Raw genomic sequence first — 56,598 nt, 5'->3', positions numbered from 1 at the left:
AACATAGCTGCCGACTCCAACTGGCATACCTTCAACAATTACTTCGACAATGCCGCCAATCGAATCGCCGTTTTTCTTAGCTTCATCGATGGCATCCATCATTTTTTGACCTGCTTCACTGTCATAACAGCGAACTGGTGATTGTTCTGTTACTTTTTGCAAATCTTCAATAGACTCATATGCAGTGTCAGCTGCTTTCACTCCGCCAATTTCAAGGACGTGACCAGCTACCTTGATCCCTAGGTGAGCTAAGATTTGTTTGGCTACTGCTCCTGCTGCCACGCGAACTGTTGTCTCGCGGGCTGATGAACGCTCTAATACGTTTCTCATATCACGGTGACCATATTTAATCGCACCATTTAAATCCGCATGCCCTGGTCTTGGACGAGAGATTTGACGCTTCATTTCACTCTCTTCTTCTTCAGTGATCGGCTCTGCCCCCATCACCTTTGTCCAGTGCTTCCAGTCATTATTTTCAACAACAAGTGTAATAGGAGAACCTAACGTTTTCCCGTGGCGAACACCACTTAACACTTTTGCTTGATCTTTTTCGATTTGCATTCTTCTTCCGCGGCCATGACCTTTCTGTCTTCTAGCCAGTTCATAATTGATGTCATCCTGCTCTATGTAAAGTCCCGCTGGAACTCCTTCAATAATTGTGGTCAGTTGTGGACCATGTGATTCACCTGCTGTTAAGTACCTCATGACTTAATCTCCCTTCATCGCATTAACGCTTTTAAGTAAAACTATGATAACACACTTACTACTAAAAAGTCAGCTAGATACCCTTCTTTTGATAAAAGAAAGTATCAGCAGATGTCAGTCCAAACTTTTCTGGGTGAAAAATTTGTTCTGTGGAACCAACAAATAACACGCCTTTTTGCTTTAAACTGTTGCTCATTTTCAAGTAAATTTCTTCTTTCGCCTCTTCTGTAAAATAAATAAGTACATTTCGACAGACGATGAGATCAAGCTGTTTTTCATATGGATCTGCTAAAAGGTTGTGCTTCTTAAATTGAATGTGCTTTCGAATCTCATCTTTCACAGTGTAAAATGAAGAATCTTCTTTTGTGAAATATTTTTGTTTGATCTGATCTGGCACCTCTTGCAGAGAGCGTTCATGATATCTCCCTTTTTGTGCTGATTGCAGGACTTTATCATCAATATCAGTTGCAATAATTTGGAAGTCCTTCACAAGAGGATGACTTGAAAGCAGCATCGAAAGGGTATACGGTTCTTCTCCTGTCGAGCATGCTGCACTCCATATCTTTAAGTTTCCACTGTTTTTTAAAAGCAGCGGAAGAATTTTTTGCTCAAGTACTTCCCAGCGCTGATAGTTTCGGTAAAATTCTGACACATTAATGGTCATTCTGTCCATTGTTTCATCTAACAGCACTCTATCCTTTTCAAGAGCAGCTGCGAATGCTTCAAAATCTTTATATCCTTTTTTATCATAAAGTGATGTTAATCTTCGTTTCATTTGTGCTTCTTTATAGAGATTTAGATCAACCCCGGTTAGTTTTTTCCATTTTCCAACAAATAATTGATATTGATCCATCAATGTCCTCTCCTGTCTCATCTATCTTTGTCCTAGTATAGCTGTTTTTATCAAAAATTTGTATCATCTCATGCGAATTTCCGTATAGAAATATCAATATAAAAAAGCCAAAGTGCTCAATTGATGAACACTTTGGCTTGAAGCTTAATAAATCCAGCTTGAGATGGTTTGATCCCAGTTTGTGAGTTCTTCTTGTTTAAAGAATAAGTTGATTTCTCTTTCAGCACTTTCTGGTGAGTCTGAGCCGTGGATAATGTTTTTCCCAACAGTTAATCCATAATCTCCTCTTATTGTACCAGGAAGTGCTTCTTTCGGATTTGTTTTTCCGATTATCTGCCTTGTCACATCTACCACCTGTTCACCTTGCCATACCATAGCAAATACAGGTCCTGACGTAATAAAGTCAACCAATTCCCCGAAAAATGGTTTTTCTTTATGTTCTTCGTAATGTGTTTCTGCTACTTCTTTCGGAATACTCATTAGTTTTGCACCAACAAGCTGAAGTCCCTTTTTTTCGAATCTTGACACAATTTCACCGATTAATTGTCTTTCAACACCATCAGGTTTGACCATAAGAAATGTTTTGTCCATATACGTTTTCCACCCCGTCGTTATGTATGTATAGGCTTACATTGTTACAAAGTGATCGTATCATTTTTCTTTACAATAATCAATTTTTGACAAAAAATTTCACAAAAAAACCAATCAACTAAAAGTTGATTAGAATTTTCGTTTCCCAATATATTTTGCAATGGAGGCTAATGACGTTTTCGCTCGTCCGCGTGGAAGCTTGTCAAGCTGTTCAAATGCTTTTTTCAAATACATTTCACTCACTCGAATGGAACGGTCGATCGCATCTGTTTGTTTGAGACTTTCAATCACAGGCTTCAGCTGCTTTTCGGTCGTTTCGCTATTAATCAGCTTCAATTGTCCTTCTAATGTCGGATTCTTCAGTGCATATAAGACTGGAAGTGTGACATTCCCTTGTAAAAGGTCTCCACCAACAGGCTTACCTAGCTCTTCTTCAGTTGATGTGAAGTCAAGGACATCATCAATGATCTGGTAAGACATGCCGACATAGTATCCAAACCAGTAAAGGGCTTTATGTGTTTTTTCATCTGTGCCTGCTGCAATGGCTCCTAATTGACAGCTGCCTGCAATGAGTAAGGCCGTTTTTCGCTTGATTCTTCTTAAATATGTACGAAGGTTTTGATCCATGTTGTATTTGTCTTTTACTTGCTCTATTTCACCGAGACAGAGCTCGACAACCATTTTTGACAAGATTTCATGTGCCATTGGATGATTGATCTTTGTCATGTACTCAAGCGATCTTGCAAACAAGTAATCCCCTGTGTACATGGCAATTCTATTGTCCCATTTTGCCTTAATCGTTGGCTTGCCTCTTCTCAGCTCTGCATCATCAATGACATCATCATGAACAAGCGATGCCATATGAATTAATTCTAAGGCAACCGCAACATATTTAATTTTATTAATGTCATAGTCGCCAAACATGCCTGAAAGGAGAACAAAAACGGGGCGGATTCGTTTTCCGCCCGCTTGCAGCAAATGAAGACCTGCTTCACTTAATAATGCATAATCAGAGCGAACTGTTTGTTCAAGCTCTTTTTCAATTATATCGATATCATGATTTAAAAAAGAGATCATTGCTTTTAGTTTCATTATCTTCACCCAAATATCGTTTATTCAAAGCTTCTTTCCGATATGTGTTGCTGCTACACCGCCTGTAAATGGATGATACGAGACATCAGACAAACCTGCCTCTTCGAAAAGAGCCGCCAGCTCTTTCATGCCAGGGAACGTTTTGGCTGATTCTTGAAGCCATGAATACTCCTGATAGCTTTTGGCAAACAGCTTACCAAAAAGCGGCATAATGTATTTGAAATAGACATAATAACCTTGTTTAAAACCAATCATCTCAGGCTGTGATGTCTCAAGGCAGACAACCATTCCACCAGGCTTCACCACTCTTGTCATTTCCTTTAACACCGTTAAGTAATCAGGGACATTTCGAAGACCAAAACCAATTGTGACATAATCAAATTTGTTGTCCTCAAAAGGAAGCTCCATTGCATTGCCGTGGAGCAATTCAATTTGATTGTAGCCCCCTGTCTTCACCTTCGTTTCTCCAACACTCAGCATATTTTTACTAAAATCAAGGCCTTTTACCTCGCCATTTTCTCCGGCAGCGTCTGCAAGCGCAATCGTCCAATCGGCTGTTCCACAGCATACATCTAATGCTTTGGCTCCTTTTTGAACATTCATGAGCTTCATTGTTTTATCGCGCCATTTTTTATGCTGTTTAAAACTGATGACAGAGTTCATTTGATCATAGTTTTTATAAATTTTTTCAAATACACCGTGTACTCGCTGTTCTTTTGATTGCTGCATGACTTACCCTTCTTCCACTTTCTGATGGTACGCAGGCTCATTTTTCATATGATCCAGGCGATTTAATAGCTCTTTTTGAACGACCGGAGATGAAACAAGATGTTTCTTGATCGACATTTTGGCTTGCTCATAGCCTTCATTCTCAAAGTTGTCAAAACATGTATAGGCGTCCGTATAGCTATCGTTCAAAAAAAGTTTTAAATGTTTGTCATCTTCTGCTTGTTTCATAAAACGCTTATAAACAAGGAAACGATTTGCAATCTCATTCCAATGCGTTAATTGAAAATGCTCAGAAATCCTTTGGAATAGCGCAGACTCCACTGTAGCTACACTTTTGTAAAAGTGTGCTGCATCTTGAATGGATCGATCATACAGTCTAATTTTATGTTCATTAATCTCTTTAATGGCCGTAGCGAGCGTGCGGATCATGTAAATGTCTTTCATGTCAGAGAGAAGAGAATAATAGAGACCGCTGAAATAGTCTCCTGCTAGGATGGTCAGCTGACGATTTTTGAATTCGTCTTGTTTGATGGCTGCAGCAGTTGTGACTTCGTCATGGGTATCAAGGGCAATTTGCACAAGCATCGCCGTTAGAATATAATTTTCTTTTTTCTCTGCATCAATTTGAGCTTCATCAAACATAGCATGAAAAAGAAGGAGCTTATCTTCATCGATGAGTGGCGCGCGCAAATGCTTCGCCAAATAAGGATGAGAAAGCTTTTTATTTAATTTTATATTTAGATTAGATAAAGTTCCGTAGATGTCTTGCAAAGATATCACCCTTGTCCCAAAAATTACAGTTTCATATGTAGCCCTGCACATTGTATAGAGATTTATTATACCATATGAGCTCTCACTTTTATGCTATCAAGTGCATACTCGTGCTTTATTTCTTTGCTTCGCTTTGAATTTCACCGAAGCTTGTTTGAATGACAGCATCGCCTCTTACTTTGATAGCTGACGTATGCTCAGTAAATTGTGCGATAATGACTTCACCTTTATCGAGTTTTTCGGAATGGTGAAATCTTGTATCAGAGCCTCTAGTTAAGCCGATTACGTTTACGCCATTATCAATGGCTTTAATCACCACAAAATCAGATGCTTTTTTTTCACTCAATCTGTTCACCTTCCATCTATTGATTAGTCGTTTTTAATAAAGGAAAGCACTTCTGCTCTTGCTGCCGCATCATTTGCAAATGTGCCGCGCACTGCTGATGTGACCGTTTTGGCACCAGGCTTTTTCACTCCGCGCATCGTCATACACATATGTTCTGCTTCAACGACAATCATCACACCATGCGGATTGAGTGTTTCCACCATACTATCTGCAATAGTTGATGTAATGCGCTCCTGAAGCTGTGGGCGCTTTGCAACGGCCTCTACAGCTCTTGCAAGCTTGCTAAGTCCCGTTACTTTTCCGCCGCGCGGAATATAAGCGACATGGGCTTTTCCATAGAAAGGTACAAGGTGGTGTTCACACATTGAATGGAAAGCAATATCTTTTACAAGAACGAGTTCTTCGTGATCTTCACCAAAAATGGTTTTAAAATGTTCTTTTGGATCTTCATTTAATCCCGAGAACACTTCTTCATACATTTTTGCTACTCGTTTTGGGGTATCAAGAAGCCCTTCACGATCCGGATCTTCTCCGATTGCTTTTAATATATCGCGTACAGCGTGTTCGATTAGTTGTTTATTTATTTCACTCATGTATTATATCCTCCAAAGGCGATTACATTTCAATCAGATTCTAGCACACTTCAGATCCTAAAAGCAAAGGAGAGCGTTCTAAACGAACCTTTTGATTCAAAAGGAAAAGCCCCTTATCGAAGGGGCTTTTCTAGACCAGTGTGAAACTGTATATGTATAACTCCTTTAATAGGATCATTACACATAACGATTATTTACCTGCCACCGCGTCTTTAAGTGCTTTACCTGGTTTGAAAGCAGGTACTTTGCTTGCAGGGATTTCGATCTCTGCACCAGTTTGTGGGTTACGTCCTTTACGAGCTGAACGCTCACGTACTTCAAAGTTACCAAAACCGATAAGTTGGATTTTGTCACCATTTTTAAGTGCATCTAAAATTGTATCAAAAACAGAGTCAACTGCTTTTGTCGCGTCTTTTTTAGATAACTCGCTTGCTTCAGCAACCGCGTTAATAAGTTCTGTCTTGTTCATGCCTTTCACCTCCTCCCAAAAATATGCATTCAGTAGATTGTTATCATTTCTTCACAATTCATCTTCTTTCTATACACTTTTTTTGAAAAAAAGAGCGTCTAGAAAGCGTCATACATGGCTTTTCATTAGAAAACTTCTCTTTGAAGGAATGTTTGTCCAACAAAGTGAAGATTTTCTGTAAGTAGAGTAACACATATGAAATACCATATCAAGCATTTTAAAGGGAAGAATCCTTATTCGTCAAGGATTAAGGGCACTTTTGCGAACGAATATTCCTAATTTCAGCCTGAATCTGACTAATCTTTATACAATTGTCTTTTTATGACTCATAATATAGCACGCAAAAAAAGACCTCTATCAATGAGAGGTCTCACATGTTATAGAATAATCGCGATCAGACCGCCTGATCCTTCGTTGATGATTCTTTCTAGCGTTTCCTTCAGCTTATATCTTGCATTTTCTGGCATCAGAGACAGCTTTGCTTGAATGCCTTCTCTGACAAGGGAGCTGAGTGAGCGTCCAAATATATCTGAATTCCAAATCGAAAGCGGATCATCTTCGAAGTCTTGCATTAAGTAGCGGACAAGCTCTTCACTTTGTTTTTCTGTTCCGATAATCGGTGCAAATTCGCTCTCTACATCCACCTTAATCATGTGAATAGATGGAGCAACTGCTTTTAATCTCACGCCAAATCTTGATCCTTGCCTAATGATTTCCGGCTCATCTAAGCTCATATCTGACAAAGCTGGCGCCGCAATCCCATAGCCAGTTTGCTTCACCATTTTTAATGCGTCTGACACTTGATCATATTCTGTCTTTGCATGCGCAAAATCTTGCATGAGCTCTAGAAGATGGTCTTTGCCCCTAATTTCCACACCAACCACTTCTTTTAAAATATGATCATATAGATCATCTGGCGCATACAGATCAATTTCTGCGATGCCCTGGCCCATTTCAATACCCGCTAAGCCCGCTCTTTCAATAAAGTCAAATTCACTGAATTGACCAACGACGCGGTCGACATCTCTTAATCTTTTAATATCCTTTACGGTTTCCTTCACTGAATCCTGATAACTCTCTCTTAGCCAATGATCTTCTTTTAGCACCATGACCCAGCTTGGCAGGTTCACATTCACCTCAAGCACTGGGAATTCATATAATGCTTCACGAAGAACACTGAGTACGTCTTGCTCTCTCATACTTTCCACGCTCATGGCGAGTACTGGAATATCATACTTTTGGCTGAGTTCCTGCCGCAACGCTTCTGTTTCAGGATGATATGGTCTCACGGAGTTGATCACCATAATAAACGGCTTTCCAACTTCTTTGAGTTCATCAATCACACGTTCTTCAGATTCAATATAGTCATGTCTTGGAATTTCACCAATTGATCCGTCTGTTGTAATGACAACACCAATGGTTGAATGCTCTTGAATGACCTTGCGTGTACCAATTTCCGCTGCTTCATGAAACGGGATTGGTTCCTCATACCACGGCGTGTTGATCATTCTTGGCCCATTTTCATCTTCATATCCGCGTGCACCAGGGACTGTGTACCCTACACAATCTACGAGTCTGATGTTGACATCAAGACCGTCACTCACGTGAATAGATGCCGCTTGGTTTGGTACAAATTTTGGCTCTGTGGTCATTATGGTTTTTCCTGCTGCGCTTTGCGGCAATTCATCCTGTGCTCTTGCACGGTCTGCCTCATTATTGATATTCGGGAGCACCACGAGCTCCATAAACTTTTTAATAAACGTAGATTTCCCTGTACGAACAGCTCCAACGACTCCTAAATATATATCGCCTCCTGTTCGTTCAGCGATATCCTTGAAAATATCGACTTTTTCCAAGTGATCCCCTCCCGGACTTGCTATCCTCGTTTTCAAATAAAATACTCTATACTTCAATCAAACTGTGCTTGAAAGGTGTCTGGACAATATATGTGTATGACGTTGTCCTATTTGAATATGACACCTTTTTTGTTTTGAGAGTATGTTTAGCCATAAAAAAACCTTTCTCCTCATTTATATGCAGAGGAGAAAGGTTCATTCTTGTTTATGACGTCTTTTTTTCTAAAAAGGCAGGCTCACCTTTTTTGTTGATTGTATATGGGACAGAAAATGCCGGTACAAACGGGGTTTCCTGCCAATATACATCTTGAATGTTTTTACCTGGCTTCAGCTTTTGCTTCGTGTTTTTCAAAATATGAGCAAAATCGCTGCGATAATCCACATAGATTTCGCCATTTGATGAAATCAGTAATGGGAGGGAATTCCCCGTAACAGGGCTCATGACCGTAGGTGGCGCTTTTAATCCTAGTTTTTTTTCATTTAACGTATATAAATCTTTGGACACAACTTTGCCGTAGGGCGGATATGTATGTTCATCTTGATATATTTTGATTCTAAGTCGTAATTCACTGATGGTTTGCGTCATTTTGACATCAAGCAGTTTCACAGTTGGTTTTTTTTCGACGTCTGTGAGGACATAGATATATTCGCCTCCGCCTTCAAAGGATGTAGACGGTACATCGTGTAAATACCTTGGTGACAAGCGTTTAAAGTCGATGACGTACTTCTGATAAACTGGCGTGTCTGCTTCTTTTGTTTCAATTGGCAAAAGACCATTTGTCGCTTTTTGAAACTTCTCGATCGCTGTCTGCACACTTTGCAGCTGCTCCTCGTATGGCACCCGGTTTTCCGCTTTGCGATTCTCTGGATAAAGACATCCTGTAAGTAAAATAAGTGCTAACAACGTGACACTGACTTTCGCTTTGATCATCACATTCTTCCTTTTTCTTTATTCATTGACCGGCCCGCTAAATACAACTAAAAAGACAATGATACCTGATATGAGCATCAAGCTGTATGCGACGGTTGAGGCTGTTATTTTAAGAAATCGGCTTTTCAGCTTAAACCTGCTGAAATAGATGGTTACTACGGCTAAAAACATGAGCCCCATTGAACCAAGCGCAAACCACATCTTGATTAAAGCAAAACTCATCGTGCCTGTCCCCCTTCAAAACGAACAAATTGTAAGCGTTTATATTTCATTCTAAACCAAAAATAAGGTAAATATCAATCATTTTTCCAATCATTCGGGAAAAGCACACAAAAAAACTGAAGCAAAGAGGGGGACTCTGCTTCAGTCATTACGTCGACTATTTTTCCTCATTCTGTAGAGGCAAAGCTCTATTCAAACTTCATTGCTATGTTATGCAAGTCTTCCCCTTCTTGCATCCTCTACATGCCTAAGTTCAGTCTTTCAATTATTTTGTTTGGTTTTCGAACATGTTCACAAGGTCTTCCATCTCATGTGTTTTCACACGTGCCATCAGTGATTCTACAGCATCGTCTACCTTTTTCCCTTCAAACAGAACATGGTAAAGCGCTTCTGTAATGGGCATGCTGACCTTGTATTCTTTGGAGAGTTGGTATGCGCCTTTCGTTGTGCGGACGCCTTCGACAACCATCCCCATTTTTTCAAGTACTTCTTCAAGCCTATATCCTTTACCGAGTAAATTCCCGCAGCGCCAGTTACGCGAATGAACACTTGTACATGTGACGATCAAATCTCCAACGCCTGTTAAACCGGCAAATGTAAGAGGATTCCCTCCCATTTTTGTACCAAGACGTGCGATTTCAGCCAGTCCTCTTGTGATGAGTGCCGCTTTCGCATTGTCACCATATCCAAGTCCGTCTGTGATCCCTGCCGCAAGGGCAATGATATTTTTCAGTGCTCCGCCAATTTCAACACCAATGACATCAGGGTTTGTGTACACTCTAAAGTTGTTGTTCATGAACAAATCTTGAACAAATTGAGCCGCTTCAATATTTTCTGATGAGACAGTGACCGTTGTCGGATGACGCAAGCCTACTTCTTCTGCATGACTCGGTCCTGATAGGACAACCACAGCTTCTCTTTGCGCAGCTGGGACTTCCTGTTCAATCATTTGAGAAATTCTGAGAAGTGTATCTGGTTCAATTCCCTTGCTGACATGAACAAACGGCACTTTCGATGAGATCAACTCATTTGCCTGCTTCAATACCTCACGAATGGCCTTTGTTGGCACAGCGACAATAATCGCATCTGTCCCCTCTAAAGCCTGCTTCATATCTGTTGTCGCCTGAATAGACGCTGGCAGTGGGACATTTGGCAAGTAATCATGATTTTCATGTTTCTCATTGATTTGATCAATCAACTCTTGTCTATGTCCCCACATGTGTACATCATGATGATTATCAGCTAATACAAGCGCAAGAGCTGTTCCCCAGCTGCCTGCTCCAAGTACTGAAATTTTCTTCATCCTGCTCACCCTTTTTATTTTCTCGCTCTCGCAAATATTTTAATCGGTGTTCCTTCAAAACCAAATGCATCTCGAATCCGGTTTTCTAAGAACCGCTCATAAGAAAAGTGCATAAGCTCTGGATCGTTTACAAACACAACAAAGGATGGAGGCTTGATGGCCACCTGTGTTGCATAGTAAATTTTCAGGCGCTGTCCATTATGGGTCGGCGTTGGATTCATCGCAACGGCATCCATGATAATATCGTTCAAAATATTGGTTTGAACGCGCATCGCATGATTCTCACTAGCTGTAATGATCGACGGCATTAAGGTATGAATTCTCTTTTTCGTGAGAGCCGACATGAATAAGACAGGTGCATAATCAAGGAATTGAAAATGCTCGCGAATGTTTTGCTCAAATTCCTTCATTGTGCGCTCATCTTTTTCAACAGCATCCCATTTGTTCACAATGATGACAACGGCTTTACCGGCTTCATGTGCGTAGCCTGCAATACGTTTATCCTGCTCAATAATGCCCTCTTCACCATCAAGAACAACACCAACCACATCAGAACGATCAATGGCTTTTAATGCACGTAGCACGCTGTATTTCTCTGTCGTTTCATACACTTTGCCTTTTTTTCTCATACCTGCTGTATCGACAATGACAAAGTCACGCTGATTGTACGTAAACATCGTATCGACAGCATCTCTTGTCGTACCAGCGATGTTGCTCACAATCACGCGTTCTTCCCCGAGCATAGCATTCACCAAAGAAGATTTTCCTACATTCGGGCGGCCAATTAAGCAGAACTGTACAACCTCTTCATCATACTGTGTATCTGGCAAGTTTTTAAAATGCTCTGCGACTGCATCAAGCAGATCACCGAGGCCTAATCCGTGCGTTCCAGAAATCGGATATGGCTCGCCAAATCCAAGTGCATAAAAGTCATAAACGTCGCTTCTCATTTCAGGGTTGTCCAGTTTATTGACAGCAAGTACGACTGGTTTTTTCGTGCGATATAAAATTTTTGCGACTTCTTCATCCGCAGATGTCACACCATCTCGGCCATTCACCATAAAGATGATGACATCCGCTTCATCCATTGCGATTTCTGCCTGATGGCGAATTTGCGCCAAGAACGGCTCATCTCCAATATCTATTCCACCAGTATCTATTAAATTAAAGTCATAATTTAACCATTCAGCAGAGCTATAGATTCGATCTCTTGTTACACCAGGTGTGTCTTCTACAATCGATATTCTTTCGCCTGCGATTCGATTAAAAATTGTAGATTTTCCAACGTTGGGCCTTCCAACAATGGCTACGACAGGTTTACCCATAGTACCCTTCCTTTCAATCCAGCCGCGATTCAATATGTTCATCATCATGTTTCAACCGGGATTTAAAATTTCCATTCAGTTTTTTATGAAATAAACCCTTCAAACATGAAGGGTTCAACTTATATATTATATCAATTTTTAATCAGACCACAATGAATAACTTAAAAATGTTTGACAATCAAGTAAAGATCTTCACCAATTCCGTGTGCAATCCCATCTAAAATGGCCTCTAAATTCATAGCATACATGTCGAGTTCTTCTTTGTTTTCACAGAAAAAAACCGCTGTTCCTCCAATGACTCGCTCTTTATTTGTTGTGGCCACAGCCAATATGAATTGCTCAATTGTGTTCGCCATTTCTCATTACCTCGCTTTCTTTTTAATGAAATCTGTCGGCATTCTAATGGCATTTTCTAGAATTGGCACCTCTTCTAATACACGAACAGCCAAATCTTCACGTTTCCATTGCGGTAAAATAAACACGCCAAGTGTGCCGTTATTCAGATCACGTTTTGCGAGCGGACAAAGCGACGGTTCACCGGAATCACGATACACGCCAAGCACATTGGATAAATCAAATAAAATCGCTTGCCGCTGTCCAAGGTTTGCAATCGTTGTGGCCGAGTTAAAATTCTTCGGAGTCAAGATGAAGCCCATTCCATGCTCTAAAATCAGTTTTTGTTTTTCAGGAAGCCCGATATTCATAATGTATATATCATTCACGTAAAGTCCTGCCCCGTCAAAGCGAAGTTCACCTTTTTGAATATTGACAATATCCTTTAATTGGCTGCCAGACATCAATAGCTTTGCCATGAAAAAGCAAACAATACCGACCACTGTTCCAACAACGAGTGAGAAGAATATACAGGCCGTGGTTGTAATAAGTGCAGTGAGAATGGCAATATAATTTCGGCTTTCAAAGGCAATGGCAATGCCTTCAATATATGTACTGCCTCTTGAGACAAGCTCATACGAATCCAATTGGGTTAACGTATTTCTTTCCATATTTCGCACATCACGAAATTGCGTGGCTGCTAGCGTTAGAAAGGTAATCGCAGTAAATTCCTCCTGAATCAGTGCAGGCATAATGATTGCACCAAGCCCTGACGCAATAAAACCAAGTGCAATGTGAATCACTTGTCCATGAATATACGTCGGGTATTGCCGATAATCTGTTCTTAGCATATAAAGCCTGGCCGCCATCCCAAAGATGACACCAATAATCACAGGAAACGTGTAATCCGTCATGTTGATTTTGCAGCCCCTTTCACTGGTTTTCTGGAAGAACGGGCGCTCAAGAGCTTTTCAAGCTGATCTACACCTAATAGGAAGATGGCGCCTTGAACAACAAGGGAAAGAAACGAGAGATCTCCTATGACAATCGATGCAGTGAGACGATGAATCGTCAGCGCATAAAGAGCTTCGCCGAGACACACAGACATCATCCATAAGGTTATTCGTTCCGTTAACTGGTGTCCATATGTCAAGCACATCAGGATCAGCAAGGCAAATATAGCCCAATCCACCTTTATTATCGTGAACCAAACCGGGTCATATAATGCAAAAATCATAAAAAAGGCATACGCGCTAACCATTGAACATAATTGCATGATTCTCATCATTCGATAAGCCGGCGGGAATATGACGAAGGCCATACAAGCATATAAAAAGGTCATCAAAAATCCTGCATTGATGCTGAAGTCTAAAATGGATATCATGAAATGACTGAAGATCATATGAACAAGTACACACACTCCCAGCACATTGCGCAACGTGCTTTTTTCCATGATAAACGTCACCATAATCCAAACGAACCATATTGACCAATAATAGTACAGTGCCTCCAAGCCTCATCACCTCAATTACATTATGGGAAAATCTCCAGTTTTTAAACGTGCGGGAGCGTTACGGGCTTTGTATGAAATGAACAAGAGGTGACACCCTAATGATTGAGGAGGGATGTATAATGGGTAAGGATAGACAGGAAAAACGCCTAAAGGCGTCAAGAAGAGTTGAATCTGATCGTGATCAATCAATTCATCATAAAGGGGCAACAGCATTAGAAGGTCCTGAAAACGCTCGAAAAAGAAATCAATAAAAAAAGCATGTGATCCTCACATGCCTTTGACTTCTTTTCAGCTTGATAGAAAACCTTTGCAGTCTAGGAAGGACGAGCACCGGAGCGCAGGCCTGACAAAGAATGTGAGGGTTTGTCTACACGCTGAGGCATGTGATCATCACATGCCTCTCTTACTGGTTCTTAGACTATAGTATGTGGTATCTACGCCTCTTTCTTTGAGCCAATGACTCGTTTCACCTGTAATCACAATCTGAGTTTGCCTCAGTTCTTCAATGGTCTTCACGCCAAGCACTGTCATCATCATCTTCACATCTTCCTGAAGATCGATGATATCAGAGACGAGGCCGCTTTCCCCTCCACTAGTGAGTGATTTTAAGAAAAAGCCAGCTAACCCAGCAGCGGACGCACCAAGAGCGATTGATTTTGTCACATCTAGTGCATCTTGAATTCCTCCAGAGGCTAAAACCGTTTGATCCTGAAAGGCTGTATGTACTTCAGCAAGACTTGCTGCAGTTGGAATCCCCCATTGATCAAAATAACGAAGTGCTTTTTGGCGTCGGAGATTTTCGATCTTAGAAAAGTTTGTTCCGCCAAATCCTCCTACATCAACGGCCGCAACTCCGGCATCAAATAACTTCTTTGCCGTTTCCTTGCTCATGCCAAATCCGACTTCTTTTACGACAACAGGCACGCCAACTGATTCAGCGATGACTGCGATTCGCTCAATTGCACCTCTAAAATCACGATCCCCTTCAGGCATCACGATCTCTTGAATGACATTTAAGTGAATCTGGAGCATATTTGCCTCCAGCATGTCGACAGCTTCCCGTGCTTGCTTGATTGTCGCTTCACTGCCTAAATTCGCAAAAACAAGTCCATCCGGATTGACCTTACGAACGACTTCATACGTTCGTCTTTCTTCTTCATCTTTTAGTGCAGCCATTTGTGAACCGACTGCTACTGGAATATTGGTTTCCTTCGCTGCGATCGATAAAGAGCGATTGATCTCATAGGTCGACTCTCCACCCCCACCAGTCATTGCATTGATAAAAATTGGCGAACCGAAAGTCAGTCCGCCAATTGTCGTATGTGTATCAATTTGTGATGTCGCAAGATCTGGTAAACTGGCGTGAACGAAGGAAACATCCTCTAAACCTGTTGCTGCATGCTGGCCAGTCGACAAAGCATGCTCAATATGCTGTTTCTTTCTTTCTGCTCGCGTCAATTTTGATCACCAAATTATTTTAGTTTATTGAGTTTATCACCGATCAGGTCACCAAGCTGGAATCCGCTTGTGTTTTCTTCTTTCGCCTGATATTGACGATAATTCTCTTCTATTTGTTTTTCAGGATTATCTTCTAAATCACGGATGCTTAGTGAAATGCGCTCTTCATCTTCATTCACATCAAGCACTTTCACTTTCACAGTCTGCCCTTCTTCAAGGACTTCTTGAGGGGTACCGATATGTTTATGAGAGATTTGGGAAATATGCACAAGTCCTTCTACACCTGGTAGAATTTCAACAAATGCACCAAAGCTCACAAGGCGTTGAACGGTTCCTTCAAGCACATCACCTTGTTTGACCTTTTCACCAATTTGACTCCAAGGTCCTGGTAATGTTTCTTTAATAGATAGTGAGATACGTTCGTTATCACGATCAACAGCAAGTACTTTTACCTTGACTTCCTGTCCTTCTTCAACAACGTCAGACGGTTTTTCAACATGTGCATGGGATAGTTGAGAAATGTGAACTAATCCATCAATGCCGCCAATGTCAACAAAAGCACCAAAGTCAGTCAGGCGCTGTACTTTTCCATCAATCACACTACCTACTTCAAGCTTTTGTAGGAAGTCTTGCTTTTTATCTAATTGCTCTTGCTCAACCACTGCACGATGTGAGAGAATCACACGATTTTTTTCGCGATCAAGTTCTACCACGACAAGTGAGAGCGTTTTTCCTTTGTAGTCCGTGAAGTCTTCTACATAGTGTGCTTCAACAAGAGATGCAGGAATAAATCCTCGCACACCAATGTCTACGACAAGACCACCTTTAACAACGTCTTTTACTTCAGCTTCAAATACTTCTTTTGTTTCAAACTTTTTCTCTAGGTCTTCCCAAGCGTGGTCTGCATCAACAGCACGTTTCGATAAAATCAAAGCATCGTCTTCGACTTTTGTTACTTTAAGCTCTAACTCGTCGCCATCTTTCACGACATCTGATGCTTTTTCAACGTGAAGACTTGATAATTCACTGATTGGGATAATCCCAGGTTGTTTCACATTGACGATATCTACATTTACATGCTTGTCCTCAACTTTTGAAACAATCCCTTTCACTACATCTCCAACCTCTGGTACCTGAACATCGATTTGATTCATTTCCTCTGTCATTTCGATAACCTCCTTGGTCCAAACCTACACAGCTTAGTTAAAACGACTGGGTGAATATGTGTCTTAAGCATGATGATTGCCAGCCGAATATGTATTATAGAAACATTCAAATCAACAGAATTGCTTGAATGATCAATAAAAATAGTATTAGTATAAACTTCTAATAAAAGACCTTGTTTGTCAAGAGATAAACCTCTAACTTATAAAAGTTTTCTAAAATTTCTTACTGTTTTTCCACGCGCTCTGCTGCATCTAAAATTTTACCTGCCACCTCTTGAATGGAAAGGGAAGTTGTGTCAATTTCAATCGCGTCATCAGCCTTCTTCAGCGGTGATACCTCCCGCTCAGAATCAAGCTTGTCACGTCTTGCAATCTCTTCGATCAGCTGATCGTAATTGACATCGTAACCTTTTTTCTGATTCTCTTCAAAACGGCGTTTCGCTCTTTCCTCTACTGAAGCAAGCAAGAAAATCTTCACTTCCGCATCTGGAAGAACGTGAGTACCAATGTCTCTTCCGTCCATGACGACACCGCCTCGTTTGCCAAGCTCTTGCTGCCGGCGAACCATTTCTTCTCGAACAGCTCTGTGTTTTGCGACAACAGATACTTGGTTGCTCACGCGGTCTGTTCGAATATCCTCTGTCACATCGGTGTTGTCTAGATGTACTTTTTGACCTTCGTCCGTTGACACAAGTTCAATCACTGTCATTTTCAGCAATGCATCAAGTGCCTGTTCGTCTTCAAGGTCTACACCATGATTGAGTGCCGCAAGTGTAATTGCGCGGTACATCGCACCTGTATCGATATAAATATATGATTTTTTCGCTGCGACAATTTTTGCCACAGTGCTTTTTCCTGCTGCAGCAGGACCGTCAATTGCGATAGATAATTTCTTTTTCATAATACCTCTCCTTGATTGAATCTCCCTTATGAATTGTAACACGATCACCGGTCAAACGGGGGAATTTTCTATCAATCCTTCTGCTTAAACGTCTCAATCCAATCTTCAATACTCATGTTATTCACACCCTCGTATTGCACGACTTTTGACAAGAACAGCTCGCCTTTCGTCAAATGAAGTGTGATCTGAACGGCTAATAACAGAACAAGCTGAATCAGCACCGCTTTAAATAACCATCTTTCCATTGTCTTCATATAAAAAGCCTCCATGCTAGATTCTTTCACCTCTAGTATGGAAGCTTTTTACACCCTTTATTCTTATGCTTTTTTCACACGTGTTAAAAGCTGCTGCTGGAAGCAGTATTTCATGATGTGCTGCTGGTGGTCATTCGTGATCTCAGAAAACTCCATGATCGCTCTTGTTTTGCCAGTCTGTTCATCTTGATATACTCGATTCATCTCTGCAACCGCTTTAATTTTTACGGGTTCTTTAAGTGGCAGTTCAAACTCTGTGTTCACTTCTCCGTATTCTTTTAGCGAGACACCTTCTGGAACAGCAATTGCTACACCGCCTGCACTCATATTGACGATAAAAGTGTCAAAGGCATCTTCATCCGTTTGTGTGATGGTCGCTTTCACCATCGTATCCACTCGAAGGTATTCTCTGCGCTGAAGCCGAATCATCTCTTCTTTTGGTGGGATTGAAATAACAATCATCGGAATATCTTCTTTTCTTTTTCCGATGACCTCGCTTGTACATTTGTATGGAATTTGATTTTCATCGAAAAAGAACACGGTGATTTCTGTTTGTTGGTTTAAGTAGATGGTGCGTCCCGTTTCTTTATCAGCTGGATAATTAATGCAAATATCATCGTTATTATTTTCCAAAACTTTCGATTTTGCTGTTTTCACTTCTTTGTTCTCATTGACATACTCAATTGTGATTGCATCCCCTATTTGTAACATTCCTCATCACTCTTTTCATCTGTGAAATCATATCCTCTCCTATATTAAACCATGTATAAAACAAAAGGAAAAGACTTATTAGCCTTTTCCTCGCTTCCTTTTCTATAGGTCTTTATATATAGGTTCTGCATTTTTTAGTTTATCTATTCTTTCTTCTTTTCCAGTATCTGCATTAATGAACATCCGGTACGTATCATTTTTAATTGTTCCAAGAAACTCATAGCAGAGGACTTCCTCTGACATATCATTTTGTACAATAGCTAAATGAGTTTCTTCAATCTTTACGTGCTTATTCAATGTTTTCTCTGCTTCTTTTTGCGAGATTTTAGGTGCCTTGATGTCACGTTTTTTATGATTCAATAAGTAGTCTTTCGCTGAGAACCCAACGACCTCTCCGTCATCTAAAGCGACTTTCATGCGAATACTATCTGGATAAAGCAGTACATTTTTTTGAAGGGGAACATAGGTAAATACGCCGATATTATCAAATTGCGCACTTTCATCTAAATGAAACGACTCCGTATCAAATCCATGCTTTTTTAAGAAACTTAACGCTTTTTCAGATGCTTCATTTAAACTGATTTTCTGTTTTTTGACGTCCCGATTTTGAAGAAGGTAGACTGGATGTCCTCCTTTTTCAGTCAAATCTAAATAAAAATTCGCTTTGCTATCTGGATCTGACATCGATAAGCTGTACACATCTCGATTTGTTTTACTTCCGCTTTTTCTCACCTTAAAATCTTGATTATGGTCAGGTGCGAATTGCTGCGCAATGCGGATCGCTTCTTTTTTTGAAATCTTTTGGCCTTTTAAATGACTGTAGCCTCGTGCTTCTGATTCTGATGACACATTTGTAGGACCGAGATCGACATCAGCAAATGCATCTGCATTTTTCTCGACTGTTTTCAAACCGTCAATAATGGTGTTATCGTTCTTTTTATCGCCGTCCGCCAGCGCCATTTCAACATCCATCCATTTTAAATTTTTGTTGAGTACGAGATGCTGCACTTGTCTAAGCTCGTTTTGGATATCTGCCGCTTGATCATATAAAGCAGTAATGGTTTTATGCGTATCTTTGTTTAATGGTTCATCTGATAAAGATTTAACTGATGATTTGTAGCTAAAGTCTCCGACATTCGCTAGAAATTCTTCCGTTTTGTTAAAGGGCATCAATGTGAGCGGAAGCTGACTAACATTGTTATGCGCCTCTGATGACATTCTCCATACATCTGCAAGTGCTGGTGAGATCGATGTTTGGCTGTTCATCGCAAGTGTTGCTCCAAGTTGGTCGTGCAGCTGATCGACTTGATACGTTAAATCGTGAAAGGCTCTTTGGTAGTTGTTCTCTGCATGAAGCAGCACCGCGTCTTTTTCTTGATGCTCTTTATAGCCCCAGTAACCTGTTGAGATGACAGCAATTCCTAAAATAGCAATCAATATTCCTCTGATCATTTATATACACCTCTTTTTATTCACAGAAAATATGTTTCCCGATTCGTTTAATTTGTGGTCTTCCCCAAATCCATGGACTTGTTGCTGTATCAGGATTAAAGTAATAGACGGCGCTTTCAGATGGATCCCAACCATTAATTGCATCAAACACTGCCTTTTTTGCGGTTTCATTTGGTGCCATATAAAATTGTCCATCTGCTACAGCTGTAAACGCGAGTGGTTCAAAAATGACGCCCGCGATCGTATTTGGAAATGTTGGGTTGTTCAAACGGTTTAAGATGACAGCAGCGATGGCCACCTGTCCTTCATAAGGCTCACCTCTTGCTTCACTATAAACTGCTTGTGACAAGAGCTGAATGTCATTGCTAGAGAAACCACCTGGCATGTTGGCAGCCGTTTGTTTCGGCGTTTGATTTGCTTGCTGATTGCCTGACTGTTTTCCAGACTGCCCAGCTGATCCGCTTCCTCCGCTTTGACTTTTTTGATTCTGTTTTGCACCTTGCACGGTCTTTTTTTGTGAGCTTCTTTGCCCAGAAGCCTTTGTTTGTTGGTCAAGAGGCTTCCCGCCATAATGGGTAAACTCGTTCCCTTTTTGCAGTTGCTGTTGCACAAACTCTTTATAGTATTTCGTCTTTTGAATTAATAGGCTTTTGGTTGTTGCACCTACAAGTCCATCGACATTCTTTACACCAAATTTGCTTTGAAAGTTGCGAACGGCCCAGTACGTTCCCCAGCCGTACACACCATCAATTTTGCCATTGTAAAAACCATTGTATTGGAGTCTTGCTTGTAGCTCGACTACATCTTCTCCCGTTGCTCCTCTTTGAATGACTTGATTCGTGAAGGCTTCACTTTTTTCAGCTGTCATCAGTGAAGACGCGAGTAGAACGATTGAGAAGATAAGGACGAATTGTTTCATGAAACGAGCTTTGTCCATATTTGATCCTCCTGTACTTTTGATGTTTGAATATATGTTTCTTCCGATCCCTATTTTTATACATTCATCACAGGAGGGAATTGGATGGAAAAGACAAAAAACGCCCTATCAACCTACAGGACGTTTTCTAAATTAAATTTGCACCATTTTCAACGCACGGGCTTTTTTTGCTTTTCGCAGACCAAACCACCATAAAAAAATCATGAACGGCAGCATAATATATCCCCAATTTTTCATCCCAAGAAGAATAAAATCATACAAGCCGTGAAATAGCACAGGGAGTGTTAAAGAAAGGATCAGCCATTTGCGCTGCTCTTTTTTATCAGAGAAACGAGCTTTGCCGATATAAAATCCCATCACAACACCAAATAAAGCGTGACTTGATACGGGTAATAAGGCGCGTGTAAACGCATATTCTACCCCATGACCAACTAAGTAAAGAATATTTTCAAGTGTCGCAAAACCGAGAGAGACACTTATTCCATACACAATCCCATCATAGTGTTCATCAAACTGGGCATGCGCATAGACGCTGACCATTAAAATAAACCATTTTAATGATTCCTCTAAAAAGCCCGACGTCACAAATGAAATCAAGATAGGGTTTGTTGCGATATTTTCCTCTTGAAGGACATATTGAATAAACATGGTTGGAAACACAAGTATGACACCTAGCATAAAAGATCTGATGACCATGTGAATCGGCTCATTGTCGTACTGATCTTTCAAATAAAAATAACTTAAAAGTGCGATGCCGGGAGCTAAACCTGCTGAAATGATTGCGATCATAATCAGACCTCTTTCCCTACATTATCCTTCATTATCGTAACATGATTTACCCCTTTTTTATATGACTCGAGCCCATTTTTCTTAAAATATCTTTCTATATAATCCCATTTATATAAAAAAGAACTGAATCCTTATGAAGGATCCAGTTCTTTTTTAGCCGTTGATTCTTTTGTTGATTTCTTCTGCAATCAACCCTCCATGAAATCTTCCATTTTCAATGAAAATTTCATTGGCATTGTTTCCTGCTGCAATGACTCCTGCAATGAAAATACCTTCTACGTTTGTTTCCATCGTCTGTTCATCAAAGGCTGGGCGACCTGATTCTTGATCAATCATTACACCCATTTTTTCTAAGAACGAATGATCAGGATGATAGCCTGTCATCGCAAACACATAATCACTTTTCACTCGATCCGTTTGGTCTTGCTGGTTTGTAAAGATCACCTCTTCTTCTGTGATCTCTTTCACCTGCGCCCCGAACTCCATTCGAATGGTTCCATTACGGACAAGGGCTTCAAACTCTGGTAAAATCCAAGGTTTGATGCTGGACGAATATTCAGTTCCTCTATATAACACAGTGACTCTGCTTCCGCATTTGACTAGTTCTAGCGCAGCATCTACACTGGAGTTCTTCCCACCGATGACCGTCACATCTTTATCAAAGTACGGGTGACCTTCTTTAAAATAATGATACACATGGGGTAGATCTTCCCCTTTGACATTCATATAGTTTGGATGATCATAGTAGCCAGTGGCAATCACGACATAGTCACATGAATAGTCATCTTTTGATGTGCTGACGGTAAAACGCCCATCTTTTTTCGTCACAGCGTTTACTTTTTCAAAGGCATGCACACGTAGGCTTTTTCTTCTGACCACCTCTCGGTAATAGGAAAGTGCCTGAATCCGAACTGGCTTCCGGTTTTCAGTAATAAAAGCGACATCACCGATCTCAAGCTTTTCACTTGTACTGAAAAAGGTTTGATGTGTTGGGTAATGATAAATACTGTTGACCACATTCCCCTTTTCAATCACAAGTGCATCGATACCGATTTGCTTGAATGCGATGGCAGCTGATAATCCACATGGGCCGCCTCCTATTATGATCGCTTTTTCTTGTTTCATTTGTTCCACTCCTGTCATTTCACTGCAATAACAATTGCTGGGCTGTTTGATTCTTTGTGCCATTACATAAAAAAATCTCCTATATAAGGATAGGAGATTTTTGGGCGCGATGCAAATAAGCCGCTTAAATCCAGCCTCTGAATCGAGAAGCCTCAGCCATTTTACGTACGCCGACCATATATGCAGCAAGACGCATATCGATGCGGCGGTTTTGCGCCATTTCATAAATATTATTAAATGATTTCACCATCATATTTTCTAAACGAGTTTCCACTTCTTCTTCTGTCCAGTAGAACCCTTGGTTATTCTGAACCCATTCAAAGTAAGAAACAGTGACACCACCCGCACTCGCAAGTACGTCTGGTACAAGTAGTACACCACGATCTGAAAGAATTTTTGTTCCTTCAAGTGTCGTCGGACCGTTTGCTGCTTCTACGACAATTTTGGCTTTAATGTTTGCCGCATTATCTTCTGTAATTTGATTTTCAATGGCTGCAGGTACTAAAATATCACAATCCAGCTCCAGCAGCTCTTTGTTTGTAATTGTATCGTTAAATAATTTAGTGACGGTTCCAAAGCTGTCACGTCGGTCAAGCAAGTAGTCAATGTCTAGACCATCTTCATCGTATAATCCGCCGTAAGCGTCTGAAATCCCAACGATTTTTGCTCCAGCATCATACATGAATTTAGCCAAGTAACTTCCAGCATTTCCGAATCCCTGTACGACAACACGAGCCCCATTGATGTCAATTCCTTTTTTCTTCGCCGCTTCTTTGATGCAGATCGTCACACCTTTTGCTGTTGCAGTGTCACGTCCGTGTGAACCTCCAAGAACAATCGGTTTTCCTGTAATAAATCCTGGCGAGTTGAACTCATCCATTCTAGAATATTCATCCATCATCCAAGCCATAATTTGAGAGTTTGTAAACACATCTGGTGCTGGAACATCTTTTGTTGGTCCCACGATTTGACTGATTGCGCGAACATAGCCGCGGCTTAGTTTTTCAAGCTCTCTGAATGACATTTCTCTTGGATCACAGATAATACCGCCTTTTCCTCCGCCATAAGGAAGATCCACAATACCACATTTTAAACTCATCCAAATTGAAAGCGCTTTTACTTCTTTTTCAGTGACGTTCGGGTGGAATCGAATTCCGCCTTTTGTCGGACCGACAGCATCATTGTGCTGCGCGCGGTAACCAGTGAAAATTTTCACCGATCCATCATCCATACGTACTGGAATTTTGACCGTTAATAGACGAATTGGTTCCTTCAGCAATTCATACACTTCTTGCGGATATCCCAATTTGTCAAGCGCTTTATGTATGACGGTTTGAGTTGACTTTAAAACATCTAGCTTATCTTCTGCGTTATGAGCGGCGTTTTGATCGGCTGCCATTAAAATAAACCCCCTAGAAATCTTTCATGATCTACTGCTCCCTTTCAAGCAATAGTATACACCTTCGTACTGGTAAAGCAAAGGTAAAAAACGTTTTTTATCAAAATAAAATATCAGCGTTTATAAATATAAAAAAGGATATAAAAAAATACTGTTGTTTCATCACAACAGTATTAAATATAATAGAAAAAAGTGATTAAAAATACATCTGAATCGTTTTCACTGCATCTTCTTGCATAATCACTTTTCCATACTCTTGTAGCCGGTGAATGGTTAATGTCGTAGGAGAACCAAACTCCGCTAAGATGGAAATGACAGTATCAGCAGACAGTTCTTCAACATCATCTAGGCTGAGAAAATATTGACCTTCATAATGGTAAACTGTACCCCCTAAAAGTCCAATACGACTTAAACTATGGGACAGTTGAATCACATCTTCAAACGAGGCAAATTGATAGAGCACATGCTTGCTCTCGTCGAGCTTGACTTGCATCTCAATGTAATCTTCATCAAACTCATCATCAGCATCATCTTCCTGCTGACTCTTTGTCACAATGACGACCATCCCCTGCGCCTGAAGAGAAAACACTTCAACAGCAATCGGTCCATTCGCTTCAAAACCGAGCTCCTGATTCGCTTCGTTCATCATGTCTTTAAACAGCTGATGAACTTTGAACGAATCTTTCCAAAGGTCTTCTTTCGTAAGACCTCGGTCTGTCAGGTCATCTAGTGTGAGAAAAATTTTGATTTTATTATAATTCAGACGCTCCAGTCGCATAACGTTGTTCCCTCCTGCCTCTTCTAACACACATCATACTGTAGTATATGAGATGATGAGTCATAGGTTCTTAATTTTGTATTCAGTTTACACTGTGTCAAGACGGAAGACAAGCATGAAGCCATGCTTACGGTGACTTTTATGGAAAATATTGAGGGTGCATCAAGTTAGCGAGTTTTTAGTGGCATTAAATAGATCAGATGGGTTTCTGGTTCTGCCCCAAGACGCATTGGAATCTTTGTTGTTCCATAGCCATTACTAATCAGAAAGAAAGCGCCTTTGATTTGGCCTGTTCTCCCTTTTTCATACGGGCCAAATTTCCCGATACGGATCTGTCCTCCGTGCGTATGACCGCTCAGGACAAGATCGATTCCCTCTTCCTCACTCATCATGTGATGCACATCTGGATTATGTGATAAGAGAATATTCACTTCATCTTTGACAAACTCAGGTCGTATCGCTTCATAATCTGCTTTTTCGAGCCGAATATCATCAATTCCTCCAATTTTAATGGGCTGGTCATCAAAATCCCACACAGCCGTTTCATTTTGCAATGTGGTGACACCATATGCATGAAGGATCTCTTTAAACTTTTGCTGATGCAGCTCATGATCATTATTTCCCCAAACAAAATAAACCGGCGCAATTCTTGATAAACGTTTCACATTTTCTTCAATCCTGGCATAGGGCACACCTTTTTCTGCTAAGTCCCCGCCTATCATAATCACATCTGGCTTTTCCTGCCTTACTTCTGCTAATAATGTGTCACTAATGAGGCGGCGGTGCGTATCAGAAATAAAGAAAATGACTGCGGGTCTATCTGATTGAAGTGCTTCTATTGTAAAGTAATGCTTTTTGATGTTGTTTTGTTTTGCCGTTTTCACCATTTTTGCCGTTACACACACACCTGTTGTAACAGCCGCAATGGCGGCAGTAAATCCGATGGCATATTTCATCATAAATGGCTCCCTTATATATCTGTTTTTCATAAGACGATTGAATGAAAAAAGACGTTTCAACTGTTAAACGTCTTTTTTCTCATTTATTTACTTTCATAATAGAGGTTAATGTCATATTGTTTCTGCATGTAGTGAAAAACCGCGTCACGTTCTTTCCACTGATTTGCTTGAGGCCATAAATCAGTGCTTTTTTGTATAATTTCACATCTGAGCTTATGATATTCATCCTCAGCCTTTTCTTCTTTTTTCTTATAATAATACGATGCGTAAAAAGCAAACACTTCTGCCATGATCCAAAACAGAAACACCTCATGACCAAGCAATGTTGCAATCATCACTTCTGGCTGCAGCGAGCCTCCCGTTTTGGCTGTTATGACAAAATAAAACAAAAGAATGGCTAGAGATAGTAGAGCTGTCCACTGCCATCTTTTGCTCTGCTTTGCAAAACCCTCGTATTTCCGCTTTCTTTTGATTAATGTTTCAATCATTTTCTGTGTCGGCTGATCCATATAGCGGCTGATTGCGTGCAATGTCATCACATACACCCTGTCCCTTTTTTCTACATATGTATGTGCTTTTCAATTGATTCATGTCAGATAATTAGTTTTCTAATGGGATATTCAGCACTTGTCCGCTGTACACACTATTTCCTTTTAAATGATTATACGCTTTGATCTTTTCTTCACCCGAACGATTTTGGTAATATTTCATGGAAATTCGATACAGGTTTTCCTCTGGTCCAACTGTATGCTGTACGACACGAACTGGTTTTTCTTCCTGCTTCTTTTTCTCTTCAGCTTCTTTTCGTTTTTTCTCTTCCTGCTGTTTTTGCAAAGCTAGCTGCTGCTGTTCACGCTTTTTTGCAGCAGCAGTTGCTGCTGCCTTTTCACGCTCTGCCTTCTCTTTACCGGCTTGCTCTTTTTTCTTTTGTTCAGCCTTTTCTTTTGATCGCTGCTTTTCTTTTTCTGCCTCTTTCTTTTTCTTCTCTTCAGCAGACGCATCAGCTTTATCAGCGCTTGAGTCATTTTTCGTTTCGACAAGTGCTGACGGGACTGGGTCTGTGTCGGCACTAGATGTTTTATCGATATATACGCCTTGATTGTTGTTATGGTTGATTTCCTGTGATGTGTAGTAGATCAAAAGGAAGAAAACACCGATGACGATAATAGGAAAGATAATAGCCAATGTCGTAAACAATGGATTGCGCACCTTTTTCGTGCGCTGCTTTTTATATTCATGAAAATCTTCTCGTGTAGGAAAGTGAGAGTCATCTGAAGGATTCACTTCTTCTTCCAGTTTTTCCTCTACATCGTCATGGATGTTTGTCAGTTGCTCCTTTTTTCTCTTCATTCTCGACATTTCTTCCATGTTCATCCCTCCCCCTATATTTCAAACGAATTTGACATGCAAAGACTAAGTCAATCACAAAATGGGTCATGACAGGGACAAATAAATTCCCAGTCCACTCATATAAAAGTCCTAAAAAAATACTAATAGAAACCACAAGGATAAACAAGAGTATTTTTGACAAGTAGCGAAAGTGAAGAAGCGCAAACACAATGCTGGCGATCTCGAGTCCAAATTGCTGTTGAACGATCCCGCGGAATAAAATTTCCTCTGAAAAGGCAATGAGCAGTGTTAACCAAACAATATGCGGGATGCTGCGATTTTTGAACATTTTTTCATTCAAGCCGCCATCATCATACATATGAGCGGGAAACACCTTCATGACAATTGCATCCACAACAATCACAAGCAAAGCGCCGCCAATTCCATAAGTCAGTATCCGCATATCATGGACCTGCCAAAGTGCAGTAAAATCAGTCCAATGATCGAACATAAAAATACCTAGTAAAAAAGAAACGATAAGCATGAGCACCTGCGTGAAATACAGCTGTTCTACTACTTGTCGATCGGTTAATTTTTCAATAATTCGGCGATGTTGTTCAATCAATGCTGCGCCTCTTTTGTTAGATGAAACATACGCTCCAGCACGATCTTCCAGTGTTTCATTTCATTCAGCTCCAATTGTTGATCTTTTTTTTCATAATCAGATAGGTCAAGTCCGCAAGAAGAGCAGCAGTTAGCAGAAGAAGAGTCCTCCGATTGATCTAGCTGTTCGTAAAAGTATGATAACAGAGATTGTCTAAAGCAGGCTTCATCAGTGATTCGCTCTTTAAATTGCCACACTTTTCTTAGCTTTTCTGTTTGCCTGTCCTGCAGTTTTTCTTTCAGATTTTTGATGAGCACGCGAGGCTGTTCGGATTGATACATGATGTAATAATGCGTGAGCATCCTCGCACGCGTCTCCTGAAGCCCTGCTTCCATCAATCGATCACGTAATTTCTTTTCGTCATTTGTCGGCATTTGTGTTAATTGGGCTAAGAAAAAATCAATTTCTGGATCATCAAAACCTTCTGATTGAATCAAATGACTTTGAATATCCGCATCCTCTTCTGTATATAAAAGAACGCTCACACTGTTTTCCCCGTCTCGTCCCGCTCTTCCAATCTCCTGCATAAAGGCTTCAATTGATTGCGGCGGACTCATATGAATCACAAATCGTATATCTGCTTTATCAATTCCCATTCCAAAAGCACTTGTACAGCAAATGAGATCAATTTGCCCGCTGATAAATTGCTGCTGAATGAGCATGCGGTCTCCTGCATCCATTCCGCCGTGATAAAATTCTACACGTTGATGGGTTTTTTGTTTGATGAAGAGTGAAATATCTTCTGTCATTTGCCGGGTCGGGCAATAAATCAGGCCAGGCCCTTGAAGGGTTTCCACAAGCTCAAGCGCCCGTTTCTCTTTCGCTTCTTTTGTTTCATGTACTTCTTTGACTAATGCAATGTTAGACCGGTTCACGGAATGAATATGAAAAGCTGGATGCTGCAGGCGCAAAGTTTGCACTGTATCCTTTAGCGTTTGTTTTGTCGCTGTTGCCGTCAGTGCTAAGGCCGGGGGATGACCTAACGCTTCTCTCCATTCACCCAGCTTGGAGTATTCAGGACGAAAATCATGTCCCCACTCTGATATACAATGGGCTTCATCGACGACAAAAAGACCAATATGCATCGACTTGAGCTGCTCTAACAGCATCTCTGACATTAATGCCTCAGGCGCGACAAATAAAAATTTATATGATGGCAAATGCCGAATGATATGTCGTCTCTCCTGAAAAGACAGTGTGCTGTTAAGCGCCGCCACTCGTTTTTCCCCGCGCATTTTCATTCGTTCTACTTGATCCTCCATGAGCGATAAAAGCGGCGAAATAATGAGAACTAGCCCTTCTGTCATATAGCCAGGAATTTGATAGCAAAGTGACTTCCCTCCGCCAGTAGGCAGCATAGCAACCGTATCTTTTTGATTCAGTACACTTTGAATAATGTCCTCTTGACCCGCTTTAAATGAGTCGTAACCAAAGTATCGCATGAGCGTCTGATGAAGCTTATCCATTTGCTTTCACCATCCTTGTCAGTGCCAATCGTATTTGAAAATAAGTAAATGGATGCTCGAGTTTTTCTTTAATCAGCTTCATTTTGTTTGTTTGAAGCTGGCTGGCTACATCATGGATCGCCTGCTGCTCTAATGTGGTCACATACGGTTCTATGGAGAAGCTCGGCTCATGTATGGATAGCTCCACAATATGATCCTCGATCGTTGCCTTTTTTAATGAACGAATGTGGGCAATTTGATCAATGCTAAACCCTTTTTGTACAAGCTCAAGCGTTTTGTGGGTAGAAGTTGTTAACACGCGTTTGAATTCTAGGTCACCTACGACCAGCTGCATGATCGGCGCCTCACCTTTTTGTGAAGAATGAATAAAATAATGGAGCACATTCCAAAAAAGCAGGTACACATACCACACATCTTCTTTCATCCACTCAGCCATTTGCTGATACGTACGCCCGATTCTTTCATTTGAGGTCAATGAATAAACAAAGATCAGTGCTTCTCGATCACTTAAACGAGCAAGGAGCTTTTCAAGTTCATGATGCAGATCTTCAGAAAGCTTTTTCTTATGCTGATGCTGTTTCAAGAAAGATTTCGTCCAGCTTTGAACCGATACATCTCTTTGAATCGGCACATATTGCTGTGACCCTGCCGCATAGTGTGAAAGCACTTGTACAAGTAAAGACAGTCTCATCCATAGCATCTTTGCTTTATCATGATATTGAGCACCATGAAAATAAGCGGGCAGCGGTTTTTCAGAAAAATACTGTTTTAGCATACGCTGTCCTGCATCTGTGACGCTGAATGTATCCCCTGTTTTTCTGATGTAATCCTTTTCTTCGAGCTTTCGAACAGAGCGATTCAGCTGATCCCGCGTAAAACCTGGATAACAGCCAAAATAGCTAGAAAGCTGAAACAAACTTGCATCCTGTATCGTTTGTGATGACTTTTTTCCTTTAAAAAGATGGTAGACAGCGCTAATGGAGCGTTCGCCGTTCAATTTATGTACGCTGTCCATTAGCATGACATCCAAGTAATGAATCGTCATTCATCAAAGCACCTGTCTTCCTGACAAAATTCGAATATTTTCTCCCTTTATTTTAACAGATTTCATAGAAGAAGAAATGTTTAAACTCAATTTATGGGGGAAAGTTATGAATAAACCCTTATGTGATAAGTATTCTCAATCACTTTACAGTTGAAATGTGAATTTAAAATCATTACAATAAGGTTTGAGGAAATTGGTTTTTTATCGGTGAAACTAAAAAGGTTAAACCATTTGTTCCATCGAACAATCTGGGAGGTATTTTTTTAACATGGCAAAATATACAATTGTAGACAAAGACACATGTATTGCTTGCGGCGCATGCGGTGCAGCTGCTCCAGACATTTATGATTATGATGATGAAGGCATTGCATTTGTTACGCTTGATGACAACCAAGGGACTGTAGAAGTTCCAGAAGTACTTGAAGAAGATATGCTTGATGCATTTGAAGGATGTCCAACTGACTCAATCAAAGTTGCGGACGAATCTTTCGAGGGTGACCCACTTAAGCATGAATAGTATAAAAGCCCCTTATGCAGGGGCTTTCAGATTGTTGACAAAGGGCTAAAATGATCTTTATTTTAGCCCTTTGTCTTCTTTTCAGCGTGATATGAAAACCCTTGAAGTCTAGGAAGGCCGAGTACTGGAGCGGAGCGAATTTGATATTCGTGAGCACCAGCACGCAGAACTGACACCGAATGCGAGGGTTTGTCTTCACGCTGAAAGCCCCTTATGCAGGGGCTTTTTTTATATTAACTATTTTGCAGTCGGCGTTTATTTTCAAACCATGGACGCATTTTGACAAAAATGAAGCTAAACACGATGGTAATGATGATTCCTTTTATAAAGTTAAAAGGTAAGATCCCTGCTGTAATGGTTGTCTTCAGTGCATGATCTGACAGTTCAGGCGCATTTAAAAACCATGTATACGCGGGGAGGAACAAGAAATAATTTAAAATGCTCATCATCACAGTCATAAGCAACGTTCCCATGATCATAGACCATGCCATCCCTCTTGCTGATTTAATTTTTTTGAACATAAAGGCTACCGGCAAGATGAATAGTGTGCCTGCGATAAAATTGGCGACTTGCCCAACAGGAACGCCAGACATACTGCCTTGGATGAGGTAATGCAGTACATTTTTTAATGCCTCAACAGCAATTCCTGCACCCGGTCCATAAATTAAAATCGCAATAATCGCTGGAATGTCACTGAAATCAATTTTTAAATAAGCTGGAAGCCCTGGAAAAGGGAAATCCAATAAAATTAAAACAAACGAAATACTACTGAGCATACTTGTTACTACTAAACGTTTTACTCTACTTTGATTCAACATTCTCTCTCCTTTTCGATCAAATCTTTCGAAAAGAGGATTGTTCAATTTTCAGCCATAAAAAAACCGCTCTTGAAAACAGGAGCGGGGAATTTAGGCTAGACAAATAAACGTGTAAACAACAATGTTTTCAACGTTTATGAACCTCCATCTTCTCCCATCCAGACTATACTGTCGGCTTCGGAATCACACCGAATCCTGCCAAAAAAGGCTCGCGGGCTTAGAGACTATGCTCATCACCGCCGGTAGGGAATTGCACCCTGCCCCGAAGATTGATCATTATTCAATTCGACATCATTATATATGATATATGAGCATTTGTACAGATAAAAATCCTGAGCAATTTCATCAGTTTTAAAAAATCGTAAAAAACGCAAAAATTATAATGACAAATGCGCAAAAATTGGTTATCTTTTGTTTAAAGGTGTCCATTCTTTATAAAGACACTAAGGAATGTTCGTGTTTTCTTTTTCGCTTTACTGCTTTAATTTGATTGACACAGTGAAAAGGAATATGGTAAATTATCAGATATTTATGACGTTTATTTTAGGAGGAAATCTTACGATGTTTCGAGTATTAGTCTCAGATAAGATGAGCAATGATGGTCTTTTACCACTTTTAGAATCAGATTTTGTTGAAATTGTCCAAAAAAATGTAACAGAAGCAGAAGATGAATTACACACGTTTGATGCCTTACTTGTCAGAAGTGCAACAAAAGTCACAAAAGAACTTTATGAAAAAATGACTTCATTAAAAATTGTCGGCCGTGCTGGTGTGGGCGTAGACAACATTGATATTGATGAAGCGACAAAGCATGGCGTCATTGTCATCAATGCACCGAACGGTAATACGATCTCAACAGCAGAGCATACGTTTGCAATGATCTCATCTCTCATGCGTCATATTCCGCAAGCCAATATTTCTGTTAAATCAAAAGAATGGAACAGAGGCGCATATGTCGGTGCTGAGCTTTACGGAAAATCTCTTGGAATTGTTGGTTTAGGTAGAATCGGAAGCGAAATCGCTCAGCGTGCAAGAGCTTTTGGCATGACTGTCAACGTATTTGACCCATTCCTCACAAAAGAACGTGCAGAGAAAATCGGTGTCAATGCCAAATCACTTGATGAAGTACTCGAAGTATCAGATATTATTACTGTACATACCCCATTAACAAAAGAAACAAGAGGACTTCTCAATAAAGAAACGATTGCAAAAACGAAAAAAGGCGTTCGCCTAATTAACTGTGCACGCGGAGGGATTATTGACGAAGGTGACCTTCTTGAAGCACTTGAAAGTGGCCATGTCGCAGGAGCTGCACTCGATGTATTCGAGGTAGAACCGCCTACCGATAATCCGCTTGTAGATCATCCACACGTCATTGCAACTCCGCATCTTGGTGCATCTACAAAAGAAGCACAATTAAATGTAGCGGCTCAAGTATCTGAAGAGGTGCTTCAATTTGCAAAAGGACTTCCTGTCATGTCATCTATCAATCTACCAGCGATGACAAAAGACGAGTTCAAAAAGATTCAGCCTTATCATCAATTTGCCGGAAAACTTGGACGTCTTGTCTCTCAATCCATGAGAGAACCAGTAAAAGAAGTGAGCATTTCTTACGAAGGCTCTATCTCAAAACTCGAAACATCCTTTATTACAAAAAGTCTACTGTCAGGCTTTTTAAAAGAGCGCGTCGACTCGACTGTGAATGAAGTAAATGCTGGGATGGTAGCGAAAGAACGCGGCATTAGCTTTAGTGAAAAAATTTCTTCCAGCGAATCTGGTTACGAGAACAGTATTTCAATTGAAGTCAAAGGTGATCTTTCAACCTTTACTTTAAAAGCAACCTACATCCCGCATCTAGGGGAACGCGTTGTCTCTATTAATGGATTTAATATTGATTTTTATCCAGATGGACATCTTGTCTACATTCAGCACACGGATGCACCTGGTGTGATTGGTCAAGTCGGACAGATTTTAGGCGACCATGATGTCAACATTGCGACAATGCAGGTAGGACGTAAAGAAAAAGGCGGCGAAGCCATCATGATGCTTTCCTTCGATAAACATCTTGAGGATGAAATTGTCCAAAAATTAACTGAAGTACGAGATATTCTTTCTGTACGTCTGATCGACCTATAAAAACAATGGTAAACCTCATGCAAAAGCATGAGGTTTATTTTGTTGATATCATTAAACGGTCACCCGTTCGTATGAGATGCGTTGTCAAAGCATTGATCTTTTTCAATTGATCCACGGTCATCTGGTGTTCTTTTGCAATCGACCAGAGGGTATCGCCTTGCTGAATGACATATGTATATTTTTCATGTCCGTTTACATGAAGGGCTGGCTCTTGGAATCGATCCATCGCAATGATTGTGAGCGGGTCGACCGCATCTTCTTTGCTCACTGACCAGTTGCCGCGGTGCACCTCAAAATGCAAGTGAGTACCTCTAGAGGCCCCTGTGTTGCCTATGATGCCGATCGGCTGCCCTGCTTGTACATCGTCTCCATTTGTAACATGGCGCTCGTGTAAATGGGCATAGACGGTTTCATACCCATTTGGGTGCCGAATAAACACGACTTCTCCATATGTAGCAGAGACATAAGAACGAGTAACCACCCCTTCGCTTGCAGCAAAAATGGATTCTCCTTCTGGCGCAGCAATGTCTAATCCCTTATGCGAACCACCTCTTGTCCCAAACAAATCGGTGACTTCCCCTTTCACTGGTTCCACCCATTCGGTTGTTTTCTGTGCATGTGCAAATGGTGATAAAATAAAGAGCAAAACACAGCTGACGCATATGAAGCAATACCTTTTCATCAGTGACTCCCCTTCTTTGAGGTTCTTTTCATGACAGCTTAGTATATAGCAAGGATGCCCTTTTCTATACATCAAAAAAGAACGCAATATGTTGCGTCCTTTAACGATCTTTTATGACAACTGGATTTGGCAGAGCCGGCACCTCTATTGGTTCTTTTAATTCATAGGGTCCTACTTGATCTATCCCTGCATTTTGAATCGTGACATCTGTAAAACCAAAATCTTTCGCTGTGAGCAGCAAACCTTCAATAAGTAGAATATGATCAATTGAGTCCGTTAATTGTGCTGATGCTCCAAACGAGATGGTCACATGTTTTCCTTTTGATGTCACTTCTTTAATCGGTTCTTCTTTAATTAATGGATCAAGTCCTGCATCGCTTGCTCGTTTCATGGCCTCTACCGCATCTTCATAAGATGAATAATGCGTTTTTGAGGGCACCAAAAATGTCCCGCTCTTATTCTCTAATACGTAATAAGCATGCTTTGTTTGTTTATCAATTGAAATCGTTCCAATGCTTCCATTTGTCCCTAATTGAAGATGAGAGCCTTTGACTGACTTGACTTGCACTTGGTTATATTGGCTCCATTTCAGTGTTTCTTTTACCATGTCTTTAAACCGGTTGGCTTCTTTTAATGTATCAAGAGACAAATCACTTTTTAGCTGAAAGACCAGCGTATCCCCTTTTTCACTAATATCCACCATATCAATATAAGATTGAAGAGGTTTTGTCATGTCAGCCAGCTGCACCTGTTCATATGTGCTCAGCATTGCCTTCACATGGCCGTGCTCATTCTCTTTTTCAATACTAATCGGGACAACTTGAGAAGTCGATTCATCTATGTATGCAATCGTCATATACTTTTGCTGGTCAGCATTCGAAACAACATGTGAGGGCCCATTTGTATGTTTTACCGCCTCTAATGTTGCATTCACCTGCCCTTTGTCAGCACTCGATTCCATCTTTACTCGCTTCATATCGTGAGCAGCCGGCTGAAATAAATGAGGAGAAATCAAAAACGCCATAAATAAAACCACAACGGTAGCCACCGCTGGACCGATCCATTTGACATTTTTCTTTTTCTTCCCGCTTGCCATCAGCATCTGCTGATAAATCTGCTTAGATGAACGGTTGTCCTCCACCTTTGGAAGCTGACTTAGTAACACCTTGATTCGTTCTTCGCTCCAATCGGACCTGTTCGTTTTCATTCACTAGCTCCTCCTTCAAAAGCTCCATATGTTTTCGGAGCACTTTCAGGCCTCGGTGCTGAGTTGTTTTGACTTTGCTTTCCGAGAACTTTAACGCCTTTGCCGTCTCCATGATTGAGTATCCTTGGATAAACCGTAAAATGATGACAGCTCTTTGATCAATGGTGCAATGATCAAGTGCGGCATAGATTTCTTTTACATTTTCATCCTGTACAGCCAGTTCATCTGGGAGTAAATCTGGATCTTTCACATCCTGCTTATCCCAATCAAACGTGCCGAGCACCCGTTGTCTAATGGTTTGCTGTTTGCGAAACCAGTCAATCGCCACATGCCTTGCAATTGAAAACAGCCATGTTTTCTCGCTGCTTCTTCCTTCAAAAGTTTTATATGAGTGAAGTACCCGAATGTAAACCTCCTGAACGAGATCCTCTGCCTGATTTTTATCTTTTACCATATAAAATAAAAACTGGTACAAATCTTGGTGGTACGAATCATATATTTTTTGAAAGGTTTCATGCATAGGAAACCCCTCCGTTCACTTATTTTTGTCGAGTGACTCTTACAAAACGTTACATTACAACTTTATGACAAATATATTACAAGTTCAACAATTTGGAAAGGGATTTTTGTTTAACTTCTCCTTAAAAATATGAAAATAGAAAAAACACTTCGTTTTCTTTCGAAAAGAAGTGTTTCTCATGTAACAAGATTCTTCGTCAAGATTAGACGAGTTCCTGCTTTTTTCTCGGAATATAGAAGGTAAAGTGTGTACCTGTACCGGCTTTGCTATGTGCATGAATCGAGCCTTGGTGTGCCTCTACAATGTTCTTCACAATCGCAAGGCCAAGCCCAGTACCAGAACGACCTCTCGTTCTTGCTTTATCCGCTTTATAGAACCGTTCGAAAATAAATGGCAGATCCTCTTCTGGGATTCCGCTTCCAGAATCTTTCACAGCCATCTTCAGCCCGTTCTCCACCGATTGAACTGAGAAATGAACCTCTCCGCCCTCTGGTGTATGACGTATGGCGTTATCAATGAGATTGGTAAAAACCTGCTCAATCTTATCTGGATCAAATACAAAATGTGGTTCTTCCACTTGAATCTCATACGTAAGGTTGATTTGTTTTTCTTTCGCAATACCAAGAAACTTACGATAGATTTTCTCAATCAGCTCTTCTGTATCTGTTGATTCAAGATTAAGCGTGATATGACCAGCTTCCATCCGCGCTAGATCCAGAAGGTCATTCACAAGACGCCCCATTCGAAGTGATTCGTCATAGATAATTTGCGCAATTTCTTTCTTTTCCTCTTCTGATCCAGCAATGTCATCTACAATGGCCTCACTATATCCTTGCAGCATAGCAATTGGTGTGCGAAGTTCATGACTAACATTGGCAATAAAGTCTTTTCTCAGCTTATCAAGTCTTCGTTCCTCTGTCATATCGCGAAGTACCGCAACTGCTCCCCTGACATCCTGCTGATTATACAGCGGAGACATGAGAAGAACCCAAGTACGTCCTTGCAGCGATACTTCGATCATCTGCTCTTTTTCCGTGCTGACGGCTGTATGAAACAGTTCTCGCGCTTCTGGCGGCAGTTCATCTCCATCTTTGATCTTCATATTTTGCTCGTAATACCACGCCTGCAAGAATCGTTCTGCAGGAGGATTGGTCATAAGGATCGTTCCATCAATATTGATGGTGATGACGCCATCAGCCATACTGCTTAGAATGTTGGACAAATGTTCTTTTTCTTGATTTAAGGCTGTAATATGAAATTTAAGCTGCTTCCCCATTTGATTAAAGGCGATGGCCAGTTCTCCAATTTCGTCTTGCGTTAAAATAGGGATTTTTGTATCGAATTTCCCTTTCGCCAAATCCTGTGCTCCTTCTCTCATCTTTCTCAGAGGATAGGTGACACGTGTAGATAAGAAGAAAGCAAAAATTGTGGTAAGAATGATCGCAATTCCGGCAGCTAAGAAGATATAACGCGTTGTATGTTTGGTTGTTTGTTCTACAGCGAGGAGAGACTGAGAAAGAAAGACCATGCCTTTTTTTCCGTTTGCCTCAAAAGGAACACCTACTACAATTCGTTCATCCTTCTGGTTGCCTGTATCAGGTTCTGCACGTTTACTGATTTTCTTTCGGTTTTTGAGTGATTCGTTCAAATCTTTGTCCGCTTCAATTTGTTCCTTTGTTATCGCAGGAAGCTTTCCGTCTTTTTCAGACGAATACCATTCTAGTCCATCTTCTTGAATAATCGCAATACTCGTCAATTTGTCAGCAAGCTCTGATGTAATCGACCTTGCGAGCGATTGATCCTCATGACTTTCTAAAATAACCGCTACTTTATTTGCCATTTGTGTTAAATCAGACTTTGCTTCTTCCACATGATAATTCTCAATGAATTCTAAAAGAAGCACGGTTAAAATAGATAAAACAATGAGGACGAGGAAGAGAATGGTCAACCATAGCTTCCCTACGACACTTTTCCAAAGCTTCATTCAGCGCCGACCTCAAATTTGTACCCAACACCCCATACAGTTACGATTTTTTTCGCAGCTTCTGGAGACACTTTATTCAGTTTTTCTCGAAGTCTTTTCACGTGAGTATCTACTGTTCTCAGGTCACCAAAGAATTCATATTGCCACACTTCTTTTAAAAGCTTCTCCCTGTCATAGACCTTATCTGGTGTTTTCGCAAGGAAGTATAAAAGCTCATATTCCTTCGGCGTCAGACTTACTTCTTTGCCATCAGCTGTCACTCTATGTGCATCATGGTCAATAGATAGATGAGAAAACACAAGCACATCCTTTGTTGTGGTCCCAGTATTGAGATATGACGTTTGAGAAGACCTTCTGAGCAATGCCTTCACGCGTAAAACAACTTCACGCGGGCTGAAAGGTTTTACGATGTAATCATCCGTTCCTGCCTCAAACCCTTGGACACGGTTCGCTTCCTCACCTTTTGCCGTCAGCATAATGATTGGCGTGGCTTTTTTATCTCGAATTTGATTACACACTTCAATCCCATCTGTGCCAGGCATCATTAAATCAAGCAAAATGAGGTCATAATCGGTTTGAAGCCCTTTTTGAATCGCCTCGTCCCCATTTTCCGCTTCATCAATTTCATAATTTTCACGTTCTAAATACATTTTTAAAAGGCGGCGAATTCTTGCCTCATCATCTACGACTAATATTTTCGTTTGAGTTGTATGTTCCATTAGACAATCCTCCTGCTTTCTCCGTTGTTACATTCATTTTAACAAAAAGCCGAATTGAATCATAAAGGTTGGCCTTTTTCTTGTGATTATGCGTAAGAATGCAGTCCCGCAATCACAAGATTGACAAAGATGAGATTAAACATAATTATGGCAAACCCGATTACGGCAAGCCAAGCGGACTTTTCGCCATGCCAGCCTCGCGATAACCGAAGATGGAGATAGGCTGCATAAAAGAGAAACGTAATCAATGCCCATACTTCCTTCGGGTCCCAGCCCCAAAATCTTGTCCATGCAATTTGCGCCCAGATCATCGCAAAGATCAGTCCACCTAACGCAAATACAGGAAAACCAATAGATACAGCTCTGTACCCAATTTCATCGACTAAATCGAGATTCACCTGTCTCACGAGCGGTTGAAGCAGCGCACTTAGTCGTTTGCGAATGATCAATCTAAGGAGCCCGTAAATGATCAGCCCGACGCCAAATGACCATAACACTGTATTGACCTTTCTGCCTGAAAAAACAGGTGGTAAATCAACGAAAGGCTCCATTCGATCTTGCGTCACAAGTTCCCCTTTATGAGGCCCGACTAAGGCTGGCAGCTCATAAATCATGACACTTTCTTCTTTATTTTTATCTATCCAATTAAACTTCGCTTCATACCCTGTCATTCTAAAGACTGATGTGACAGCGATAAACGAAAGTGTCACCACAATCATGAACATGACAAGCTCTAAACCAAACGTCTTTTTCCCTGGCTTTGTTTGATCGACATGCTTTAAAAGGAAGATGACACCTGCCACAAAACTGATCGCTAAAATGGCTTGACCGAGCGCTGCTGTTGTCACGTGAATATATAGCCAATTACTTTGAAGTGAAGGAATCAGCGGTGAAATATCCGATGGAAACATGCTTGCATAGGCAATGATCAACAAGGCTATCGGAAGTGTGAATAACCCAAGTACAGACACTTGATACACAAAATATAAAATGATAAATGCAAGCACCAGCATCATACCAAAAGCCGTTGTGAACTCAAATAAATTACTGACTGGTGCATGACCAGACGCCATCCATCTTGAAATAAAATAACCAAATTGGCTCAAAAAACCGATGATGGTGAGCGTAATGCCGATGAGTGCCGACTTATTTCTGCGCGGTCCATCCTCTTTCTTTTTTCCTTTAATGGCACCGCCAAAAAAAGGAACTGCCGCTAAATAAAATAGAAAAGCTGCAAATAACAGATTTTCACTGACTGCCGCCATCTAATCCTTCCCCCTTGCTTTTGCTGATACTCGTTGTATCAGGCAGTTCTTTTTGATCAACTGGCTGTTTGATGCCGCTGCTACTCAGTAACACATTGAGATCGGACTTTAAGCCAAACCAGTTTTTGTTTGTGTGTCCTGCCACAAATACTTTTCCGTCCTTTGCCGACAGCCAGATTCTTCTATGCTGCCAGTACATCCCCTGCACGACACCAATCATGAAGATGATCCCGCCAACGATTAGTATCCCAAGTGTTAAGTCTTTTCTAACGGTCAATCCTGTTACGTTTTTCGTTTCAACGCGATCAAACTTCATCTTATATATATTGTTATCAGAACCCTCTACTGTCTCTTGAATAGCCACAAAGCTTTTTTCACCTTTAGGTTTTTCAGGAGAGATCATTTCAAACACGAAAGCAGGATTATTCGGATTCCTTGTTTTCGTACTTGGCGTTCCATCTTCATCAAAATAAAAATCAGGCAAATAGCTCATCACCTTGACTTTGTAACCGCTACCAAGATCATATTCTGATTTAGGCTCCAGCAGATTAATCTTCACTGTTCCGAAAGATTCTTCTGTATCTTTTCGAATCAACTGAAAGACCATTTGATCGAGTTCATTTTGTTTAAAATCCACTTGATATAATGAGAAATGATCAAACTTAAGCGGTTCGTTCACTTTGATATCGTGTTCTGTTACCTGCTTCAGCTTTGGTTTTTCACCAAAAACAACTTCCCCTTCACGTTTGTATAAGATGGCATCGGTTTTATAACTTTTCACCACTTGACCGTCGCCAGCCTTTTCAATGGCATTTTCAAACACTTCTTTTTCATTTCCAGATTCATAGCGATCAATCGAAAACGCATTATTTTTCAAGAAGTATTGTCCATCCGTGCCTGGGATCGGTGCTGTTTCGCCTTCTCTCACCCATAGCGTTTCATCGACATACATGCCCGGGACAAACCGGAGCATCGATCCAAGGAGAAAAATAATTAATCCGATGTGATTGACGTAAGGTCCCCAGCGTGAAAAGCGGCCTTTTTCAGCTAAAATATGTCCATCTTCTTCTCGCACGCGGTAACGCTTTTGTTTCATCGCTCTAACGATGCCTTCATATGTATGCTGATCTAATGTTTTGTCTGTTTCGCTGAACAGACGCTGCCTTCTCAGAAAGCTTTCTTTTTTGACAACACCTTGATTTTTGAGTGCCCGATAAAGAGGAATGACCCGGTCGAGACTGCAAATCACCAGGGATATTCCAATAGAGGCTACAAGGGCTAAAAACCACCAAGAACTATAAAGATCATGGAATCCAAGTATGTAATATAGCTTGCCAAACGATCCATATTGCTCCTCATAATAAGTGGAAGCTGATGCACCTGGCGGAATAAACCGCTCCTGCGGAAAAATAGTTCCTAGCGAAGAAGCTAATAGTGTGATGACAATGAGCCACACACCCACTTTTACGGAAGAAAAAAAGTTCCATACTTTATCAACAATCGTTTTGTTGTATGTTTGCGAGCGTCTCGCACTGCCGTCATATCTCATATCTAGCAGCTTTGAAGAGTTTTTCTCTTTTGTCGCAATGGGATTTCCGCATGATTCACATAGAACAGTACCGATTGGATTAATATGTCCACACTCGCACTTTACCTCTTTCATTCTATGACCCCTTTGGTTTAATCAAACTCATATATTCATAGACATTACGTTCTGTCATGGTTCCCTTTATGACTTTGATTACCTTGCCTTCTGGATTAATTAAAAATGTGGTTGGCAGTGGCGTAATATCATATGCCTCTGTGACTTGACGGTCTTTGTCCATAGCAACCGGAAAATTCACGCCATAGGCATCCATAAAATTCTTAACGGCAATATTTGATTCCCCAACATTCACTGCAACAATTTCCACACCGCGATCCTTGAACACTTGATATTGATTCGCCATATAAGGAAATTCTTGTTTACATGGACCGCACCATGTACCCCAAAAATTCAGAAAGATGCCTTTGCCTTTTAAGTCCTTTAATTCAATCCGCTCCCCATCTACAGATTGAAGGACAAAGTTGGGTGCAATAGATCCTTCTTTGACTCGATCCTGTTTGGCAAATACTGAGTTATACATGGTATAACATAATGCAGCAAGCATCACGAGGAGAATGCCCGTCCGTATGAAAAACCGTCTTTTCTTCATCTGAAGTACCCCTTCCCCATTGACATTCAGGTAAATTATAGCATTCTCCTTCTTTTGATGCTTCTTCATTTTTTGAAGTTTATGTGAAAATTAGTTAGCACTTTTCCCGTGATCAGCAATCGCTCTAAGGCGCTTTACTTCATGCGGAGTTAATTCTCTGCGCTCTCCCGGTCTCATCCCTTCTATATGGAGGAATGCATATTGCTCCCTTTTTAGCTTTAAAACGTCATGACCAATCGCTTCAAACATGCGGCGCACTTGTCTGTTTCTACCTTCATGAATGGTTAATTGGACAATAGATGTTTGCTTTCGTTTATCAATAGAAAGCATTTTGGCACGAGCACGTGCTGTCTTTTTATGATCTAACATGATTCCTTTTTCCAGCTTTCTGAGCAATTCCTTTGAAGGGATGCCTTTTAGCTTTGCTGCATACGTTTTATCAATTTCATATTTCGGGTGCATGAGCGTATGGGCAAATTCGCCATCATTTGTAATCAAAATCAAACCGCTCGTATCATAATCTAACCGACCGATTGGATAAAGGCGCTGCGGGATATCATCAAAGAAGTCTGTAACGACTTTACGGCCTTTATCATCCTCGGCAGCTGAAATGACGCCGCGCGGTTTATAAAGCATAAAGTAAACCGGTTCTTCTCTTTCTAGCTTTAATCCGTTGACTTCAATTTTATCTGAAGAGCCCACCTTCACTCCAAGCTCTGTCACTGTTTGACCATTAACGGTAACTCGTCCTTCTTTAATTAATTCTTCAGCCTTCCGCCTAGAAGCGACGCCGGCATGTGCAATTACTTTCTGTAAACGTTCCATTTGTCTTTCACCTCATGTACTATCTTACTTGCTTGACTTGAAACAAACAAGCATTCGCGGAAAAATAAGCGATTCGTCTGTCTAATTTCAGCTAAAAAACTGTTTTCAATCCATTAAATACAAAAAAGCGCCTGATTAGGCGCCGCTAAATAACAAACTGACGATAATAACAGATGCAATGACACCAATGAGATCTGCTAATAGACCTACTTTCAGCGCATCCCCCATTTTTTTAATACCGACTGCTCCAAAGTAGACCGTTAAAATGTAAAGAGTGGTGTCTGTTGATCCTTGCATGACGGCTGCAAGCTGCCCAATAAAAGAATCTGGACCATATGTCGCAATCAAATCTGATGTCATGCCGAGTGCAGCTGTTCCTGATATCGGACGAATAAACGCAAGCGGCACCACCTCTGTAGGAAAGCCAATCGCTGTAAATACGGGTTTTAATAAACCCATAACAAAATCAAGCGCACCTGACGCACGAAATATCGTGATGGCCACAAGCATGCCAACTAAATATGGAATGATTGAAAAGGCAATTTGAATGCCCTCTTTCCCGCCTTCCACAAATGTTTCATAGGTCGGTACTTTTTTGATGGTTCCAGCAATCAAAATGCCTGCGATGATCAGTGGAATCAAAGCAAGTGACAGCCAGTTAATAAATGCCACAAGATCACCCCCGCCTGCTTCTGCGATAGTGGAAATAGCGATCAATGATAATCGCACCGATTCCTGAAATAAGTGTCGCCAAAATGGTTGGTCCAACAATGTCTGTTGGCTGATCTGCGCCATAGGTCATTCTAATGGCAATGACGGTTGTTGGCACAAGTGTAATAGAGGATGTGTTGACAGCTAAAAATGTAATCATGGAACGGCTCGCCTCATTCTTCCCGCCGTTTAATGATTTCATCTGCTCCATTGCCTTAATCCCAAGCGGTGTGGCGGCATTTCCGAGGCCAAAGAAATTCGCCATGAGATTGGACAGGATATACCCCATTGCCGGATGATTAGGGGGGATATCCGGGAATAGCTTTGAAATGAATGGGCGGCACATTTTACTAAAGAAGTTTAACAGCCCCGCTTCTTCTGCTATCTTCATCAGTCCCAGCCAGAAAACAAGGACACTGATCAGCCCAATTGAAATGGTGACTGCTTCTTTTGAGCCCTTAAATACAGCTTCGTTTACTTCCTCCATCGTTCCGTTGAACATCGCATAGACAAGACCGATGACAGTGAGGAATACCCAAATTAGATTGACCATGAAGATCCGCCTATAGATGTCTGAAAGACAGACTTAAACATTTCTTGGAAGCTTTTTTGAGGCATTTGATTTCGTTTATTTTCATAAAAAATCGGCACTTGCTTGATCACCTGACCATCTAATAAGAATGTCATTTTCCCTACGACATCCGGGATGGCTTCGGTGTTTTTTTTCCATTTCTTTTCGGGAGTGAGCATTTCCGTTTCAATCTCCACTAGTTTTTTCTCATCTTCATTTAAAAAATAGTCCACATCACGCTTAATAAACGCTTTTTTTTCATAAAAGGTCCCTTTTAACGAAGCAAGCCTTCCTTTTTCAGCAAGCACATACGTTTTATAGTGATCAAATGCATACTCAAACATAGAGATATGATCTTTCCAGTCATCCGGCGCATTAATAGTCACAGCAATTAACGCAGCATCCCCTTTTGCAGCTGTGGAGACGAGGGTACGTTTTGCAAGCTTCGTATATCCCGTTTTCCCTCCAGTCGAATATTGATATAAACCGGTGAGCAGCTTGTTTTTATTTTTCCAATAGCCTTCCATTGTCTTCGCTTTATAGAAAGTCGTGCCGGCAATTTTTTGATATTGTTTATGCTCCATGGCGTATTTAGTTAAGATCGCCATGTCATAGGCTGATGAGTAATGGTTTTTATGATCGTCGAGCCCATGTGGATTTTGAAAATTCGTATTCTCCATTCCTAGTTCAGACGCCTTTTGGTTCATCATAAAAATAAAGCCTTCTAAGCTGCCGCCAACATGTTCTGCAATGGCTACAGCTGCATCATTTCCAGAACGCAGCATAAGCCCGTACGTCAGGTCTTCTAAGCTCACCTTCTGCCCTTCCTTTAAATAAATCGATGAGCCCTCAGCTTGAATCGCCCGTTTTGATATTGTGACGGTGTCTTTCATTTTTCCTGATTCAATGGCTAATACAGCCGTCATAATTTTTGTAATACTGGCGATTCTCCTTTTTTCATGCTCGTCCTTTCCAAATAGGACTCTGCCTGACTGTCCATCTATTAAAATGGCGCTTCTTGCACTCACCGATAACGATATGTCTGCTTGCGCAGGTGAGGAAAAAGGCAGTAAGAGTGTAAATAGAAGAAGGACTGCTGTTCCAATTTTTAAATAGGGCATGTTCATTCACGTCCTTGTCCGTTTTGTACAAGTGTATGCGCGGCTGAAAAAGTTATGATGCCTCGTCCATAAAAAAAGCGTCTCTAGAATGTAGAGACGCTCAGATTATTGATAAAGGGCTAAAATGATCTTTATTTTAGCCCTTTGTCTTCTTTTCAGCGTGATAGAAAACCTTTGCAGCCTAGGAAGGGCGAGTACCGGAGCGGAGCGAATTTGAGATTTGTGAGCACCGGCACGCAGGACTGACACCGAATGCGAGGGTTTGTCTACACGCTGAAACGTCTCTACATGTAGAGACGCTTCTTAATTCTTACTTATACCATGTAAGTTCTATTACCGTATAGGAGGGGATTTTAGATTTGTGAGGACCGGCTCGCAGGACTGACACCGAATGCGAGGGTTTGTCTACACGCTGAAACGTCTCTACATGTAGAGACGCTTCTTAATTCTTACTTATACCATTTTCATTTGCTGATGAGATGTCGTATATTCTAGCTCTTCTCTCATTGTTAAAAAGTCTTTTTCTAATGAAGAAAATAATCGCTTTACATCAGCCGATACTTCATGGCGGAAAACAATGCTGTTTTTCCCTGTATAGGCAGAACGGCTATCTTCATACCATGTATCCTTTTTCGGCGTAAAAAATTCTTCGATACATTGATGATAAATACGAAGAAGCGTCTGCTGTGCCGCTTGCTGCGGGAATGTCTGCTGCTGGCCGATTTTTTTGCAAGCTGCCGCTGCATCCTCGCTATACACTGCAAGCTTACGTAATGTACTCAATATGTCACAATAATAGGCTTCCGCTTCGGGGTTTAATCGTTTCAAGCTTGATAAGGTAGCTTCGTTCAGAAAACCATTCACTTCAGTTGCAACCTTTGTTAAAAAGACGCCTGTTTGATCAACTTGAGCCTTTACATTCATATGTGCCATTTGTTTCGTGTTTACCTTCCCCTCATGGCTTTGTCACCATTTTATCTTTCATCAAAAGATTTTAGACCTAAAATCTTTTTTATATTTTATCATACATTTTTCCTTATTTTGAACTATTTTATCTCTTCAAATGTTTGATTGAAGTTTTCAAAAAATAGATCAGCCTCTTCTTGCACACCATCTGCTTCAACATTCTCTGGAAGCGGTGGTAATTCATCTAGGGCTTTTAAGCCAAATTGCTCTAAAAAGGTAGGCGTTGTACCATAAAGAATCGCACGTCCCGGACCATCGGCACGTCCAACTTCACAGAGTAACGCTTTGGCTACTAAGCTGTGAAGCACCCGCTCTGATTTGACTCCCCTGATCTCCTCAACCTCACTTCGCGTGATCGGCTGTTTATAAGAGACAATTGCAAGCACCTCCAGCGCTGCCTGTGACAAGCCTTTGGAAGGTGTCTCTACTAATTTTTTTAAATACATGCTGTACTCTTTTTTAGTCAGCAGCATATATGAATCTGCATATTCGATGAGCTCAATCCCTCGTTCTTGTTTTTGATATTCTTCCTTTACGGCAGACACAATATCGAGTAATGCCGCCTCATCTACTTCAAGAACTGACATGAGCTGTTTTCTTGTTAAGCCTTCGTCACCTGCTGCATACAGCAACGCTTCTAAGATGGCTTTCCAATTCACGATATCAAGCGTCATGAATCGTTTCACTCCCTATTATATAAATGTCTTCAAAGTTCCCTTCCTGCTCTAACATGATGTGATGACTTTTCATCAATTCAAGAACAGCAAGAAACGTCACGACAAGGTGTTCCTTTTGATCATGTTGAAATAGAGTCATAAAATTGGTCCGCTTTTTTGTTTTTCTTAAATGGTTCATAATCTCATTCATTTTGTCTTCAATCGGAATTTCTTGTCTTGTAATTTTTGATGGAGCTGGTTTCGTTATTTTTTTTCGGTTCAATACCTTTTGAAACGCACCTAACATATCATACACCGTTACATGTAAGTTTGTGTCCTTCGTTTCCGCTTCTTTTGCGAATTCACTTAAATCACTCGGAGGTTTTGTAAAGGCATTCTGTCTTGCTTCCTCGCGCTCCTTTAGTTCTTGGGCTGCATTTTTGTACTTGCGGTACTCAATCAATTTGCCAATCAGCTCTTCGCGAGGATCCTCTTCCTCTTCGAGCAGGTCTTCATCAAATAGCTCTTCCTCTTGTTTCGGAAGAAGCATTCTGCTTTTAATACTCAGGAGAGTTGCAGCCATCACCAAATATTCACTCGCAACGTCGAGCTCAAGCTCCCTCATCGTGTGGACATATAATAAATACTGCTCCGTAATTTTAGCGACGGGAATATCATAAATATCAATTTCCAAACGGTTGATTAAATGTAAAAGCAAGTCCAAAGGACCCTCAAACGAATCTATTTTCACCTGATATTCCAGCATTCTTTTCTCACCATTTCTACTGTCTTCTAAGTACCGTTTCACCGGCTAACCTTTAGTATAAGACAGGATAAAGCTCTCGTCCAATATAATTTCGACCATGTTGCCCTAGGCAAAACAAGAAAAACAATGGAATCGCCCATACCAATGAGGGCACTTATACATAGAATACCATTGTAATCAGAACTGATGAAAAAGGAGGCCGTATCATTATGGGAGATGGCTATAACTTCGGCGGAGGATTCGCGCTTATTGTCGTGCTTTTCATCTTGCTAATCATCGTTGGCGCGGCTTGGGTTTATTAAAGAAACAGAGCGTCCTTTCACTAAGGGGCGCTCTTTCTTCTTTTCTTTTCGGTGTGTTAGACTGATAGTGGAAAAGGAGATGACCGCTGTGTATCCTGAAGCGTACGTGGCTTTTTTACACGAATTTCATACGACAAGAGATTATTTTGAGTGTCATGAAATTCTTGAAGAATATTGGAAGGAAGATCCCCCGGAGCAGCGTAAAGAATATTGGGTTGGTCTGATTCAACTTGCTGTTGCTTTGTATCATCAAAGACGGGGAAATGGAAAAGGAGCAAAACGGCTCATTTCAAACAGCCTTCACTTATTAGAAATCAATCGATCCGTATTATCGAAGCTAGGTCTTGATGATGAGGCGTTTATTTTGCTTCTTAGGACACTGAAAAAGAAAATGGATGAAGACAGTCCCTACGAGAGTGTTATGCTTCCAATCAAAGATCAAGCACTTCTTTCATTATGCAGAGAAATGGCTCAAAAAGAAGGATTGACCTTTGGACAGGAAAGTAACTTATCCCACACGTTTCTAATCGAAAAACATAGACTGCGTGACCGGACAGATGTATTGCTTGAACGGGAGAAACAGATCGAACGTAAAAAAAGCAGAGGACTGTAGCCTCTGCTTTTACATGTGTGTGATATTTAATTTGTTTCACTGTGACACTTATGAAAGAAGCCTTGCGTTAATTCATTTGGAATGAGTGTTTTGGTTTTGAATACCTCTTCCACGGCTAAAACCATTTCCTTGCCAATTCCTTGATCACGATGGGATGGATTGACACTAATATGCTCGATTTGCACTTGGTCGTCTGTTTTCAGCACACCAATGGCACCTACGATATCCTCGCCATCTTTCCAAAGGAACAGCTGCCGATCTTCATCCATTTCATATGACTTCATCGTCTGCTGAAGCTGTTTGACGTCTTTCTCACCCGGCATAAAGGACAGGAGTCCCATGGCAATTTTTTCAAAAGACCTCTTGTAACGAATTAACATATATACCCCTCAATATTAAAATTGTCCTATTTTCCAGCAAATATCTTATGAATTATTTGCTCATCACACATTATAAACATTTTCATGCCGTTTTTAAACTCTTTTTCATTAAATTAACGAAACGTTCGGTTTAGGTTGGCCATTTCAATAGCAGCTGCAGCCGATTCGCTGCCTTTATTTCCAGCTTTTGTACCCGCTCTTTCAATAGCTTGTTCAATGGATTCTGTTGTCAGTACACCAAAGATAATCGGTACCCCTGTTGAGATGGCGCTTTGAGCAATTCCTTTGGCCGCTTCGTTACATACATAATCATAGTGAGTTGTTGCGCCTCGGATCACTGTTCCAAGTGTAATGACCGCATCGTATTTTTTTGTTTCGGCTAGTTTTTTTGCCATATATGGAATTTCAAAAGCACCCGGTACCCACACAACATCGATATCGTCACCGTTTGCTCCGTGTCTAAGCAATGTATCTTCTGCTCCATCTAGCAGTTTACTTGTAATAAAATCATTAAATCTTGCCACTACGATGGCAAATTTTAATCCTTCTGCTACTACATGCCCTTGTATTGTATTCATATGTTCATCATCCTTTTTTGTGATTTTTATTTTGTTTCGATCGTTGTTGTTTGATTATTGTTTAAATGTATCTGCAATGCTTCTATTGTAAGCATCTTTAAATCATGTTCCTTTTGAATTTCCTTCAGTTCAGGGACGCGTGCCATTGATCCATCTACATTCATAATTTCACATATGACACCCGCTGGCTCTGAACCCGCCAGCTTAGCAAGATCAACGGCCGCCTCTGTATGACCCGGTCTTTCTAGTACTCCGCCCTCTTTTGCAATGAGCGGAAATACATGACCTGGGCGGGCAAAGTCTTCTCGTTTTGCGTCTTTATTTAACATGGCCAACATGGTGGTTGAGCGCTCAAAAGCACTAATACCGGTCGTCGTTGACGTATGGTCGATGCTCACTGTGAATGCTGTATGATGTGCATCCGTATTTTGCTCTACCATTGGATGCAGGTCTAGGTGTTTGGCAATCGACGCATGGACTGGCGTGCAAATGAGACCTCTTCCATGTAAAGCCATGAAGTTAATGACTTCCGGCGTTGCATGCTCAGCGAGTGCCACAAAGTCTCCTTCATTTTCTCTGTCTTCATCATCTACTACGATAATGATTTCTCCTTGTTTGAGGGCATTTACTGCCTCCTCAACTGAATGATACATACAATCGCCTCCTAGAATCCGTGCTCTTTTAAAAATGATGGGGTCAATCGGGATGGCTGCTTTCCGTTTGGCTCTTTTGTTAAAAAGCGATAAATATATTTACCGATCATGTCACACTCTATATTCACTATATCCCCCATAGATTTAGTCGGGAAAATAGTTCCTTCAAGCGTATGAGGAATAATAGAAACTGTGACGTGTGCATCACGCAAATCGAAAATGGTCAAGCTGACACCATCTATCGCAATTGATCCCTTTTTGGTGAGCATGTCTGTGAGGGTCTTGTCCATCTCTAAATCATAGTAAATGGCATTACTCTTCTTTTCTATTCGGGTAATGATAGCCGTCCCATCGACGTGACCTGATACAAAATGGCCACCAAATCGGCCATTCGAGGACATAGCTCGCTCTAAATTGACTGGACTGCCTGATGTAAGGTGGTCCAGCGATGTGGCTTTAACCGTCTCAGGCATCACATCTGCCGTGAACTGTTCTTTTGTAAAGCTTGTGACTGTGAGACATACGCCATTGATTGCGATACTGTCTCCAAGATGAACATCTTCTAACACACGGCTGCACTTTATGACAATTTCCATGGCATCTGCTGACTTTTTGCTTAATGACTGCACTGAGCCAACTTCTTCAATAATTCCCGTAAACATGTGATCCTCCCTTTCTCTTTCATTTGTATTTCTCACTTTATCAAAAAGCGATGTTAGGGACATGTGATCGATTGAACACCTTCGTCGCTTTTTATGGTCCATACAAGGTAAATGAGGGATCACCTAATAAATACTGCATGCCGTCTACTACATGTACATACAGAAAGCCCCGGAAAAAATTCCGGGGCTTTGGTTTTTTTGCATTAGAAATAAAACTATGATCAACAAACATTTTTCGTTCATAGCTTTCTTTATCCTTCTCCCATCCAGACTTTCACTGTCGGCTTCAGCTTTTCACTGAATCAACCGTTAATAAATTAACGGGTCACGGGCTGTAAAGCATTTGCTTTATTACCGTCGGTCGGGATTTTCACCCTGCCCCGAAGGATACAATCGATATTCAGCTGTCCTTAGGGGTTATTATAGCGATCCTTTTTGACAAATGCAACAATCAAGATTTCTTTACTTATTTCATAAAAAAAGCCTCCTTATAGGAAAGGAGACATGTTAATTAACGACTTTTACTACTTTTATAAGACCATCTATTCTTTTTTCATTACTAAAGTAGGCTTTAATACGATCGCCTTTCTTCAAGTCAGCGACATCATCTTCAAATTTCTTTCCATTAAAAATGATTTTTGTTCCGTTTTTCGCTTGACCGTAATATTCATCTCCATCAATTTTCGTAATGGTATATTCATAGATTGTGTAATCTTTATCATTATTCGTTAAGCTTTCGCCGATGGCTGTTGGCACATCTTCAATTTTCATGCCATTCATGTATAAATAACCTGCGCCTAAACAAAGCAGTAAAACAAATAAGACCGCAATTTTTAATTTAATTTTCCCCATATTTAGAACCTCCATCATCTGCACTTCGCCTATTTGTATGTTTTATTCCTTATCATGATGAAATAAAACCAAAAGAGCTGTTTTTCAATTAATGGTTACTTATATAACGATTCAGATGGACCTTTGGTTTCCACCTTTTCATCATTACATATGATACGAATATGCGTTCTTTATTAAGGGGGTCTCTTTTCTCTTTATCAGATAGTAAAACACATACCATAAGGATTACATTCTTTTTTCGAGTGCGAATAGGTCTTCCTCTAACAATTGTGATCGCTGAACAGCGATGTTGCGACTGTCACGAACTCCTTGATTATAATAGTAGCTTCCGAGATTTTTTGTGATAAATTCTAGTATATTGATGGCAGCTAATTCACCAATCTCTTCTTCGCGTTCTTCGGCAAAGTAACGCTGAATGTCAATCATCATTTGATTTTTTTCTTCTTTTGTTAATGGTTTCATTGTATCTCCTGCTTTCTTTCAGCATGAACACATGCTTTCATGATTTGCAGATGTCACTCGTGTTTCATCTGTGTGGTTGACAACCACTAGTGCGAATGTTTGTTCTCTTATCATATCACAAAAACGGTTTCTATGCATGGTTGGCCAAAAAGAAAAAGCGTATTTTGAGAAAAATTGTTCAAAATACGCTTTTAAATTAATGAATGACCCCTTCTTTTATGAAAAAGGTTGAAACTTGGTGCATAAAAATGAAAATACAGCTGTAGTCGATTTAATAGATTGAGTTCTCTCTTCCCTATTTTCACGGACGCTGACATAATTGATAAAACTGGAATTTCGATCAATTTATTTTAATATTGATAATATCATCGCTACAGAATGATCTACAAATGAACGCTCTGGACGAGATTTTATGAATACGGTAAGTCCGATTAATGAAACGACTAGTGTCTGTGCTAAAGCTTTAGCATTCAGGTTGCTCTCGAGCTCACCTGAGCGAATACCTTGGACAATCTTTTCTTGAAAAATGACCGAAAGATACATCTGATGCTCTCTTGTCAGAATTTCAAATTTCTCTTCGTGAGGGGCAAGTTCCACTATGGTATTAATGCAAAAACATCCCTTGCTTGGACTATCTCTATATTCCTCTTCCACTAAATCTTCAAAAAATGTGCGGAATGAATCTTTTACAGATAGATTATTTTGAAGTTTTGTTCGAATATGGGAAGCATGCAGCTTTGTATATTTGCGTAATGCAGCCTCAAACAATTCCTCTTTGTCTCCAAAAGCTGAGTATAAGCTTGGTCGTTGTATCCCCATTTTGGCAGTTAAATCGCTTAATGTAGTAGCCTTGTACCCCTTCTCCCAAAAAAGCAGCATTGCATCATCCAACGCTTTTTCCTCATCAAATTCACGTTGTCGAACCATCATAAATTCCTCTTTTCAAAAATTTCTTCACTTAATTATCTTGTTCTTTATTCTTATATGATGAGCAAGTTCTCATTCATTTTTCAGTTCCTTCATTATCCGATACTTGATTCAAATTCATATCGTTTCTTTTTTCTTATCAATTTCGAAAATTTGAGTCAGGAATATCTCAACTTTTCATTACCAATCAGTATATTATGATTCTATTTAATTCAAGTTATATTGTCAAATTGTGTTCTCTTTTCAAAAGAAATAGTCAAACATCTGAATTATCTACTTGACTCCAAAACATTTTGTTGGTTATCCTTATCAGGAATCATTTTATACTGATTGGTATATTATACTCAAAAGTACAAAAAGGGGATATAAGTCATGGTAAAGGTTAAAGAAAAAACAACTATTACAATTGAGGATCATGATATGAACACGGATCACGTACAAATAAAATCAGAATCAACCATGACTCGCTATATGGCACTATTGTTCGCAACGGCCTGTGGGATGGCTGTTGCAAACATATACTATGCACAACCATTACTAGACTCATTGGCGACAGAGTTCAGTATCACCCACTCATCCATCGGCATTGTCATCACTATTACTCAGCTTTGTTACGCGCTAGGGTTGTTACTGCTAGTACCACTAGGTGATCTATTGAATCGACGTCAGCTAATCATCGGACAGATGCTTTTATCCGTGTTGTCTCTAATGTTGGTCGGCATCTCTCCCAGCGCCACTGTGCTGTTCATCGGATTAGCTGCGGTCGGACTGCTTGCTGTGGTGACTCAGGTGATCGTAGCGTTCGTATCGACTTTGGCTGCCCCAGCCGAGCGTGGCCGTATCGTTGGCTTGGTACAAAGTGGAATCGTGATCGGTATTCTTCTTGCACGAACATTCGCTGGTGTACTAACCGATCTCGCCGGCTGGCGGTCAGTTTATCTAGTTTCTGCCGTCATGATGCTCATCATGACTGGCGTATTGTTCCGAGTACTTCCGCGTGATGAAAGCGAAAGAGAGTCATTATCCTATGCGCAGCTACTTCGTTCAATGTTCACATTATTCATACAAATATACATATATACAAAAGAAAGAAAATTTAAGCACAATAAAAGAACCCCCCTTATTCGGCAGGTTCTTTTTTAGTTAATTCTAAATACATTTCGGCTTTTTTGTAGTCTTCCGGGTGCTCTTTTTTATAAAGATCTAAAAGGTATTCGATTAACTCCCGATGACCTTTGAACTGCGAAGTCACGACAATTGCATCAGCAATATTTTTAGTTTTTTCTTGCAACCTAGTATGATACGGTATCATTTTATCAAACTCTTTCGGTCTACCTTTCCCCAAAATAAATCACCTCTAGTATTAGATTATATCACTTTTTGTGTTTAAGTAAATACAATAATACGTTAAAAAAATCGCCCTTTATAGGAAGGGCTGATCTCATGAACCTGTCATACCTCTTGAAGCAACTTTGTATTTTAGATCTTCTAGCTTTACGCTGCTTCCCGTCATACCTCTTGAAGCTAAATCTCGTTTTACTTCCTCTAACTTCACGTTAGTACCCGTCATACCTCTACTTTGTGAAGAGTATCCAACAGAAAATAAGACTGCTCCTGCTAAAATAAAACACGCCAATTTTTTCAAACAAAACACGTCCTCTTCTATTATTTTAGAATGTGTTTTTTGGCATTAATCAGAACATCATAGAAATCAATACTCGTTTTGAAATCCTTTCGTTGCTTATAAAACTCGGCAATGTCTAAGGCGATTGCCTCAACATCTACGTAAGCTTTATGTTGTTCCAACCTTTTCACACATTCTCTTACCTTTCCATTATCACCTAAAACATACAAAGAATGCAACGTGTTAAATTTCAATAGAAAGATACCGTGATCCCTTGCCGAAGACAAAGTAAAGCCTAATTGAAGCCATTTTAAAGCTGCTTCTGAATCGCCTAATTTAAAGTAACTTCTAACAGCTTCATAGACTCCGTGTAGATATGCAAATGGCGCATTTTCCCTCAGCTCTTTGCTTTGTAAGGACTTTTCAATAAACTTAACAGCTTCTTTTAATTCGTCCCTTTTAATGTGTAGGTACCCTAAATTAAAAACAGAAATACTAAATAAAATATTGTCACCAAGAGATCGCGACATTTCCGAACATTTTAGCAGTGTTTCTTGAGCCAAGTCATATCTGAATTGGTCTATGTAATTGAGTCCTAAAGCAATATTGCAAGTGATTTGACGTCGGCTATAGTCATCATATTTGTTATATATCTCAACGGCTTTCTCTAGATGGTTCTCTGATAAGAAAGTTGATTGCATGTGATAATAAGTTGTTCCCATTCTGTAGTGAAATTCGGCAATCTCTATCTCGTCTTGAATGAAGCCCAGTTTCTTTTCAGCGATTTTAAAAAGTTCGATCGCTCTAAAATTATTTGATTTAAAAGCTTCGTGAACACCGTTAAATAAATAGTAGTAGAAAGACAGCATGCCGTTTACTTCTGAATCTTCTGCAGCGCGCATAAAACTATCGCTGCTATTTTCTGTAGACTCAAGTAGAATCCTATGCCTTGATTCTATTAACTGACAGTACAAGATAACCTGTTCATCAGGATCTGCACAGGGCATCAGTTGATCTACTTCGCCTTTTAAGCCTATTGCTTTTTTTATCTCGCCTCTCATTATAGATTGATACCAGCTATTCAAATGGAACACTAATTCTCCAGTTTCAATTTTTGACAAGTAAAATCTCCCCTTCTTTGGAATACAACTGTATAAGACAAATTGTATTATTTTAAACATTCTTAAGACATAGGTATAAAGTCCTTTTTTCGCAAAATTCATCAAATTTCACATGTGAAGTTAAGCACTTCATGTTTATTGTAACTTATTTTTGTATATAAGTAAATACATAATTAGATTAATACACTTGATACCTATACTCAATATATGTTTATAATTGAATGCATTTCCTTTTAAAGGAATGTAAACTATAACGGTTTTTAATAGAAGAAAGGAGATATGCTTTTATGAAAGATGTGCGTCCGGGAATGGCTTGCGAAAGAGATGTTAAAGTAGGTATGTAAACAATTAAATTATCTGTTTTAAAAAGTTCTTCGAAGTTGAAGGGCTTTTTATTTACATTTATAATCGAACGTACATTCTTTTTATAGGAGGATTACGGTGTGACCGATCTCGAAAGAAAGCTATATCGAATCATCTATAACATGAGCAGATTCAAAAAGAATCCCTCGATGGATGACCTTAAAAGGAAAACGGGTAAAGATGAGCCAACGATTCGTAAGGCGGTTAAAAACTTAGTTTCTCGCAAGGAGTTAACGTGGGATAAACAGAAGAAGGAATGGCGATTTAAATAAAAAATGCCCTTCCAATGGAGGGGCTGTGTTAATGACTATCTTCTTTTGAATATTTCTTAATCAGC

The 56,598-nt window shown here is 40.4% G+C and carries 66 protein-coding genes, 1 pseudogene and 2 riboswitches (1 of these 69 only partly in view); of the genes and pseudogenes, 7 read left to right on the top strand and 60 right to left on the bottom strand.

Annotated features, from left to right (window positions below):
• The 17 genes from aroC to BA70_RS04705 all read right to left on the bottom strand — a co-directional run.
• On the bottom strand, positions 1–705 hold the 5' portion of the coding sequence (aroC, locus tag BA70_RS04785) for a chorismate synthase (RefSeq protein WP_034318909.1). Its footprint begins 468 nt before the window's first position; the window shows 705 of its 1,173 coding nt (coding positions 1–705); its start codon is at positions 703–705; its stop codon lies off the left edge, out of view.
• A 73-nt stretch (positions 706–778) separates the two neighbouring features.
• A complete protein-coding gene (locus BA70_RS04780) occupies positions 779–1,558 on the bottom strand; it encodes a CheR family methyltransferase (protein WP_034318907.1) in 780 nt (259 codons plus the stop codon).
• Positions 1,559–1,702: 144 nt separating this feature from the next.
• Positions 1,703–2,149: a nucleoside-diphosphate kinase gene (gene ndk, locus BA70_RS04775; RefSeq protein ID WP_034318904.1), complete on the bottom strand. Its 447-nt coding sequence runs from the start codon at positions 2,147–2,149 to the stop codon at positions 1,703–1,705.
• Positions 2,150–2,278: 129 nt separating this feature from the next.
• Positions 2,279–3,241 carry a heptaprenyl diphosphate synthase component II gene (hepT, locus tag BA70_RS04770; RefSeq protein ID WP_034318902.1) on the bottom strand — a complete coding sequence of 321 codons (963 nt, stop codon included), beginning with the start codon at positions 3,239–3,241 and terminating at the stop codon, positions 2,279–2,281.
• 24 nt (positions 3,242–3,265) lie between these two features.
• Positions 3,266–3,970, bottom strand: coding sequence for a demethylmenaquinone methyltransferase (locus BA70_RS04765; RefSeq protein WP_034318900.1), 705 nt, complete (start codon positions 3,968–3,970; stop codon positions 3,266–3,268).
• Positions 3,971–3,973: 3 nt separating this feature from the next.
• A complete protein-coding gene (locus BA70_RS04760; protein ID WP_034318897.1) occupies positions 3,974–4,741 on the bottom strand; it encodes a heptaprenyl diphosphate synthase component 1 in 768 nt (255 codons plus the stop codon).
• Between the two features lie 115 nt (positions 4,742–4,856).
• Positions 4,857–5,087, bottom strand: a complete 231-nt coding sequence (gene mtrB / locus BA70_RS04755) for a trp RNA-binding attenuation protein MtrB (RefSeq protein ID WP_034318894.1) — start codon at positions 5,085–5,087, stop codon at positions 4,857–4,859.
• 23 nt (positions 5,088–5,110) lie between these two features.
• The gene (gene folE, locus BA70_RS04750; protein WP_034318891.1) at positions 5,111–5,680 is read right to left on the bottom strand and encodes a GTP cyclohydrolase I FolE; all 570 of its coding nucleotides are present in this window, start codon (positions 5,678–5,680) and stop codon (positions 5,111–5,113) included.
• A 190-nt stretch (positions 5,681–5,870) separates the two neighbouring features.
• Complete coding sequence (gene hbs / locus BA70_RS04745) at positions 5,871–6,149, bottom strand: non-specific DNA-binding protein Hbs (protein ID WP_003215863.1); 279 nt, start codon at positions 6,147–6,149, stop codon at positions 5,871–5,873.
• A gap of 377 nt (positions 6,150–6,526) precedes the next feature.
• Positions 6,527–8,005, bottom strand: a complete 1,479-nt coding sequence (gene spoIVA / locus BA70_RS04740) for a stage IV sporulation protein A (RefSeq protein ID WP_008344534.1) — start codon at positions 8,003–8,005, stop codon at positions 6,527–6,529.
• Between the two features lie 205 nt (positions 8,006–8,210).
• Positions 8,211–8,936: a hypothetical protein gene (locus BA70_RS04735; protein WP_034318890.1), complete on the bottom strand. Its 726-nt coding sequence runs from the start codon at positions 8,934–8,936 to the stop codon at positions 8,211–8,213.
• A gap of 18 nt (positions 8,937–8,954) precedes the next feature.
• On the bottom strand, positions 8,955–9,158 hold the full coding sequence (locus BA70_RS04730; RefSeq protein WP_034318888.1) for a DUF2768 domain-containing protein: 204 nt from the start codon (positions 9,156–9,158) through the stop codon (positions 8,955–8,957).
• A gap of 265 nt (positions 9,159–9,423) precedes the next feature.
• Positions 9,424–10,461: an NAD(P)H-dependent glycerol-3-phosphate dehydrogenase gene (locus BA70_RS04725; RefSeq protein ID WP_034318886.1), complete on the bottom strand. Its 1,038-nt coding sequence runs from the start codon at positions 10,459–10,461 to the stop codon at positions 9,424–9,426.
• A 14-nt stretch (positions 10,462–10,475) separates the two neighbouring features.
• Positions 10,476–11,786, bottom strand: a complete 1,311-nt coding sequence (gene der, locus BA70_RS04720; protein WP_034318883.1) for a ribosome biogenesis GTPase Der — start codon at positions 11,784–11,786, stop codon at positions 10,476–10,478.
• A 161-nt stretch (positions 11,787–11,947) separates the two neighbouring features.
• A complete protein-coding gene (locus tag BA70_RS04715) occupies positions 11,948–12,142 on the bottom strand; it encodes a capping complex subunit for YIEGIA (RefSeq protein ID WP_008344527.1) in 195 nt (64 codons plus the stop codon).
• A gap of 6 nt (positions 12,143–12,148) precedes the next feature.
• Positions 12,149–13,033 carry a YIEGIA family protein gene (locus BA70_RS04710; RefSeq protein ID WP_034318880.1) on the bottom strand — a complete coding sequence of 295 codons (885 nt, stop codon included), beginning with the start codon at positions 13,031–13,033 and terminating at the stop codon, positions 12,149–12,151.
• Positions 13,030–13,632, bottom strand: coding sequence for a YphA family membrane protein (locus tag BA70_RS04705; RefSeq protein ID WP_420834672.1), 603 nt, complete (start codon positions 13,630–13,632; stop codon positions 13,030–13,032). The genes BA70_RS04710 and BA70_RS04705 overlap by 4 nt, the downstream gene beginning before the upstream one ends.
• A 119-nt stretch (positions 13,633–13,751) precedes the next feature.
• Here BA70_RS04705 and BA70_RS19335 point away from each other — a divergent pair, with 119 nt between their 5' ends.
• Positions 13,752–13,883, top strand: a complete 132-nt coding sequence (locus tag BA70_RS19335) for a YpzI family protein (protein WP_078061648.1) — start codon at positions 13,752–13,754, stop codon at positions 13,881–13,883.
• A 139-nt stretch (positions 13,884–14,022) separates the two neighbouring features.
• On the opposite strand, the gene fni is transcribed toward BA70_RS19335, so the two are convergent.
• From fni to BA70_RS04620, 17 genes are all read right to left on the bottom strand, one after another.
• Complete coding sequence (gene fni / locus BA70_RS04700; RefSeq protein ID WP_034318875.1) at positions 14,023–15,090, bottom strand: type 2 isopentenyl-diphosphate Delta-isomerase; 1,068 nt, start codon at positions 15,088–15,090, stop codon at positions 14,023–14,025.
• A gap of 14 nt (positions 15,091–15,104) precedes the next feature.
• Positions 15,105–16,256 (bottom strand): 30S ribosomal protein S1, encoded by a 1,152-nt coding sequence (rpsA, locus tag BA70_RS04695; protein ID WP_034318873.1) that lies wholly within the window; start codon positions 16,254–16,256, stop codon positions 15,105–15,107.
• 223 nt (positions 16,257–16,479) lie between these two features.
• Entirely contained in the window at positions 16,480–17,157 is a 678-nt protein-coding gene (gene cmk, locus BA70_RS04690; protein WP_034318870.1) for a (d)CMP kinase, read from the bottom strand.
• A gap of 71 nt (positions 17,158–17,228) precedes the next feature.
• Positions 17,229–17,411 (bottom strand): DUF5359 family protein, encoded by a 183-nt coding sequence (locus BA70_RS04685; protein ID WP_003215744.1) that lies wholly within the window; start codon positions 17,409–17,411, stop codon positions 17,229–17,231.
• A 63-nt stretch (positions 17,412–17,474) separates the two neighbouring features.
• Positions 17,475–18,122, bottom strand: a complete 648-nt coding sequence (locus tag BA70_RS04680) for a flagellar brake protein (protein WP_034318867.1) — start codon at positions 18,120–18,122, stop codon at positions 17,475–17,477.
• A 102-nt stretch (positions 18,123–18,224) separates the two neighbouring features.
• Positions 18,225–19,574, bottom strand: a complete 1,350-nt coding sequence (gene ypeB / locus BA70_RS04675) for a germination protein YpeB (protein ID WP_034318864.1) — start codon at positions 19,572–19,574, stop codon at positions 18,225–18,227.
• A gap of 16 nt (positions 19,575–19,590) precedes the next feature.
• Entirely contained in the window at positions 19,591–20,442 is an 852-nt protein-coding gene (gene sleB / locus BA70_RS04670; protein WP_420834676.1) for a spore cortex-lytic enzyme, read from the bottom strand.
• Between the two features lie 201 nt (positions 20,443–20,643).
• The gene (gene prsW / locus BA70_RS04665) at positions 20,644–21,300 is read right to left on the bottom strand and encodes a glutamic-type intramembrane protease PrsW (protein WP_034318857.1); all 657 of its coding nucleotides are present in this window, start codon (positions 21,298–21,300) and stop codon (positions 20,644–20,646) included.
• A gap of 153 nt (positions 21,301–21,453) precedes the next feature.
• Positions 21,454–22,425, bottom strand: a complete 972-nt coding sequence (locus BA70_RS04660; RefSeq protein WP_034318854.1) for a YpdA family putative bacillithiol disulfide reductase — start codon at positions 22,423–22,425, stop codon at positions 21,454–21,456.
• 124 nt (positions 22,426–22,549) lie between these two features.
• On the bottom strand, positions 22,550–23,824 hold the full coding sequence (locus BA70_RS04655; protein WP_034318851.1) for a Glu/Leu/Phe/Val family dehydrogenase: 1,275 nt from the start codon (positions 23,822–23,824) through the stop codon (positions 22,550–22,552).
• Positions 23,825–24,020: 196 nt separating this feature from the next.
• Entirely contained in the window at positions 24,021–24,602 is a 582-nt protein-coding gene (locus BA70_RS04650; RefSeq protein ID WP_034318848.1) for a genetic competence negative regulator, read from the bottom strand.
• 167 nt (positions 24,603–24,769) lie between these two features.
• On the bottom strand, positions 24,770–25,558 hold the full coding sequence (locus BA70_RS04645) for a metallophosphoesterase (RefSeq protein ID WP_034319374.1): 789 nt from the start codon (positions 25,556–25,558) through the stop codon (positions 24,770–24,772).
• Between the two features lie 86 nt (positions 25,559–25,644).
• Entirely contained in the window at positions 25,645–26,097 is a 453-nt protein-coding gene (locus BA70_RS04640; protein WP_034318845.1) for a DUF2663 family protein, read from the bottom strand.
• A 64-nt stretch (positions 26,098–26,161) separates the two neighbouring features.
• Entirely contained in the window at positions 26,162–26,929 is a 768-nt protein-coding gene (locus tag BA70_RS04635; protein ID WP_034318843.1) for a LysM peptidoglycan-binding domain-containing protein, read from the bottom strand.
• Complete coding sequence (locus tag BA70_RS04630) at positions 26,874–27,515, bottom strand: CPBP family intramembrane glutamic endopeptidase (RefSeq protein WP_034318841.1); 642 nt, start codon at positions 27,513–27,515, stop codon at positions 26,874–26,876. The genes BA70_RS04635 and BA70_RS04630 overlap by 56 nt, the downstream gene beginning before the upstream one ends.
• On the bottom strand, positions 27,512–29,020 hold the full coding sequence (locus BA70_RS04625; RefSeq protein ID WP_034318838.1) for a RecQ family ATP-dependent DNA helicase: 1,509 nt from the start codon (positions 29,018–29,020) through the stop codon (positions 27,512–27,514). Before BA70_RS04625 ends, BA70_RS04630 begins: the two co-directional genes overlap by 4 nt.
• Positions 29,013–30,065 (bottom strand): YpbB family protein, encoded by a 1,053-nt coding sequence (locus BA70_RS04620; protein ID WP_034318836.1) that lies wholly within the window; start codon positions 30,063–30,065, stop codon positions 29,013–29,015. The genes BA70_RS04625 and BA70_RS04620 overlap by 8 nt, the downstream gene beginning before the upstream one ends.
• 268 nt (positions 30,066–30,333) lie before the next feature.
• Between BA70_RS04620 and BA70_RS04615 the strand changes: the two genes are divergently transcribed.
• A complete protein-coding gene (locus BA70_RS04615) occupies positions 30,334–30,582 on the top strand; it encodes a ferredoxin (protein ID WP_003215700.1) in 249 nt (82 codons plus the stop codon).
• A 233-nt stretch (positions 30,583–30,815) separates the two neighbouring features.
• On the opposite strand, the gene BA70_RS04610 is transcribed toward BA70_RS04615, so the two are convergent.
• Positions 30,816–31,400 carry an ECF transporter S component gene (locus BA70_RS04610; protein ID WP_034318833.1) on the bottom strand — a complete coding sequence of 195 codons (585 nt, stop codon included), beginning with the start codon at positions 31,398–31,400 and terminating at the stop codon, positions 30,816–30,818.
• 142 nt (positions 31,401–31,542) lie between these two features.
• Positions 31,543–31,674: riboswitch (FMN riboswitch) on the bottom strand.
• A gap of 287 nt (positions 31,675–31,961) precedes the next feature.
• Here BA70_RS04610 and serA point away from each other — a divergent pair.
• A complete protein-coding gene (serA, locus tag BA70_RS04605) occupies positions 31,962–33,536 on the top strand; it encodes a phosphoglycerate dehydrogenase (RefSeq protein ID WP_034318829.1) in 1,575 nt (524 codons plus the stop codon).
• Positions 33,537–33,570: 34 nt separating this feature from the next.
• Here the strand turns inward: serA and BA70_RS04600 are convergent, their stop codons facing one another.
• From BA70_RS04600 to BA70_RS04530, 15 genes are all read right to left on the bottom strand, one after another.
• On the bottom strand, positions 33,571–34,218 hold the full coding sequence (locus BA70_RS04600; protein ID WP_034318825.1) for a M23 family metallopeptidase: 648 nt from the start codon (positions 34,216–34,218) through the stop codon (positions 33,571–33,573).
• Positions 34,219–34,318: 100 nt separating this feature from the next.
• Positions 34,319–35,425, bottom strand: coding sequence for a hypothetical protein (locus BA70_RS04595; RefSeq protein WP_034318822.1), 1,107 nt, complete (start codon positions 35,423–35,425; stop codon positions 34,319–34,321).
• The gene (gene sigX, locus BA70_RS04590; RefSeq protein WP_034318821.1) at positions 35,337–35,945 is read right to left on the bottom strand and encodes an RNA polymerase sigma factor SigX; all 609 of its coding nucleotides are present in this window, start codon (positions 35,943–35,945) and stop codon (positions 35,337–35,339) included. Before sigX ends, BA70_RS04595 begins: the two co-directional genes overlap by 89 nt.
• A 202-nt stretch (positions 35,946–36,147) precedes the next feature.
• Positions 36,148–37,929 carry an ATP-binding protein gene (locus BA70_RS04585; RefSeq protein WP_034318818.1) on the bottom strand — a complete coding sequence of 594 codons (1,782 nt, stop codon included), beginning with the start codon at positions 37,927–37,929 and terminating at the stop codon, positions 36,148–36,150.
• The gene (locus BA70_RS04580) at positions 37,926–38,648 is read right to left on the bottom strand and encodes a response regulator transcription factor (protein WP_003215596.1); all 723 of its coding nucleotides are present in this window, start codon (positions 38,646–38,648) and stop codon (positions 37,926–37,928) included. The genes BA70_RS04585 and BA70_RS04580 overlap by 4 nt, the downstream gene beginning before the upstream one ends.
• Positions 38,649–38,734: 86 nt before the next feature.
• On the bottom strand, positions 38,735–39,913 hold the full coding sequence (gene ccsB / locus BA70_RS04575) for a c-type cytochrome biogenesis protein CcsB (RefSeq protein ID WP_034318815.1): 1,179 nt from the start codon (positions 39,911–39,913) through the stop codon (positions 38,735–38,737).
• On the bottom strand, positions 39,897–41,576 hold the full coding sequence (gene resB / locus BA70_RS04570; RefSeq protein WP_034318812.1) for a cytochrome c biogenesis protein ResB: 1,680 nt from the start codon (positions 41,574–41,576) through the stop codon (positions 39,897–39,899). Before resB ends, ccsB begins: the two co-directional genes overlap by 17 nt.
• Position 41,577: 1 nt before the next feature.
• Complete coding sequence (gene resA / locus BA70_RS04565) at positions 41,578–42,108, bottom strand: thiol-disulfide oxidoreductase ResA (protein ID WP_034318809.1); 531 nt, start codon at positions 42,106–42,108, stop codon at positions 41,578–41,580.
• Between the two features lie 90 nt (positions 42,109–42,198).
• Complete coding sequence (gene rluB / locus BA70_RS04560) at positions 42,199–42,933, bottom strand: 23S rRNA pseudouridine(2605) synthase RluB (protein ID WP_034318807.1); 735 nt, start codon at positions 42,931–42,933, stop codon at positions 42,199–42,201.
• A gap of 135 nt (positions 42,934–43,068) precedes the next feature.
• Positions 43,069–43,605 (bottom strand): spore maturation protein, encoded by a 537-nt coding sequence (locus BA70_RS04555; RefSeq protein WP_034318804.1) that lies wholly within the window; start codon positions 43,603–43,605, stop codon positions 43,069–43,071.
• A gap of 4 nt (positions 43,606–43,609) precedes the next feature.
• Entirely contained in the window at positions 43,610–44,197 is a 588-nt protein-coding gene (locus tag BA70_RS04550) for a nucleoside recognition domain-containing protein (protein WP_034318801.1), read from the bottom strand.
• Positions 44,185–45,336 (bottom strand): D-alanyl-D-alanine carboxypeptidase family protein, encoded by a 1,152-nt coding sequence (locus tag BA70_RS04545; protein ID WP_034318799.1) that lies wholly within the window; start codon positions 45,334–45,336, stop codon positions 44,185–44,187. Before BA70_RS04545 ends, BA70_RS04550 begins: the two co-directional genes overlap by 13 nt.
• 453 nt (positions 45,337–45,789) lie before the next feature.
• On the bottom strand, positions 45,790–46,269 hold the full coding sequence (locus BA70_RS04540) for a YpuI family protein (RefSeq protein ID WP_034318796.1): 480 nt from the start codon (positions 46,267–46,269) through the stop codon (positions 45,790–45,792).
• 113 nt (positions 46,270–46,382) lie between these two features.
• On the bottom strand, positions 46,383–46,976 hold the full coding sequence (scpB, locus tag BA70_RS04535; RefSeq protein ID WP_034318793.1) for an SMC-Scp complex subunit ScpB: 594 nt from the start codon (positions 46,974–46,976) through the stop codon (positions 46,383–46,385).
• Positions 46,966–47,724 carry a segregation/condensation protein A gene (locus tag BA70_RS04530; protein ID WP_034318791.1) on the bottom strand — a complete coding sequence of 253 codons (759 nt, stop codon included), beginning with the start codon at positions 47,722–47,724 and terminating at the stop codon, positions 46,966–46,968. The genes scpB and BA70_RS04530 overlap by 11 nt, the downstream gene beginning before the upstream one ends.
• Before the next feature lie 209 nt (positions 47,725–47,933).
• Between BA70_RS04530 and BA70_RS19325 the strand changes: the two genes are divergently transcribed.
• Both BA70_RS19325 and BA70_RS04525 read left to right on the top strand, forming a co-directional pair.
• Positions 47,934–48,026: a YjcZ family sporulation protein gene (locus tag BA70_RS19325; RefSeq protein WP_012010430.1), complete on the top strand. Its 93-nt coding sequence runs from the start codon at positions 47,934–47,936 to the stop codon at positions 48,024–48,026.
• An 88-nt stretch (positions 48,027–48,114) separates the two neighbouring features.
• Positions 48,115–48,639 carry a DUF309 domain-containing protein gene (locus BA70_RS04525; protein WP_034318788.1) on the top strand — a complete coding sequence of 175 codons (525 nt, stop codon included), beginning with the start codon at positions 48,115–48,117 and terminating at the stop codon, positions 48,637–48,639.
• Positions 48,640–48,665: 26 nt separating this feature from the next.
• On the opposite strand, the gene BA70_RS04520 is transcribed toward BA70_RS04525, so the two are convergent.
• The 7 genes from BA70_RS04520 to BA70_RS04490 form a co-directional block, all read right to left on the bottom strand.
• Positions 48,666–49,019, bottom strand: a complete 354-nt coding sequence (locus tag BA70_RS04520; protein ID WP_034318785.1) for a GNAT family N-acetyltransferase — start codon at positions 49,017–49,019, stop codon at positions 48,666–48,668.
• 113 nt (positions 49,020–49,132) lie between these two features.
• Entirely contained in the window at positions 49,133–49,597 is a 465-nt protein-coding gene (gene ribH, locus BA70_RS04515) for a 6,7-dimethyl-8-ribityllumazine synthase (protein WP_034318783.1), read from the bottom strand.
• Between the two features lie 26 nt (positions 49,598–49,623).
• Positions 49,624–50,250: a 3,4-dihydroxy-2-butanone-4-phosphate synthase gene (ribB, locus tag BA70_RS04510; protein WP_078061646.1), complete on the bottom strand. Its 627-nt coding sequence runs from the start codon at positions 50,248–50,250 to the stop codon at positions 49,624–49,626.
• Positions 50,251–50,261: 11 nt separating this feature from the next.
• Positions 50,262–50,912 (bottom strand): riboflavin synthase, encoded by a 651-nt coding sequence (gene ribE / locus BA70_RS04505; RefSeq protein WP_034318780.1) that lies wholly within the window; start codon positions 50,910–50,912, stop codon positions 50,262–50,264.
• A gap of 250 nt (positions 50,913–51,162) precedes the next feature.
• Positions 51,163–51,304: riboswitch (FMN riboswitch) on the bottom strand.
• Positions 51,305–51,419: 115 nt separating this feature from the next.
• Positions 51,420–51,764 carry a hypothetical protein gene (locus tag BA70_RS04500; protein ID WP_034318777.1) on the bottom strand — a complete coding sequence of 115 codons (345 nt, stop codon included), beginning with the start codon at positions 51,762–51,764 and terminating at the stop codon, positions 51,420–51,422.
• Positions 51,765–51,989: 225 nt separating this feature from the next.
• Positions 51,990–52,226, bottom strand: coding sequence for a DUF2164 domain-containing protein (locus tag BA70_RS04495; protein ID WP_034318772.1), 237 nt, complete (start codon positions 52,224–52,226; stop codon positions 51,990–51,992).
• Positions 52,227–52,571: 345 nt separating this feature from the next.
• Positions 52,572–53,153: a TetR/AcrR family transcriptional regulator gene (locus BA70_RS04490; protein ID WP_034318770.1), complete on the bottom strand. Its 582-nt coding sequence runs from the start codon at positions 53,151–53,153 to the stop codon at positions 52,572–52,574.
• Positions 53,154–53,573: 420 nt separating this feature from the next.
• On the opposite strand from BA70_RS04490, the pseudogene BA70_RS04485 reads away from it, so the two are divergent.
• Positions 53,574–54,221 (top strand): annotated as a pseudogene (locus BA70_RS04485) (MFS transporter); the annotation flags it as partial.
• A gap of 52 nt (positions 54,222–54,273) precedes the next feature.
• Here the strand turns inward: BA70_RS04485 and BA70_RS04480 are convergent.
• From BA70_RS04480 to BA70_RS04470, 3 genes are all read right to left on the bottom strand, one after another.
• Positions 54,274–54,498 (bottom strand): hypothetical protein, encoded by a 225-nt coding sequence (locus BA70_RS04480; RefSeq protein WP_034318767.1) that lies wholly within the window; start codon positions 54,496–54,498, stop codon positions 54,274–54,276.
• Positions 54,499–54,594: 96 nt separating this feature from the next.
• A complete protein-coding gene (locus BA70_RS04475) occupies positions 54,595–54,798 on the bottom strand; it encodes a hypothetical protein (protein ID WP_034318764.1) in 204 nt (67 codons plus the stop codon).
• 20 nt (positions 54,799–54,818) lie between these two features.
• The gene (locus BA70_RS04470) at positions 54,819–55,898 is read right to left on the bottom strand and encodes a response regulator aspartate phosphatase (RefSeq protein ID WP_034318762.1); all 1,080 of its coding nucleotides are present in this window, start codon (positions 55,896–55,898) and stop codon (positions 54,819–54,821) included.
• 443 nt (positions 55,899–56,341) lie between these two features.
• Here BA70_RS04470 and BA70_RS04465 point away from each other — a divergent pair, with 443 nt between their 5' ends.
• Positions 56,342–56,533 carry a helix-turn-helix domain-containing protein gene (locus BA70_RS04465; RefSeq protein ID WP_034318759.1) on the top strand — a complete coding sequence of 64 codons (192 nt, stop codon included), beginning with the start codon at positions 56,342–56,344 and terminating at the stop codon, positions 56,531–56,533.
• The last annotated feature ends 65 nt before the right edge of the window (positions 56,534–56,598 follow it).

Source organism: Bacillus zhangzhouensis, from assembly GCF_000715205.1.
GTDB lineage: Bacteria > Bacillota > Bacilli > Bacillales > Bacillaceae > Bacillus > Bacillus zhangzhouensis.
Note: the sequence above shows the minus strand (reverse complement) of the source record. Positions and strands in the feature narration are given on the sequence as shown.

Coding starts and splice junctions, on each gene's coding strand:
- resA (WP_034318809.1), bottom strand. CDS start 42,108: ATGAAGAAAAGACGGTTTTTCATACGGACGGGCATTCTCCTCGTGATG.
- BA70_RS04655 (WP_034318851.1), bottom strand. CDS start 23,824: ATGGCAGCCGATCAAAACGCCGCTCATAACGCAGAAGATAAGCTAGAT.
- BA70_RS04735 (WP_034318890.1), bottom strand. CDS start 8,936: ATGATCAAAGCGAAAGTCAGTGTCACGTTGTTAGCACTTATTTTACTT.
- BA70_RS04615 (WP_003215700.1), top strand. CDS start 30,334: ATGGCAAAATATACAATTGTAGACAAAGACACATGTATTGCTTGCGGC.
- BA70_RS04610 (WP_034318833.1), bottom strand. CDS start 31,400: ATGTTGAATCAAAGTAGAGTAAAACGTTTAGTAGTAACAAGTATGCTC.
- BA70_RS04710 (WP_034318880.1), bottom strand. CDS start 13,033: ATGACGGATTACACGTTTCCTGTGATTATTGGTGTCATCTTTGGGATG.
- BA70_RS04685 (WP_003215744.1), bottom strand. CDS start 17,411: ATGAAGACAATGGAAAGATGGTTATTTAAAGCGGTGCTGATTCAGCTT.
- BA70_RS04715 (WP_008344527.1), bottom strand. CDS start 12,142: ATGGCGAACACAATTGAGCAATTCATATTGGCTGTGGCCACAACAAAT.
- BA70_RS04625 (WP_034318838.1), bottom strand. CDS start 29,020: ATGGATAAGCTTCATCAGACGCTCATGCGATACTTTGGTTACGACTCA.
- BA70_RS04635 (WP_034318843.1), bottom strand. CDS start 26,929: ATGGAAGAAATGTCGAGAATGAAGAGAAAAAAGGAGCAACTGACAAAC.
- BA70_RS04595 (WP_034318822.1), bottom strand. CDS start 35,425: ATGAAAACGAACAGGTCCGATTGGAGCGAAGAACGAATCAAGGTGTTA.
- prsW (WP_034318857.1), bottom strand. CDS start 21,300: ATGATCGCAATCATTTCAGCAGGTTTAGCTCCCGGCATCGCACTTTTA.
- BA70_RS19325 (WP_012010430.1), top strand. CDS start 47,934: ATGGGAGATGGCTATAACTTCGGCGGAGGATTCGCGCTTATTGTCGTG.
- BA70_RS19335 (WP_078061648.1), top strand. CDS start 13,752: ATGGGTAAGGATAGACAGGAAAAACGCCTAAAGGCGTCAAGAAGAGTT.
- ribB (WP_078061646.1), bottom strand. CDS start 50,250: ATGTATCATTCAGTTGAGGAGGCAGTAAATGCCCTCAAACAAGGAGAA.
- BA70_RS04645 (WP_034319374.1), bottom strand. CDS start 25,558: ATGAAATATGCCATCGGATTTACTGCCGCCATTGCGGCTGTTACAACA.
- BA70_RS04530 (WP_034318791.1), bottom strand. CDS start 47,724: ATGCTGGAATATCAGGTGAAAATAGATTCGTTTGAGGGTCCTTTGGAC.
- BA70_RS04730 (WP_034318888.1), bottom strand. CDS start 9,158: ATGAGTTTTGCTTTAATCAAGATGTGGTTTGCGCTTGGTTCAATGGGG.
- BA70_RS04680 (WP_034318867.1), bottom strand. CDS start 18,122: ATGTTACAAATAGGGGATGCAATCACAATTGAGTATGTCAATGAGAAC.
- cmk (WP_034318870.1), bottom strand. CDS start 17,157: ATGAAAAAGAAATTATCTATCGCAATTGACGGTCCTGCTGCAGCAGGA.
- BA70_RS04765 (WP_034318900.1), bottom strand. CDS start 3,970: ATGCAGCAATCAAAAGAACAGCGAGTACACGGTGTATTTGAAAAAATT.
- resB (WP_034318812.1), bottom strand. CDS start 41,576: ATGAAAGAGGTAAAGTGCGAGTGTGGACATATTAATCCAATCGGTACT.
- rpsA (WP_034318873.1), bottom strand. CDS start 16,256: ATGACAGAGGAAATGAATCAAATCGATGTTCAGGTACCAGAGGTTGGA.
- BA70_RS04640 (WP_034318845.1), bottom strand. CDS start 26,097: ATGACATTGCACGCAATCAGCCGCTATATGGATCAGCCGACACAGAAA.
- BA70_RS04725 (WP_034318886.1), bottom strand. CDS start 10,461: ATGAAGAAAATTTCAGTACTTGGAGCAGGCAGCTGGGGAACAGCTCTT.
- rluB (WP_034318807.1), bottom strand. CDS start 42,933: ATGGAACGTTTACAGAAAGTAATTGCACATGCCGGCGTCGCTTCTAGG.
- ndk (WP_034318904.1), bottom strand. CDS start 2,149: ATGGACAAAACATTTCTTATGGTCAAACCTGATGGTGTTGAAAGACAA.
- folE (WP_034318891.1), bottom strand. CDS start 5,680: ATGAGTGAAATAAATAAACAACTAATCGAACACGCTGTACGCGATATA.
- BA70_RS04500 (WP_034318777.1), bottom strand. CDS start 51,764: ATGGGGAAAATTAAATTAAAAATTGCGGTCTTATTTGTTTTACTGCTT.
- BA70_RS04660 (WP_034318854.1), bottom strand. CDS start 22,425: ATGAAACAAGAAAAAGCGATCATAATAGGAGGCGGCCCATGTGGATTA.
- BA70_RS04545 (WP_034318799.1), bottom strand. CDS start 45,336: ATGCCCTATTTAAAAATTGGAACAGCAGTCCTTCTTCTATTTACACTC.
- ccsB (WP_034318815.1), bottom strand. CDS start 39,913: ATGGCGGCAGTCAGTGAAAATCTGTTATTTGCAGCTTTTCTATTTTAT.
- BA70_RS04540 (WP_034318796.1), bottom strand. CDS start 46,269: ATGGCACATATGAATGTAAAGGCTCAAGTTGATCAAACAGGCGTCTTT.
- sigX (WP_034318821.1), bottom strand. CDS start 35,945: ATGCATGAAACCTTTCAAAAAATATATGATTCGTACCACCAAGATTTG.
- ribE (WP_034318780.1), bottom strand. CDS start 50,912: ATGTTTACGGGAATTATTGAAGAAGTTGGCTCAGTGCAGTCATTAAGC.
- BA70_RS04585 (WP_034318818.1), bottom strand. CDS start 37,929: ATGAAGCTTTGGAAAAGTGTCGTAGGGAAGCTATGGTTGACCATTCTC.
- hepT (WP_034318902.1), bottom strand. CDS start 3,241: ATGAAACTAAAAGCAATGATCTCTTTTTTAAATCATGATATCGATATA.
- BA70_RS04490 (WP_034318770.1), bottom strand. CDS start 53,153: ATGGTTCGACAACGTGAATTTGATGAGGAAAAAGCGTTGGATGATGCA.
- BA70_RS04495 (WP_034318772.1), bottom strand. CDS start 52,226: ATGAAACCATTAACAAAAGAAGAAAAAAATCAAATGATGATTGACATT.
- BA70_RS04650 (WP_034318848.1), bottom strand. CDS start 24,602: ATGCGACTGGAGCGTCTGAATTATAATAAAATCAAAATTTTTCTCACA.
- scpB (WP_034318793.1), bottom strand. CDS start 46,976: ATGACGCTTGATATCGTGAATTGGAAAGCCATCTTAGAAGCGTTGCTG.
- BA70_RS04780 (WP_034318907.1), bottom strand. CDS start 1,558: ATGGATCAATATCAATTATTTGTTGGAAAATGGAAAAAACTAACCGGG.
- der (WP_034318883.1), bottom strand. CDS start 11,786: ATGGGTAAACCTGTCGTAGCCATTGTTGGAAGGCCCAACGTTGGAAAA.
- ypeB (WP_034318864.1), bottom strand. CDS start 19,574: ATGATCAGAGGAATATTGATTGCTATTTTAGGAATTGCTGTCATCTCA.
- hbs (WP_003215863.1), bottom strand. CDS start 6,149: ATGAACAAGACAGAACTTATTAACGCGGTTGCTGAAGCAAGCGAGTTA.
- BA70_RS04580 (WP_003215596.1), bottom strand. CDS start 38,648: ATGGAACATACAACTCAAACGAAAATATTAGTCGTAGATGATGAGGCA.
- BA70_RS04550 (WP_034318801.1), bottom strand. CDS start 44,197: ATGGTCAATCTAATTTGGGTATTCCTCACTGTCATCGGTCTTGTCTAT.
- BA70_RS04600 (WP_034318825.1), bottom strand. CDS start 34,218: ATGAAAAGGTATTGCTTCATATGCGTCAGCTGTGTTTTGCTCTTTATT.
- sleB (WP_420834676.1), bottom strand. CDS start 20,442: ATGACAGCTGAAAAAAGTGAAGCCTTCACGAATCAAGTCATTCAAAGA.
- serA (WP_034318829.1), top strand. CDS start 31,962: ATGTTTCGAGTATTAGTCTCAGATAAGATGAGCAATGATGGTCTTTTA.
- BA70_RS04520 (WP_034318785.1), bottom strand. CDS start 49,019: ATGTTAATTCGTTACAAGAGGTCTTTTGAAAAAATTGCCATGGGACTC.
- BA70_RS04620 (WP_034318836.1), bottom strand. CDS start 30,065: ATGACGATTCATTACTTGGATGTCATGCTAATGGACAGCGTACATAAA.
- ribH (WP_034318783.1), bottom strand. CDS start 49,597: ATGAATACAATACAAGGGCATGTAGTAGCAGAAGGATTAAAATTTGCC.